General features: G+C 52.8%; 55 protein-coding genes, 1 other RNA gene and 4 pseudogenes (1 of these 60 running past the window's edge). 33 read left to right on the plus strand and 27 right to left on the minus strand.

The features are described 5' to 3' along the window. The 13 genes and pseudogenes from ACQ29O_RS20020 to ACQ29O_RS20080 all read left to right on the plus strand — a co-directional run. Nucleotides 1–510, plus strand: the 3' portion of a protein-coding gene (locus ACQ29O_RS20020; RefSeq protein ID WP_000951045.1) for a SanA/YdcF family protein. The gene continues 183 nt to the left of window position 1, outside the view; the window shows 510 of its 693 coding nt (coding positions 184–693); its start codon lies beyond the left edge, outside the window; the stop codon is at nt 508–510. Nucleotides 511–598: 88 nt separating this feature from the next. Beyond that, nucleotides 599–1,597 (plus strand): annotated as a pseudogene (locus ACQ29O_RS20025) (Gfo/Idh/MocA family protein). A gap of 269 nt (nt 1,598–1,866) precedes the next feature. Next, nucleotides 1,867–2,835 (plus strand): TerC family protein, encoded by a 969-nt coding sequence (locus tag ACQ29O_RS20030; RefSeq protein ID WP_001098833.1) that lies wholly within the window; start codon nt 1,867–1,869, stop codon nt 2,833–2,835. A 254-nt stretch (nt 2,836–3,089) separates the two neighbouring features. Further along, nucleotides 3,090–4,334 carry a serine/threonine transporter SstT gene (gene sstT / locus ACQ29O_RS20035; RefSeq protein ID WP_000235362.1) on the plus strand — a complete coding sequence of 415 codons (1,245 nt, stop codon included), beginning with the start codon at nt 3,090–3,092 and terminating at the stop codon, nt 4,332–4,334. A 449-nt stretch (nt 4,335–4,783) separates the two neighbouring features. Next, nucleotides 4,784–5,446 carry a DedA family general envelope maintenance protein YqjA gene (gene yqjA / locus ACQ29O_RS20040; RefSeq protein WP_000422141.1) on the plus strand — a complete coding sequence of 221 codons (663 nt, stop codon included), beginning with the start codon at nt 4,784–4,786 and terminating at the stop codon, nt 5,444–5,446. A gap of 3 nt (nt 5,447–5,449) precedes the next feature. Beyond that, nucleotides 5,450–5,833: an EnvZ/OmpR regulon moderator MzrA gene (mzrA, locus tag ACQ29O_RS20045; RefSeq protein WP_000917516.1), complete on the plus strand. Its 384-nt coding sequence runs from the start codon at nt 5,450–5,452 to the stop codon at nt 5,831–5,833. 144 nt (nt 5,834–5,977) lie between these two features. Continuing rightward, a complete protein-coding gene (locus ACQ29O_RS20050) occupies nt 5,978–6,346 on the plus strand; it encodes a DUF1090 domain-containing protein (protein ID WP_000877297.1) in 369 nt (122 codons plus the stop codon). Between the two features lie 41 nt (nt 6,347–6,387). After that, on the plus strand, nt 6,388–6,693 hold the full coding sequence (locus ACQ29O_RS20055) for a DUF883 family protein (protein WP_000031222.1): 306 nt from the start codon (nt 6,388–6,390) through the stop codon (nt 6,691–6,693). A 2-nt stretch (nt 6,694–6,695) separates the two neighbouring features. After that, the gene (locus ACQ29O_RS20060) at nt 6,696–7,094 is read left to right on the plus strand and encodes a phage holin family protein (RefSeq protein WP_020937187.1); all 399 of its coding nucleotides are present in this window, start codon (nt 6,696–6,698) and stop codon (nt 7,092–7,094) included. Next, a complete protein-coding gene (locus ACQ29O_RS20065) occupies nt 7,091–7,390 on the plus strand; it encodes a YqjK-like family protein (protein ID WP_000095496.1) in 300 nt (99 codons plus the stop codon). Before ACQ29O_RS20060 ends, ACQ29O_RS20065 begins: the two co-directional genes overlap by 4 nt. A gap of 247 nt (nt 7,391–7,637) precedes the next feature. After that, nucleotides 7,638–8,031, plus strand: a pseudogene (locus ACQ29O_RS20070) (DoxX family protein). 67 nt (nt 8,032–8,098) lie between these two features. Further along, nucleotides 8,099–9,085 carry a glutathione S-transferase family protein gene (locus ACQ29O_RS20075; RefSeq protein ID WP_000531162.1) on the plus strand — a complete coding sequence of 329 codons (987 nt, stop codon included), beginning with the start codon at nt 8,099–8,101 and terminating at the stop codon, nt 9,083–9,085. A 123-nt stretch (nt 9,086–9,208) separates the two neighbouring features. Beyond that, entirely contained in the window at nt 9,209–9,574 is a 366-nt protein-coding gene (locus ACQ29O_RS20080; RefSeq protein WP_000384139.1) for a DUF805 domain-containing protein, read from the plus strand. 38 nt (nt 9,575–9,612) lie between these two features. On the opposite strand, the gene yhaJ is transcribed toward ACQ29O_RS20080, so the two are convergent. Further along, entirely contained in the window at nt 9,613–10,509 is an 897-nt protein-coding gene (gene yhaJ / locus ACQ29O_RS20085) for a DNA-binding transcriptional regulator YhaJ (protein WP_001041023.1), read from the minus strand. A 104-nt stretch (nt 10,510–10,613) separates the two neighbouring features. Between yhaJ and ACQ29O_RS20090 the strand changes: the two genes are divergently transcribed. Both ACQ29O_RS20090 and ACQ29O_RS20095 read left to right on the plus strand, forming a co-directional pair. After that, nucleotides 10,614–11,315 carry a pirin family protein gene (locus ACQ29O_RS20090; protein WP_000633552.1) on the plus strand — a complete coding sequence of 234 codons (702 nt, stop codon included), beginning with the start codon at nt 10,614–10,616 and terminating at the stop codon, nt 11,313–11,315. Between the two features lie 23 nt (nt 11,316–11,338). Beyond that, complete coding sequence (locus tag ACQ29O_RS20095; protein WP_000039327.1) at nt 11,339–11,503, plus strand: hypothetical protein; 165 nt, start codon at nt 11,339–11,341, stop codon at nt 11,501–11,503. A 112-nt stretch (nt 11,504–11,615) separates the two neighbouring features. On the opposite strand, the gene ACQ29O_RS20100 is transcribed toward ACQ29O_RS20095, so the two are convergent. The 12 genes and pseudogenes from ACQ29O_RS20100 to garL form a co-directional block, all read right to left on the minus strand. Further along, nucleotides 11,616–12,926, minus strand: coding sequence for a serine dehydratase subunit alpha family protein (locus tag ACQ29O_RS20100; RefSeq protein WP_000463074.1), 1,311 nt, complete (start codon nt 12,924–12,926; stop codon nt 11,616–11,618). A 25-nt stretch (nt 12,927–12,951) separates the two neighbouring features. Continuing rightward, nucleotides 12,952–14,283 (minus strand): annotated as a pseudogene (locus tag ACQ29O_RS20105) (hypothetical protein). Nucleotides 14,284–14,632: 349 nt separating this feature from the next. Next, nucleotides 14,633–15,996: pseudogene (gene tdcG / locus ACQ29O_RS20110) on the minus strand (L-serine ammonia-lyase). A 69-nt stretch (nt 15,997–16,065) separates the two neighbouring features. Further along, entirely contained in the window at nt 16,066–18,360 is a 2,295-nt protein-coding gene (gene pflB / locus ACQ29O_RS20115; RefSeq protein WP_000867321.1) for a formate C-acetyltransferase, read from the minus strand. A 33-nt stretch (nt 18,361–18,393) separates the two neighbouring features. Continuing rightward, nucleotides 18,394–19,602 (minus strand): propionate kinase, encoded by a 1,209-nt coding sequence (gene tdcD, locus ACQ29O_RS20120; protein ID WP_000343268.1) that lies wholly within the window; start codon nt 19,600–19,602, stop codon nt 18,394–18,396. 66 nt (nt 19,603–19,668) lie between these two features. Next, the gene (gene tdcC / locus ACQ29O_RS20125; protein ID WP_000108129.1) at nt 19,669–21,000 is read right to left on the minus strand and encodes a threonine/serine transporter TdcC; all 1,332 of its coding nucleotides are present in this window, start codon (nt 20,998–21,000) and stop codon (nt 19,669–19,671) included. Nucleotides 21,001–21,020: 20 nt separating this feature from the next. Next, on the minus strand, nt 21,021–22,010 hold the full coding sequence (gene tdcB / locus ACQ29O_RS20130; RefSeq protein WP_000548368.1) for a bifunctional threonine ammonia-lyase/L-serine ammonia-lyase TdcB: 990 nt from the start codon (nt 22,008–22,010) through the stop codon (nt 21,021–21,023). Nucleotides 22,011–22,107: 97 nt separating this feature from the next. Next, nucleotides 22,108–23,046, minus strand: a complete 939-nt coding sequence (gene tdcA / locus ACQ29O_RS20135; protein WP_001094907.1) for a transcriptional regulator TdcA — start codon at nt 23,044–23,046, stop codon at nt 22,108–22,110. 819 nt (nt 23,047–23,865) lie between these two features. Next, nucleotides 23,866–24,240: RNase P RNA component class A (gene rnpB, locus ACQ29O_RS20140), an RNA gene on the minus strand. Between the two features lie 32 nt (nt 24,241–24,272). Next, nucleotides 24,273–25,418: a glycerate 2-kinase gene (gene garK, locus ACQ29O_RS20145; protein ID WP_000706464.1), complete on the minus strand. Its 1,146-nt coding sequence runs from the start codon at nt 25,416–25,418 to the stop codon at nt 24,273–24,275. A 97-nt stretch (nt 25,419–25,515) separates the two neighbouring features. After that, the gene (garR, locus tag ACQ29O_RS20150; protein WP_000178106.1) at nt 25,516–26,406 is read right to left on the minus strand and encodes a 2-hydroxy-3-oxopropionate reductase; all 891 of its coding nucleotides are present in this window, start codon (nt 26,404–26,406) and stop codon (nt 25,516–25,518) included. 25 nt (nt 26,407–26,431) lie between these two features. Beyond that, nucleotides 26,432–27,202 carry a 2-dehydro-3-deoxyglucarate aldolase gene (garL, locus tag ACQ29O_RS20155; RefSeq protein ID WP_001057715.1) on the minus strand — a complete coding sequence of 257 codons (771 nt, stop codon included), beginning with the start codon at nt 27,200–27,202 and terminating at the stop codon, nt 26,432–26,434. Between the two features lie 529 nt (nt 27,203–27,731). Between garL and garD the strand changes: the two genes are divergently transcribed. The 8 genes from garD to ACQ29O_RS20195 all read left to right on the plus strand — a co-directional run bounded on the left by garD (nt 27,732) and on the right by ACQ29O_RS20195 (nt 35,939). Next, entirely contained in the window at nt 27,732–29,303 is a 1,572-nt protein-coding gene (gene garD, locus ACQ29O_RS20160) for a galactarate dehydratase (protein ID WP_001273726.1), read from the plus strand. 257 nt (nt 29,304–29,560) lie between these two features. After that, entirely contained in the window at nt 29,561–30,415 is an 855-nt protein-coding gene (locus ACQ29O_RS20165) for a tagatose bisphosphate family class II aldolase (RefSeq protein ID WP_014341196.1), read from the plus strand. Nucleotides 30,416–30,534: 119 nt separating this feature from the next. Then, nucleotides 30,535–31,806, plus strand: coding sequence for a tagatose-bisphosphate aldolase subunit GatZ (gatZ, locus tag ACQ29O_RS20170; protein WP_000658738.1), 1,272 nt, complete (start codon nt 30,535–30,537; stop codon nt 31,804–31,806). A 14-nt stretch (nt 31,807–31,820) separates the two neighbouring features. Beyond that, complete coding sequence (gene gatA / locus ACQ29O_RS20175; protein WP_000080447.1) at nt 31,821–32,285, plus strand: PTS galactitol transporter subunit IIA; 465 nt, start codon at nt 31,821–31,823, stop codon at nt 32,283–32,285. A gap of 30 nt (nt 32,286–32,315) precedes the next feature. Continuing rightward, a complete protein-coding gene (gene gatB, locus ACQ29O_RS20180; RefSeq protein WP_000824293.1) occupies nt 32,316–32,600 on the plus strand; it encodes a PTS galactitol transporter subunit IIB in 285 nt (94 codons plus the stop codon). Between the two features lie 3 nt (nt 32,601–32,603). Beyond that, complete coding sequence (locus ACQ29O_RS20185; RefSeq protein WP_001746447.1) at nt 32,604–33,968, plus strand: galactitol-specific PTS transporter subunit IIC; 1,365 nt, start codon at nt 32,604–32,606, stop codon at nt 33,966–33,968. A gap of 43 nt (nt 33,969–34,011) precedes the next feature. Beyond that, complete coding sequence (gatD, locus tag ACQ29O_RS20190) at nt 34,012–35,055, plus strand: galactitol-1-phosphate 5-dehydrogenase (RefSeq protein ID WP_000844174.1); 1,044 nt, start codon at nt 34,012–34,014, stop codon at nt 35,053–35,055. 110 nt (nt 35,056–35,165) lie between these two features. Further along, on the plus strand, nt 35,166–35,939 hold the full coding sequence (locus ACQ29O_RS20195) for a DeoR/GlpR family DNA-binding transcription regulator (protein ID WP_001083896.1): 774 nt from the start codon (nt 35,166–35,168) through the stop codon (nt 35,937–35,939). 157 nt (nt 35,940–36,096) lie between these two features. On the opposite strand, the gene rsmI is transcribed toward ACQ29O_RS20195, so the two are convergent. Beyond that, complete coding sequence (gene rsmI, locus ACQ29O_RS20200; RefSeq protein WP_000812295.1) at nt 36,097–36,960, minus strand: 16S rRNA (cytidine(1402)-2'-O)-methyltransferase; 864 nt, start codon at nt 36,958–36,960, stop codon at nt 36,097–36,099. Between the two features lie 63 nt (nt 36,961–37,023). Here rsmI and ACQ29O_RS20205 point away from each other — a divergent pair, with 63 nt between their 5' ends. From ACQ29O_RS20205 to dolP, 4 genes are read left to right on the plus strand one after another with little or no spacing between them, the layout of a single operon-like run. After that, on the plus strand, nt 37,024–39,066 hold the full coding sequence (locus ACQ29O_RS20205) for a penicillin-binding protein activator (protein WP_000249224.1): 2,043 nt from the start codon (nt 37,024–37,026) through the stop codon (nt 39,064–39,066). Beyond that, nucleotides 39,024–39,419 carry a YraN family protein gene (locus tag ACQ29O_RS20210; protein ID WP_000057285.1) on the plus strand — a complete coding sequence of 132 codons (396 nt, stop codon included), beginning with the start codon at nt 39,024–39,026 and terminating at the stop codon, nt 39,417–39,419. The genes ACQ29O_RS20205 and ACQ29O_RS20210 overlap by 43 nt, the downstream gene beginning before the upstream one ends. 21 nt (nt 39,420–39,440) lie before the next feature. Continuing rightward, nucleotides 39,441–40,031, plus strand: a complete 591-nt coding sequence (gene diaA / locus ACQ29O_RS20215) for a DnaA initiator-associating protein DiaA (protein ID WP_000893481.1) — start codon at nt 39,441–39,443, stop codon at nt 40,029–40,031. A gap of 9 nt (nt 40,032–40,040) precedes the next feature. Next, a complete protein-coding gene (gene dolP / locus ACQ29O_RS20220) occupies nt 40,041–40,616 on the plus strand; it encodes a division/outer membrane stress-associated lipid-binding lipoprotein (RefSeq protein ID WP_000643280.1) in 576 nt (191 codons plus the stop codon). Nucleotides 40,617–40,682: 66 nt separating this feature from the next. Here dolP and ACQ29O_RS20225 read toward each other — a convergent pair whose 3' ends face one another. Further along, nucleotides 40,683–41,318: an NAD(P)H-binding protein gene (locus tag ACQ29O_RS20225; RefSeq protein ID WP_001530791.1), complete on the minus strand. Its 636-nt coding sequence runs from the start codon at nt 41,316–41,318 to the stop codon at nt 40,683–40,685. A 130-nt stretch (nt 41,319–41,448) separates the two neighbouring features. On the opposite strand from ACQ29O_RS20225, the gene yhbO reads away from it, so the two are divergent. After that, nucleotides 41,449–41,967: a protein/nucleic acid deglycase gene (yhbO, locus tag ACQ29O_RS20230; RefSeq protein WP_020937192.1), complete on the plus strand. Its 519-nt coding sequence runs from the start codon at nt 41,449–41,451 to the stop codon at nt 41,965–41,967. Here yhbO and ACQ29O_RS20235 read toward each other — a convergent pair. Next, a complete protein-coding gene (locus ACQ29O_RS20235; RefSeq protein ID WP_020937193.1) occupies nt 41,947–42,390 on the minus strand; it encodes a YhbP family protein in 444 nt (147 codons plus the stop codon). The genes yhbO and ACQ29O_RS20235 overlap by 21 nt on opposite strands. Nucleotides 42,391–42,427: 37 nt before the next feature. On the opposite strand from ACQ29O_RS20235, the gene ACQ29O_RS20240 reads away from it, so the two are divergent. Further along, a complete protein-coding gene (locus tag ACQ29O_RS20240) occupies nt 42,428–42,745 on the plus strand; it encodes a GIY-YIG nuclease family protein (RefSeq protein WP_000928383.1) in 318 nt (105 codons plus the stop codon). Here ACQ29O_RS20240 and ACQ29O_RS20245 read toward each other — a convergent pair. Both ACQ29O_RS20245 and ubiT read right to left on the minus strand, forming a co-directional pair. Then, a complete protein-coding gene (locus tag ACQ29O_RS20245; RefSeq protein ID WP_000908562.1) occupies nt 42,732–43,235 on the minus strand; it encodes a GNAT family N-acetyltransferase in 504 nt (167 codons plus the stop codon). The genes ACQ29O_RS20240 and ACQ29O_RS20245 overlap by 14 nt on opposite strands. After that, a complete protein-coding gene (gene ubiT, locus ACQ29O_RS20250) occupies nt 43,229–43,753 on the minus strand; it encodes a ubiquinone anaerobic biosynthesis accessory factor UbiT (protein WP_000884719.1) in 525 nt (174 codons plus the stop codon). Before ubiT ends, ACQ29O_RS20245 begins: the two co-directional genes overlap by 7 nt. 216 nt (nt 43,754–43,969) lie before the next feature. Here ubiT and ubiU point away from each other — a divergent pair, with 216 nt between their 5' ends. The 3 genes from ubiU (at nt 43,970) to ACQ29O_RS20265 (ending at nt 47,037) form a co-directional block, all read left to right on the plus strand. Next, nucleotides 43,970–44,965, plus strand: a complete 996-nt coding sequence (gene ubiU / locus ACQ29O_RS20255; protein ID WP_000421316.1) for a ubiquinone anaerobic biosynthesis protein UbiU — start codon at nt 43,970–43,972, stop codon at nt 44,963–44,965. Nucleotides 44,966–44,973: 8 nt separating this feature from the next. Then, entirely contained in the window at nt 44,974–45,852 is an 879-nt protein-coding gene (locus ACQ29O_RS20260) for a U32 family peptidase (protein WP_000877720.1), read from the plus strand. Between the two features lie 177 nt (nt 45,853–46,029). Next, entirely contained in the window at nt 46,030–47,037 is a 1,008-nt protein-coding gene (locus ACQ29O_RS20265; protein ID WP_000130438.1) for a luciferase-like monooxygenase, read from the plus strand. Here ACQ29O_RS20265 and ACQ29O_RS20270 read toward each other — a convergent pair. Continuing rightward, entirely contained in the window at nt 47,015–47,734 is a 720-nt protein-coding gene (locus ACQ29O_RS20270; protein ID WP_000532744.1) for a L,D-transpeptidase family protein, read from the minus strand. The two genes, ACQ29O_RS20265 and ACQ29O_RS20270, sit on opposite strands and share 23 nt — an antisense overlap. 158 nt (nt 47,735–47,892) lie before the next feature. On the opposite strand from ACQ29O_RS20270, the gene ACQ29O_RS20275 reads away from it, so the two are divergent. Then, the gene (locus tag ACQ29O_RS20275) at nt 47,893–48,423 is read left to right on the plus strand and encodes a hypothetical protein (protein ID WP_001294025.1); all 531 of its coding nucleotides are present in this window, start codon (nt 47,893–47,895) and stop codon (nt 48,421–48,423) included. Nucleotides 48,424–48,483: 60 nt separating this feature from the next. Here the strand turns inward: ACQ29O_RS20275 and mtr are convergent, their stop codons facing one another. From mtr to rbfA, 8 genes are all read right to left on the minus strand, one after another. Beyond that, entirely contained in the window at nt 48,484–49,728 is a 1,245-nt protein-coding gene (gene mtr / locus ACQ29O_RS20280) for a tryptophan permease (RefSeq protein WP_000224372.1), read from the minus strand. A gap of 153 nt (nt 49,729–49,881) precedes the next feature. After that, nucleotides 49,882–51,771, minus strand: a complete 1,890-nt coding sequence (gene deaD / locus ACQ29O_RS20285) for an ATP-dependent RNA helicase DeaD (protein WP_000807252.1) — start codon at nt 51,769–51,771, stop codon at nt 49,882–49,884. Further along, nucleotides 51,764–51,844: a protein YrbN gene (gene yrbN / locus ACQ29O_RS20290; RefSeq protein WP_010723222.1), complete on the minus strand. Its 81-nt coding sequence runs from the start codon at nt 51,842–51,844 to the stop codon at nt 51,764–51,766. The genes deaD and yrbN overlap by 8 nt, the downstream gene beginning before the upstream one ends. A gap of 105 nt (nt 51,845–51,949) precedes the next feature. Beyond that, the gene (nlpI, locus tag ACQ29O_RS20295) at nt 51,950–52,834 is read right to left on the minus strand and encodes a lipoprotein NlpI (protein WP_000802069.1); all 885 of its coding nucleotides are present in this window, start codon (nt 52,832–52,834) and stop codon (nt 51,950–51,952) included. A 109-nt stretch (nt 52,835–52,943) separates the two neighbouring features. Further along, nucleotides 52,944–55,079 carry a polyribonucleotide nucleotidyltransferase gene (pnp, locus tag ACQ29O_RS20300; RefSeq protein WP_253336095.1) on the minus strand — a complete coding sequence of 712 codons (2,136 nt, stop codon included), beginning with the start codon at nt 55,077–55,079 and terminating at the stop codon, nt 52,944–52,946. Between the two features lie 241 nt (nt 55,080–55,320). Then, on the minus strand, nt 55,321–55,590 hold the full coding sequence (gene rpsO / locus ACQ29O_RS20305) for a 30S ribosomal protein S15 (RefSeq protein ID WP_000059465.1): 270 nt from the start codon (nt 55,588–55,590) through the stop codon (nt 55,321–55,323). A 150-nt stretch (nt 55,591–55,740) separates the two neighbouring features. After that, nucleotides 55,741–56,685, minus strand: coding sequence for a tRNA pseudouridine(55) synthase TruB (gene truB / locus ACQ29O_RS20310; protein WP_000089674.1), 945 nt, complete (start codon nt 56,683–56,685; stop codon nt 55,741–55,743). Beyond that, nucleotides 56,685–57,086, minus strand: a complete 402-nt coding sequence (rbfA, locus tag ACQ29O_RS20315; protein WP_001040199.1) for a 30S ribosome-binding factor RbfA — start codon at nt 57,084–57,086, stop codon at nt 56,685–56,687. The genes truB and rbfA overlap by 1 nt, the downstream gene beginning before the upstream one ends. Between the last annotated feature and the right edge of the window lie 198 nt (nt 57,087–57,284).

Consider the following 57,284-nt stretch of genomic DNA (forward strand, 5'->3'; position numbering starts at 1 on the left):
CTGGTGTTAGGCGCTAAACCCGGCAATCGGTATTTTACCCGGCGGATTAATACTGCCGCCGCGTTGTATCACGCCGGTAAAGTGAAGTGGCTGTTAGTCAGCGGCGACAATGGCAAAAAAGAGTACGATGAACCTTCGGCGATGCAGCAGGCGCTGATAGCGAAAGGTGTGCCGGAAGCGGCCATTTTTTGTGATTATGCCGGATTCTCCACGCTGGACTCCGTAGTTCGCGCCCGGAAAGTGTTTGGCGAAAGCCGCATTACGATTATCTCGCAAGCATTCCATAATCAACGGGCGATCTGGCTGGCGCAACAATATGGCATAGACGCTATCGGCGTTAACGCGCCGGATCTGAATAAAAGGCACGGAACCTACACACGACTTCGGGAAAAGCTGGCGCGGGTTAGCGCGGTGCTGGATGCCAAAATTTTGCACCGTCAGCCTAAATATCTGGGCGCTGGCGTCACTATTGGGGCTGATAGCGCACACGGGTGCCCTTCTCGCCAGTAAAATGCCAGAGTGCGTCGCAGCGCACTGGCAAGGGCGGAAAGGCGTGCTACATTGACGAAAAATCCCTTTCTGGAGTCCGCTGACGTTTATGATACGTTTCGCTGTAATTGGGACTAACTGGATCACGCGCCAGTTTGTCGACGCCGCCCATGAAACCGGCAAATTCAGGCTCGCCGCCGTTTACTCCCGTAGTCTTGAACAGGCGCAGTCTTTCGCAAATGATTATCCCGTCGAGCATCTGTTTACCTCGCTGGAAGCGATGGCGCAAAGCGACGCGATTGAGGCGGTTTATATCGCCAGCCCGAATTCCCTGCATTTCTCCCAGACGCAGCGCTTTTTGCAGCATAAAAAACATGTCATGTGCGAAAAGCCGCTGGCTTCTAACCTGGCGGAGGTTGATGCCGCTATCGCCTGCGCGCGCGATAATCAGCGGGTACTGTTTGAAGCCTTTAAAACCGCCTGCCTGCCCAACTTCCTGCTGCTGCGGGAATCGTTGCCGAAAATCGGCAGAATGCACAAAGCATTCCTAAATTACTGCCAGTAGTCTTCACGTTATCAGCGCTATCTGAACGGTGAAAATCCGAATACGTTTAATCCGGCCTTCTCCAATGGTTCGATTATGGATATCGGGTATTACTGTCTGGCGTCGGCGATCGCGCTATGGGGCGAGCCGCGCAGCGTTCAGGCGTCGGCGAATTTATTGGAAAGCGGAGTAGATGCACACGGCGTCGTGGTTATGGATTACGGCGATTTTAGCGTCACGCTACAGCATTCCAAAGTCAGCGACTCGGTACTGGCCAGTGAAATTCAGGGCGAGAGGGGATCGCTGGTCATTGAAAAGCTGTCGGAATGCCAGAAAGTGTGTTTTGCGCCGCGCGGCGCGCTGATGCAGGATCTGACCCAGCCTCAGCATATTAATACCATGCTGTATGAAGCCGGGGCGTTTGCCCAGCTTATTGAAAACCATGCCGTGGAACATCCGGGGTTGTCGCTAAGTCGCGCCACGGCAAAATGGCTGACAGAAATACGCCGTCAAACCGGGGTCATCTTCCCGGCGGACGATCTGACTCACCCCCTTACTGCGTAAAACTATGTAAATCATATGTTACAGGCCATTGACTCTACGCGTGGCCTGTCATACTTTGTTACGCGCAAAGGGGAGTAACTTCATTGCCGGTCGATCGTCATTACGATGTGTGCAAAACCACATCCGGTCACCGGGCAGCCATAAAGGAATGCGTCAGCGTATTCCTTTATTGTTGTAAGTGAGACCTTGCCGAATGGCAAGGTCTATGCATAAAAGCAACGGCTAATGCCATTCGGCGTTAGCCGTTTTTTTTTGCATAGGGAGAAATGATGAATACTGTTGGTACGCCATTATTATGGGGTGGATTCGCGGTTGTTGTGGTGATAATGCTATCCATCGACCTGTTGTTGCAGGGACGCCGTGGCGCACATGCGATGTCGATGAAACAAGCGGCAGGATGGTCAATCCTGTGGGTAACGCTCTCGCTACTGTTTAACGCCGCTTTCTGGTGGTATCTGGCTGAAACGCAAGGGCGCGAAGTTGCTGACCCGCAGGCATTGGCGTTCCTTACCGGCTATCTGATTGAGAAGTCGCTGGCCGTAGATAACGTCTTTGTCTGGCTGATGCTGTTTAGCTATTTCTCCGTCCCTCCGGCTCTGCAACGCCGGGTGCTGGTGTATGGGGTTCTTGGCGCGATCGTGTTGCGTACTATCATGATTTTCGCCGGTACCTGGCTTATCACTCAGTTCGAATGGCTGCTGTATGTGTTCGGCGCCTTCCTGCTGTTTACCGGCGTAAAAATGGCGCTGGCGAAGGAAGATGAATCCGGCATTGGCGAAAAACCGATGGTGCGTTGGCTGCGCGGGCATCTGCGCATGACCGATACGATCGAGAACGAGCACTTTTTCGTACGTAAAAACGGCCTGCTGTATGCCACGCCGCTGCTGCTGGTGCTGATTATGGTTGAGTTCAGCGATGTGATCTTCGCCGTTGACAGTATTCCGGCGATCTTTGCGGTCACCACCGACCCGTTCATCGTACTGACCTCTAACCTGTTTGCCATCTTAGGACTGCGCGCGATGTACTTCCTGCTGTCCGGCGTGGCGGAACGCTTCTCGATGCTGAAATATGGTCTGGCGGTCATTCTGGTCTTTATCGGCATTAAGATGCTGATCGTCGACTTCTACCATATTCCTATCGCGATTTCGCTGGGCGTAGTGTTTGGCATTCTGACCATTACGCTGGTGATTAACGCCTGGGTTAACCATCAGCGCGATAAGAAACTACGAGCGCAATAATCTTTTATCGGGGTAAACCTGCCCCATCAAAAACGCCCGGCAGCGCACACCTGCCGGGCGTTTTTGTTTAACATGTCACAATACTGTTAATATAAAGTTATAAAACATGATCACAGCAAAAAATCCAGGATATTTCGCTTCCCGAACCTTCAACTTTCCTTATACTCAACCAGGCAAACACTTTGTTACATCCTGAAAGATGCGCCGTAAGAGCGTGCAGGGGATGACCAGCAACACAATACAAGGAACATGAAATGGCTACGCAACGAGCATCAGGGCTACTGCAGCGTTTAGCGCAAGGCAGTCTGGTTAAACAAATTTTAGTGGGTCTGGTACTGGGGATTTTACTGGCATGGATTTCTAAGCCTGCGGCAGAAGCGGTTGGCTTGCTTGGCACCCTGTTCGTCGGCGCCTTAAAAGCGGTCGCCCCCGTTCTGGTGCTGATGCTGGTAATGGCCTCGATCGCCAACCACCAGCACGGCCAAAAAACCAATATTCGCCCTATTCTCTTTCTTTACCTGCTAGGCACCTTTTCAGCCGCGCTGGCGGCCGTTGTGTTCAGCTTCGCCTTCCCTTCAACGCTGCATCTGTCCAGTAGCGCCCAGGATATCGTGCCGCCGTCCGGCATTGTAGAAGTCTTGCGCGGTCTGCTGATGAGCATGGTGTCGAACCCCATCGACGCGCTGCTGAACGCTAACTATATCGGGATTCTGGTGTGGGCCGTCGGTCTGGGATTTGCCCTGCGTCATGGCAATGAAACCACCAAAAACCTCGTGAACGATATGTCTAACGCCGTGACCTTTATGGTGAAACTGGTGATCCGTTTCGCGCCAGTCGGTATTTTTGGTCTGGTTTCATCAACGCTTGCAACCACCGGCTTCTCTACCCTGTGGGGTTATGCGCACCTGCTGGTCGTCTTGATTGGCTGTATGCTGCTGGTCGCGCTGGTGGTCAACCCGCTGTTGGTATTCTGGAAAATTCGTCGCAACCCTTATCCGCTGGTGTTCGCCTGCCTGCGTGAAAGCGGCGTTTATGCCTTCTTTACCCGCAGCTCTGCCGCCAATATTCCAGTGAATATGGCGCTGTGCGAAAAGCTGAATCTGGACAGGGATACTTACTCCGTTTCCATTCCGCTGGGCGCCACTATCAATATGGCCGGCGCGGCAATTACCATTACGGTTCTGACGTTGGCGGCAGTCCATACGTTAGGCGTCCCGGTGGATCTGCCTACAGCGCTGCTGCTGAGCGTGGTGGCCTCGCTGTGTGCTTGCGGCGCCTCCGGCGTGGCAGGCGGTTCATTGCTGCTGATCCCGCTGGCGTGCAACATGTTTGGCATCCCGAACGATATCGCGATGCAGGTAGTAGCGGTCGGCTTTATTATCGGCGTATTGCAGGATTCGTGTGAAACGGCGCTGAACTCGTCTACCGATGCTCTGTTCACTGCGGCAGCCTGCCAGGCAGAGGACGAACGTCTGGCGAATAACGCCTTGCGTAGCTAAGTGATTATCGATGCCGGATGGCGTATGCCATCCGGCGTAACGATAGATCTGAATCTCCCAATCCATAGGCTGTGATGGAAAGCGAATTGATGTTCACGCGCAACATCCTCGCGTAACGTTATATGTAGATGGCGTCTGCCACGGCGCTCGGTCAGCGTAAAGTATAAAGTGTCAGCCTGTGTAAATCCTCTCGCCACCCTCCCTTGCGATAAGCAAAATCAAAGCTCAACGACGCGTAATTTCTATAACGGACTTCGTTGACCTTTGTTACAATTAGATGCATTTTGAATTTTTGTGTGTTAGTGCTTGCTTACTTCACAATTTAACAAGGAATAGTTCAGGCCGCGAATTTGCCGTTTCCGCAACGCTGATAAAAACTCCAACTCTGTTGCGGCAGTGCAAACCTCAGATCACCGGCGTGACGTTAACCGATTCTCCAGGAATACTGAATGGAACTACTGACTCAATTGCTGAATGCCCTGTGGGCTCAGGACTTTGAAACACTGGCCAATCCTTCCATGATTGGCATGTTATATTTTGTGTTATTTATGATTTTGTTTCTGGAAAATGGGCTGCTCCCTGCCGCCTTTTTGCCTGGCGACAGCCTGTTGATCCTGGTCGGCGTGCTGATCGCCAAAGGCGCGATGGGTTTTCCACAAACCATTTTGCTGCTTACCGTCGCGGCCAGCCTGGGTTGCTGGGTGAGCTATATTCAGGGCCGCTGGCTGGGGAATACCCGCACCGTGCAAAACTGGCTCTCTCATCTCCCCGCACATTATCATCAACGCGCCCATCACCTTTTCCATAAACACGGCCTGTCGGCATTATTGATAGGCCGTTTTATCGCGTTTGTCAGAACACTGCTGCCCACCATTGCCGGCATATCCGGCCTGAATAACGCGCGCTTTCAGTTCTTCAACTGGATGAGCGGCTTGTTGTGGGTGCTTATCCTGACGTCGCTGGGCTATCTGCTGGGCAAAACGCCCGTCTTTATGAAATATGAAGATCAGTTAATGTCATGCCTGATGCTGCTGCCCGTGGTGCTGCTCTTTTTTGGCCTGGCGGGTTCACTGGTCATGCTGTGGAAAAAGAAGTATGGGAGCCGGGGATAACTTATGCTTAAACCACGCATAACTGCCCGACAACTCATTTGGATCAGCGCTTTTCTACTGATGCTGACCATACTCATGATGACGTGGTCAACGCTGCGTCAGCAAGAGTCGACGCTGGCCATTCGCGCGGTTAACCAGGGCGCCAGTATGCCAGACGGCTTCTCAGTTCTGCATCATCTGGATGCGAACGGCATTCATTTTAAAAGCATTACGCCTAAAAATGACATGTTGCTCATTACCTTCGATTCCCCTGCGCAAAGCGCCGCAGCAAAAACAGTGCTTGATCAAACGTTACCACACGGTTATGTCGTCGCTCAGCAGGACGATGACAACGAAACGGTACAGTGGCTGTCCCGCTTACGGGAAAGCTCACACCGCTTTGGCTAATCTCCAGGAATCCGAATCATATCACTCACTTTGGTGATTTCATTGTTTAATGACTATGATTAATAAAGCGGTGTTTAACCCACCGCGTTATTATCGGGATCACCGCCCCGGACAACGGGTCCGAACATAAGGGAAAGTTCAGGAATGAAATACCGCATCGCTTTGGCTATCACGCTTTTTACACTTAGCGCCGGTAGCTACGCTAATTCGCTTTGTCAGGAAAAAGAGCAGGATATACAAAAGGAAATTAGCTACGCTGAAAAGCACAACAATCAGCGCCGTATTGAGGGTCTGAACAAGGCGCTCAGCGAAGTACGCGCCAATTGTACTGACAGCAAGCTGCGCGCCGAGCATCAGAAAAAGATCGCTGAGCAAAAAGAAGAGGTAGCCGAACGCCAACGTGATTTAGCCGAGGCAAAAGCAAAAGGCGATGCGGATAAAATAGACAAACGTGAACGTAAGCTGGCCGAGGCTCAGGATGAGCTAAAAAAACTTGAGGCCAGAGACTACTAAATTAACGCCGAATGTAAATACTCACTCACCTGGAGAAAACTATGTCGAAAGATAACACTACGGAACATCTGCGCGCTGAGTTGAAATCCCTGACCGATACGCTTGAAGAAGTGCTGAGCTCTTCGGGCGAAAAGTCGAAAGAAGAGTTGAGTAAGATTCGTAGCAAAGCCGAGCGCGCGCTGAAAAAGAGCCGTTACCGCCTGGGCGAAACGGGTGATGTGATTGCCAAACAGACTCGCGTCGCCGCCGCCCGCGCCGATGATTATGTGCGCGAAAATCCCTGGACAGGCGTAGGCATTGGCGCCGCTGTCGGTCTGGTGTTGGGCGTACTGCTGACGCGTCGTTAATTATGGCGGACTCTCGACAGGCACAAGGACCAGGCAAAAGCGTACTGGGTATCGTGCAGCGGATTGTCACCATTATCGTTGAGATGGTGGAAACCCGGCTGCGACTGGCGGTAGTAGAACTGGAAGAAGAGAAGGCGAACCTCTTTCAGCTTTTGCTGATGGTAGGTCTTACCATGCTCTTCGCGGCGTTTGGCTTAATGAGCCTGATGGTTCTGGTCATCTGGGCTATCGATCCTCAGTACCGTTTGAACGCGATGATCGCTACCACTGTTGTGCTGTTAGTGCTTGCGCTAATCGGCGGCATCTGGACTTTGCGCAAAGCGCGTCAGTCCACGCTATTGCGCCATACGCGGCACGAACTGGCTAACGATCGGCAAATTCTGGAGGACGATCAGTCGTGAGCAGCAAAGGCGAACGCGAAAAACGTAAAGCGCTGCTTCTCAGTCAGATCCAGCAGCAACGGCTGGATCTGTCCGCCAGCCGTCGCGACTGGCTGGAGACCACCGGCGCGTACGATCGCGGCTGGAATACGGTGTTAAGCCTGCGCTCCTGGGCGCTGGTCGGTAGCAGCGTAATGGCCATCTGGACCATCCGTCATCCTAATATGTTGGTACGCTGGGCGAAACGCGGCCTGGGTATCTGGAGCGCCTGGCGCCTGGTAAAAACTACCCTCCGTCAACAACAGCTCCGCGGTTAATATCTTTTCTTTTATAGCATCGCGCCATCAGGTTATCACCCGATTACACCTGGTGGCGCGATACTTTTATGCATATAGTCTCTTTACCAATCACTCAAATTTTTTGAAAAAATTTGGCAATTTTCCTTGCTAACAATTTCTGTATGCCACGTTTATGATTCTCTCCAGCGATAACAATGACGCGCCAAACCGCGTCATTACTCATGAAAATAGCAGCAGCCGCCGAATCGGCCCCCTGGAGAATAAAATGAAAAAATTAGAAGATGTTGGTGTACTGATAGCGCGTATTTTAATGCCAGTTCTGTTTATTACCGCAGGATGGGGAAAAATTAGCGGCTATGCGGGCACACAGCAGTATATGGAAGCGATGGGCGTACCAGGATTCCTGCTGCCGCTTCACCATACTGCTTGAGTTCGGCGGCGGTCTGGCGATTATGCTGGGATTCCTCACCCGCACCACTGCGCTTTTTACCGCTGGTTTTACGTTGCTGACGGCATTGATCTTCCATAGCAATTTTGCAGAAGGTGTAAACTCGCTGATGTTTATGAAAAACCTGACCATTGCCGGCGGATTCTTATTACTGGCGTTAACCGGGCCTGGCGCGTTCAGCCTTGACCGTCTGCTGAATAAAAAGTGGTAAGCAATCTATACTCAATTAAAAAAGCGAGGGAATAGCGCCTCGCTTTTGTCATCTGAAGGAGAGAGACATGGGACAACTGATCGATGGCGTCTGGCACGACACCTGGTATGACACCAAATCTTCCGGGGGGAAATTTCAGCGTTCAGCGTCGGCTTTCCGCAACTGGCTTACCGCTGACGGCGCGCCCGGACCTTCCGGCGAAGGCGGATTCGCCGCAGAAAAAGATCGTTACCATCTGTACGTTTCCCTTGCCTGCCCCTGGGCGCATCGCACGCTCATTTTCCGTAAACTGAAAGGTCTGGAGCCGTTTATTCCGGTTTCCGTCGTGAATCCATTGATGCTGGAAAACGGCTGGACGTTTGATGATACTTTTCCGGCGGCCACCGGCGATACCCTCTATCAGCATGAATTTCTCTACCAGTTGTATCTGCACGCCGATCCACACTACAGCGGCCGCGTCACCGTACCGGTCTTATGGGATAAAAAAAATCATACTATCGTCAGCAACGAGTCCGCCGAAATCATTCGTATGTTTAACTCCGCCTTCGATGGGCTGGGCGCTAAAGCCGGGGATTACTATCCCCCCGCGCTGCAAAGCAAAATTGACGAGTTAAACGGCTGGATTTATGACAACGTTAATAACGGCGTTTATAAAGCAGGCTTCGCCACCAGCCAGCAAGCGTATGATGAAGCGGTAGAAAAGGTGTTTACTGCGCTGGCGCGCCTGGAGCAGATTCTCGGACAGCACCGCTATCTGACGGGCGACCAGTTGACCGAGGCGGATATCCGCTTATGGACGACCCTGGTACGCTTTGATCCGGTTTACGTGACTCATTTCAAATGCGACAAATACCGAATCAGCGACTACCTGAATCTGTACGGTTTCCTGCGCGATATCTATCAAATACCGGGCATTGCTGAAACCGTTAATCTTGACCATATTCGTCACCACTATTTCCGTAGCCATAAAACGATTAACCCCACGGGTATCATTTCCATCGGACCGTGGCAGGATCTGCTCGAACCTCACGGGCGCGACGTACGCTTTGGCTAATTTCAGGCGTCCTCCGGGACGCCTTATTAATAAATACCACAAATATTTACCAACATTTCATTCGCGGCTATTCTTAGTTTGATTACTTTAAAAACAAGTGATTGAACCATTATTGAGGCGAAAATGGATTGGTATTTAAAGGTTTTAAAAAATTATCTGGGATTTGGCGGCCGCGCGCGACGCAAAGAGTACTGGATGTTTATTCTGGTCAATATCATCTTTACCTTTGTGTTGGGCCTGCTGGACGCCATGCTTGGCTGGCAACGCGCCGGGGGTGAAGGCGTTCTGACCACCATTTACGGCGTTCTGATCTTTTTACCGTGGTGGGCCGTGCAGTTCCGTCGTCTGCATGACACTGACCGCTCCGCATGGTGGCTACTGTTGCTACTTATCCCCATTATCGGCTGGCTTATCATCATCGCGTTCAACTGCCAGAATGGTACGCCGGGCGACAACCGCTTCGGCCCCGATCCGAAACGTTTTTCCTGATGGCGGCGCGGCGCCGCTTTTAAAGAGCCGCGCGCTATTTATTTTCCGGCGAATAGCTTAGGTATTTCCCGCAGGCACCAGGCTTTTGCCTCCCCCATACTGTCGCGCCGCCAGGCCATAATAATATCGATTTCGCTGGTCGATTCCGGGCTGACCACGCGTAGCCGCCCTTCGGCAATATCCTGTTCCACCATCGAATATGGCATAGTCGCGACGCCAAGCCCGGCCAGCAGCGCCTGACGTTTATCTTCAATCGTGCTTACCGTCAGACGTGGCTGCTTATCCAGCAGTTGCACCGTTAATACCGGCCGCTCGCGCGCGGTATCCGCTACCGCTACGCCGCGGTATTTAACCCGCGTCACTTCCGAAAGCGGCTCCGGCTCCTGATGAATAGGGTGGTCAGGCGCGGCGACATACACATTCATTAACGAATACAACTTACGGGAGTTAATTTCCGACGACGATCGAAAATGCATATCCGGGGCGATAACGATATCCGCCCGTCCCTGCTCAAGCCGCTCCCATGCGCCAGCCAGTACTTCGGTAATCAATGAAAGCTGCGTATTGGCTTTAGCGGCCAGCCGGTCGATCAGCGGAAAAAAAGCAGGCGTCGGTACCAGAGCTTCAGTGACCAGCGTCAGATGCGTTTCCCAACCGCGGGCCAACGCTTCAGCATCCGTCGTTAACTTGTCTGCCGCTTCCAGCAATACCCGCCCGCGTTCCAGCAGCATACGTCCGACGTTGGTGAATTTTGTACGATGGCCGGAGCGATCGAACAGTACAACGTCCAACTCTTCTTCCAGCTTCTGCATGGTGTAACTCAGCGCGGAGGGCACCCGCCCCAACTCATCAGCCGCTGCGGCAAAACTGCCCCGGCGGTCAATGGCGTCCATCACACGCAATGCTTCAAGCGTCAGCGCTCTCTCTTTAGCCATAACGTTCTCATTCAGGAAATTTGAACATACCGGGCAGAATATCTGGCTAACAATGCAGCGTCCAGCCCCTTAACATAAAAGGAAGTAAAGAGAGGTTAATAACGATGATTACGACCCGAACCGCCAAACAATGTGGACAGGCAGACTACGGATGGCTACAGGCCCGCTATACCTTCTCCTTTGGACACTATTTCGACCCTACACTGCTGGGCTACGCGTCGTTGCGCGTACTGAACCAGGAAGTGCTGGCGCCGGGCGCCTCTTTTCAGCCTCGAACTTATCCAAAGGTGGATATTTTAAACCTGATTCTGGACGGCGAAGCGGAATACCGCGACAGCGACGGCAACCATGTACAGGCTAAAGCGGGCGAAGCGTTGCTGCTCGCCGCGCAGCCGGGCATTAGCTACAGCGAACATAATCTCAGCAAAGTTAAGCCGTTAACCCGAATGCAACTGTGGCTTGACGCCTGTCCTGAACGGGAAAACGCGCTGGTACAAAAAATCCCACTCTCGACGGCGCAACAACAGCTTCTTGCCTCGCCCGACGGTGAGCAAAACAGCTTACAACTGCGCCAACAGGTCTGGGTACATCATATTACGCTGGAGAAAGGCGAATCGCTTAACTTCCAGCTTCACGGGCCGCGCGCCTATTTGCAGTCGATTCACGGTACGTTCCACGCGATGACGCACAACGAAGAACGCGAGGCGTTAACCTGCGGAGATGGCGCATTTATTCGTGATGAACCTAACATTACGCTGGTTGCCGATACGCCGCTGCGCGCATTACTGGTAGATTTACCGGTGTAGCCAGCCAGAAAAGGAGTCGCAAGATGAGCAAAAAATCGGCGAAGAAACGTCAGCCCGTGGTAAAACCTGCCGTACAGGAGACGATGAGCGCCACTGTGCCGCTGGGCTATGAAGAGATGCTAACCGAACTGGAAGCCATCGTGGCGGACGCCGAAGCCCGGCTGGCAGAAGAAGAGGCCGCAGCCTGAAATCATGCCGGATGGCGGCGCAAGCGCCCGATCCGGCTGATAACGGGTAGACCCCATAAGCGCAGCGCCATCGGGCAACACGCTGCCCCAACGTCATGCCGGGGCGTTATTATTAATGCGCTTTACTGGCCATAATCTCGATGATCTGCTTGTCTGTCTGCTGCATTGAGCGACACGCCAGCGAACACAAATTCGCAATAGATTGTTCGACATTGTGCGCCACAATCCCTTCGTTTCCGGTCACCGCCGTATCGTCCAACGCCATCAGTACGGCTTTCCACGCCGCCGACGCGCTGGTAGAGACTTTCATCGCGCAGCTATTCGACGCGCCATCGCAAATCATCCCGCTGACATCACCAATCATACTGCTGATAGCCATTGCGATAGTGTCGTAACGACCATCTATCAGCCACGCCATACCCGCCGCCGCGCCCATCGCCGCCGTGGTTGCCGCGCACAGAGCCGACAAACGCGGAAGCTGATGGTGAATATAGATAGCGCTCAAATGCGATAACATTAGCGCGCGCGCCAGGCGCTCGTCATCGGCGCCGACATGTTCAGCAACCACCATGACTGGCACCGTGGCGGTAATCCCCTGGTTGCCAGAACCGGAGTTGCTCATCGCGGGCAACGTGGCGCCGCCCATTCTGGCGTCTGACGCCGCGCTGGTACGGATCAAAATCGCCGTGGAGAGATCTTTCGCCAGCAGACCGCGATCGCACTGTTTGGCCAGCGTCGAACCGATATGCAGCCCCCAGGAACCACGCAGTCCCTCCTGCGACAACGCGCCGTTTAGCCTGGCCGCATCGAGAATAAAGCGAATAGCGTCAAAGGGCACCGCATTCACAAACGCCAGGATCTCTTCCAGCGAGGTATGAGACAGCACTCCCAGTGGCGAGTTTTTTTCTTCTTCCTGCGCATTATCGGCCTGGGTAAATACCACACCCTTGTTGGTTTCTATCCGCACAATATTTGTATGATCGCCGACGATCGTGACACATGCCCAGCTATCGCCGCTATACACTTTCGCCCGTGAAAACAGGATATCGTTACATGGCTCCTGCAACATCACCGCGACATGTCCAGCGGCCAGCATCGCTTTTGCATCGGCAACGGCTTTAGCGGAAGCGTCTTTTAACACCTCCAACCCGGCTTTCGCATCACCGCCCAACGCGCCCAACGCCGCGGCGATCGGTAGCCCTACCATTCCCGTTCCTGGAACGGTAACACCCATACCATTTTTCATCAGATTAGGCGAAACCCACGCGTCAATGCGTTCAACTGTGCCGTCAAGTTCAGCCGCCGCCGCCGCTGCCGCCAGCGCCAGTGAAATTGGCTCAGTACACCCCAGAGCCGGTTTTACTTCTTCCTGTACGGCCAGGATAAAACTTTGCCACAATGGATTTATTTTAGATTCAAACATAACAACAACCTTAATCTCAGGTATATCAAGAGAATGCCAGGAACGGAGAAACGCATAGCAGCAGACCGGTAATAATAATCAGGTACAACGAAGCGCCTTTATATTTGTGCAATGCGGGAACCTTGTAGACCAACCATGCCGGAATTAAACAGCCCACCATACCGAAGATAGGGCTACAAATAGAGGTGAAGCTCAGTACCGGCGCATTGAGCACAATGGCGCTCTAGGCCAGCAAAATAGCGAAAATCATAATGCCGCGCTGTACCAGATTTTCCTTAATCTTCTCGGCGGGCATTTTACGGCGCAGGATATTCATCACAATGCCTTGCGTCGCTTCGCGGAATCCTAAATAAACGCCAAAGAAGGCGGTCATGACGGCAAAGATGTTCAGAATTACGCTAACCACTTTGACCCAGCCTGCGCCATCGCCGCTAATAAATTGCGCGGCGATCGCCAGGGCGGAAATATTCTGCTCGTAGGCTTTCACCGCTTCGTCATGCCCCATCGCCAGGGTGAAGGAAACCGCATAGAAAAATACGGTAACGAACAGGATGCCAAACGCAATATTCATGGCACGCAGCGCTTTATGGCGTGCGACCTCAATAGATTTTTCGCGTGAACGGTAAGAGATCACCATTGGGCTTAACGTCTGGATAAATAAAATCGAGGTCAGCGTAAATGGCAGGGTAATAATGGCGTTTTTAATCAGCAGGGCCATCGGCGGCAGCGCGCCAATGTTATACAGATGCCACATACCCACCATAGAGACGCCCAGCGCCGCCACTACCAGTAGCTTGGTCAGCACCATGCCGGTGGAGATTTTGAACAGTAATTTTTCACCGCGTGAGGAAATCGCCACCAGGATGCAGATCAGCACCAGACCATAAAACGGACTATCGGAAAGTAATCCTTCCGTTACGCCGAAAGTATGCAGATAAGAGGCGCTGTCGTTAGTAATTGCCGTAGAATAGACGAACATCCAGATGACGAGCATTACAAAGTACAGCGCGCCTAATAAAATACCCCAGTTTTTGCCCAGATAGCCGCTGATCACGCTGGGGTAGTCTTTACATTCCGGGGATTCCGCCAGCGTATTAATAAACAGCCGCTGGAACAGGTACATGGCCGGATAGCCAATAATAGAAGAGAGTAAAAAGACCCAAAGTCCCATCAGGCCAACCTGGACAGGAAGAAAAACGATCCCTGCGCCGATCGCCATCCCGATACTCATAATGACCCAACCGGTGTCGGTACTATCAAATTTGATGGCTTCACGCCATTCGCTTTCTGTCATCCCTGCCCGACGCGCCGGGGCTGATGCGTCGAGGATTACGCTGGTATTACTAGCCGATTCCATAAAATTCTCGCTCAATGTGTAGGTAGAGGTTTTTTTATTTTTCGTGCCGCAGCAAGGCGATATGCAGAACGTGAGGTGCAGGTACTTTCTTGTAATAAGAAAATCATACGCGCACGATAAGAGAAAAACTTACCAATAAAACGCCTGCATTTCTTGTGGGTTAAGAATTATTTTCTATTTACTATTTACTATTTACTATTTACTATTTACTATTTACTATTTATTTAATATTGTTATTTTCTCTATTTGACGCGTATCACAACAAAAAAGGGCGCACGTTGGTGCGCCCTTTTCTCAGCTTCTGTCTTCTGCGTTATCCCATAGCCTGCTCACGCTGCGCCTGTCGGGCCTATCCACAAACGACTTTAATCGCCAGACCGCCGCGCGACGTCTCGCGATATTTGTCGTTCATGTCTTTACCCGTTTCGTACATGGTTTCGATCACTTTATCGAGCGAAACCCGCGGCTCAGAGGTACGGCGTAGCGCCATTCGCGCCGCATTCACCGCTTTAACGGCGTTAATCGCATTACGTTCAATACAAGGGATTTGTACCTGACCCGCCACCGGGTCACAGGTGAGGCCAAGGTTATGCTCCATCGCAATTTCCGCCGCAATACAGACCTGCGCAGGGCTGCCGCCCAGCAGTTCTGTCAGCCCCGCCGCCGCCATCGAACACGCGACGCCAACCTCACCCTGACACCCCACTTCCGCGCCGGATATCGAGGCGTTCATCTTGTACAGCATGCCAATCGCCCCCGACGACAGCAGATAGCGGGCGATAGAGTTGGCATTGACCGGGCGACGGAATTTGTCGTAATAGGCCAGCACCGCGGGAATAATGCCGCACGCGCCGTTGGTCGGCGCGGTGACCACTCGCCCGCCCGCCGCGTTCTCTTCGCTCACGGCCAGGGCGAACATGTTAATCCAGTCAATGACGTTCATCGGATCGCGGGAGAGATTATCGCTGGAGACCAGCAGACGCCGTAACGCTACCGCGCGGCGTGGAACGTTCAGCGGCCCCGGCAGCACGCCCTCAGTATTCATGCCACGTTCAATTCCGGTCGCCATCACCTGCCAGATGCGGGCAAAGCCAGCGTCAATCTGCTCTTTGCTCCGCAACGCCAGTTCATTTTGCATCATCAGGCCGGAAACCGAGAGCCCTGTCTTTCACACAGCGTCAACAGTTCGCTGGCGGAATGAAAATCATACGGCACCGATTTTTCTACGTCGTGCGACTGACCAAAACGCTCCTCTTCGACAATAAAGCCGCCGCCAATAGAGTAATACGTTTTGTGTAAAAGCGGCGCTTGTCCGTTCCAGGCGGTAATACGCATACCGTTTTCATGGCGCGCCAGGGTTTCAGCGTGAAAGAGAATACTGTCGGCGACGGGAAAATCCACCACATGCGCGCCACCCGCCACCGATAAACGGCTGCTGCGGGCAACCTCCTGGATAAACGCCGGAATGCTATCAATATTGACATCCTGCGGCGTATTGCCCGCCAGGCCCATAATGATGGCGGTATCGGTCGCGTGGCCTTTGCCCGTCAGCGATAGCGATCCGTAAAGATCAACCGTGATGCGCGTCGTTCGCGGCAGGTCGCCGCTGTCGATCAGCCGATCGATAAAACATTTTCCTGCATTCATTGGCCCTACGGTATGGGAGCTTGAAGGTCCAATGCCAATCTTAAAAATATCAAATGCGCTAATCATATCTCCCCCTAAGATTACCGTTCAGTGAAGATCCGTCGCGGGGCGATCCACACGATCGCCCCGTTCACGTTACATCGCCTGAGTAAAGGTGCGCGAAATAACGTCCTGTTGCTGCTCACGCGTCAGCGCATTGAAGCGCACGGCATAGCCGGAAACGCGGATCGTCAGGTTCGGGTAGTTTTCCGGATGTTCAATCGCATCCAGCAACATTTCACGGTTCATGACATTGACGTTCAGATGCTGCCCGCCTTCTACCTGTGCTTCATGATGGAAATAGCCGTCCAGCAGGCCGACAAGATTGGTTTTCCGCACCGCATCTTCTTTCCCGAGCGCCGCAGGCACAATCGAGAAGGTGTACGAAATACCGTCTTTGGCGTAGGTAAACGGCAGTTTCGCCACCGACGTCAGCGAGGCCACTGCCCCTTTGCGGTCACGACCATGCATCGGGTTCGCCCCCGGCGCGAACGGCGTTCCGGCGCGGCGTCCATCCGGCGTATTGCCGGTCTTCTGCCCGTACACGACGTTCGAGGTGATGGTCAAAATGGACTGCGTCGGCACCGCATTGCGATACGTCGGCAACACGCTAATTTTTTGCATAAAGCGTTTCACCAGGTCGCAGGCGATGCTGTCCACGCGCTCATCGTTGTTGCCGTACTGCGGATACTCGCCTTCAATAGCAAAGTCGATGGCAAGGCCATTTTCGTCGCGAATCGGCTTCACCTGAGCGTACCTGATGGCGGACAGGGAATCCGCCGCCACCGACAGTCCGGCGATGCCGCACGCCATCGTCCGATACACATCACGGTCGTGCAGCGCCATCAGCGAAGCTTCATAGCTGTACTTATCGTGCATGTAGTGAATGATGTTCAGCGCGCTAATGTACTGCACCGCCAGCCAGTCCATAAAGTGGTCGAGGCTCTCCATTACCGCGTCGTAATCCAGCACCTCATCCATTAATGGCGCGGTTTTCGGCCCGACCTGGATTTTCAGTTTCTCATCAACGCCGCCATTGATAGCGTACAGCAACGTTTTGGCAAGGTTGGCGCGCGCGCCGAAGAACTGCATCTGCTTACCGATGACCATCGGGCTGACGCAACAAGCGATGGCGTAATCGTCGCTGTTAAAGTCGGTACGCATTAAATCGTCGTTTTCATACTGCAAAGATGAGGTCACGATGGAGACCTGCGCAGCATATTTCTTGAATGCCACCGGCAACGCTTCTGACCACAGTATGGTCAGGTTCGGCTCCGGCGCTGGTCCCATCGTGTGCAGGGTATGCAGATAACGGAAGGAGTTTTTCGTCACCAGAGTGCGGCCATCGAGCCCCATCCCTCCAATAACTTCGGTGGCCCAGATCGGATCGCCGGAAAAGAGCGAATCAAATTCCGGCGTGCGCAGGAAGCGCACCATGCGGATCTTCATGATGAAATGGTCGATCAGCTCCTGCGCCTGCTGCTCTGTCAGAAGGCCCGCGTTGAAATCGCGCTCAATGTAGATATCAAGGAACGACGCGGTTCTTCCCAGCGACATTGCACCGCCATTTTGCGATTTTACCGCTGCCAGGTAGGCGAAGTAGAGCCACTGTACCGCTTCCTGCGCGTTCCGCGCCGGGCGGGAGATATCATAGCCGTATTTCGCCGCCATCTCCTGCATTTGCAGCAGCGCGCGACGGTGCTCCGCCAACTCCTCACGCAGGCGAATCGTCGCCTCAAGATTCTGTCCCTGCTCCAGATTCGACTGCAGGTCGGCGAATTGCAGCTCGCGTTCGCGTACCAGATAACGGATGCCATACAGCGCGACGCGACGATAATCGCCAATAATGCGCCCGCGACCATAACCATCCGGCAAACCGGTTAATACGCCGGATTTACGGCAGCGCAGCATATCCGGCGAGTAAACATCGAATACGCCCTGATTATGGGTTTTCCGCAGGTCGGTAAAGGTATATTCAAAATCGGCGTCCATTTCGCGGCCATAGGCGTGGAATGAACTTTTGATCATGTTAACACCGCCAAACGGATGCAAAGCGCGTTTAAGCGGCTTATCCGTTTGTAAACCGACGATTTTTTCCAGCTCTTTTTCAATATACCCCGCATCGTGCGCGGTAATCGTCGTCGCGATGTTGGTATCGAAATCCACCGGCGCATGGGTCGCGTTCTCGATACGTATTCCCGCCATCACCTTTTCCCACAGCGCCGTGGTCGCTGGCGTCGCGTCGGCGAGAAAAGATTCATCCCCCTCATAGGGCGTATAGTTATGCTGAATAAAATCACGGACATTAATTTCTTCTTTCCAGTCCGTACCTTTAAAATCACGCCATGCTTCGGCATACAGCATATCGCTGGTATCGATATTTACCTTCATGAAAAATAATCTCTCTACAGAACAGCCGTTAAGTTATGCAAATTCCACTGGTGCTTCCACGTTGCCTAAATGAATGGCATCAAGGGCAATCATTTTCTCTTCATTCGTGGGAATAACAGCGCAAATAACCTGAGAAGGGTTAGCGGAAATAATGCGCTCGCCGTGAGAATTCGGCTGCTTATTCATTTCAACGTCTAACGTAAGCCCCAGTACTCCCAAATGTTCAATGACCAACTGGCGAATTAATACTGAATTTTCACCAATACCGCCGGTAAAAATAATGCCATCCAGCCGATGTAACGATGCCGCGTGTCCGGCAATATGACGGGCGATACGGTGGACAAACGTTTTTATCGCTAACCGGGCGCGCTCATGTCCTTCGTGCCAGGCTTTTTCCAGGACTCTAAGGTCGGATGACAACCCGGAGATGCCGAGCAAACCGGACTCTTTATTCACCACTCGCTCCAGATCGCTCAACGTCTGCCCGGTTTCTTTGGCTATCCACGCCATCGCGCCGAAATCAACGTCGCCACTGCGAGTGCCCATCATCAGCCCCTCAAGCGGCGTCATCCCCATTGAGGTATCCACGCTCTGACCATTGCGTACCGCGCAGATAGACGCCCCATTGCCCAGATGCGCGACAATCAGACCCGAGTTTTTTTCATCGAGGTCAAGCAGTTCATACGCGCGCCGCGAAACATAGCGATGCGACGTACCGTGAAAGCCGTAGCGACGCACACCCAGGCTGGAAAAATATTCCCACGGCAATCCGTACAAATAGGCTTCCGGCGCCAGCGTCTGGTGGAAACTGGTATCAAATACCGCCACCTGACGCACGGCCGGGAAAAGGTGCCGCGCCGCGTCAATGCCGCTTAAATTAGCGTAATTATGCAGCGGCGCTAAAGGTGATACCCGACGAATATTATCGATAATCTCATCGGTAATAATGACGGACTGCGTAAATAGCTCTCCACCGTGCGCGATACGGTGACCAATTAATGCCACGCTATCCGTTAAATCACGTTTTTCCAGCTCAAAGGCAATGGCTTTTAACGCGTCCTCATAATTAGAGTGCGAGAGGTTTATCGGCTTATCGCCATTAATAGATAAAAAGGCGTTTTCAGTATTCATTCCATCTGCTATTCCCGCCATTAAAACATCACAGGTAGCGAAATCCAGTACAGAGAATTTGATAGAAGATGATCCGCAATTAATGACCAGAACGACCGGAAATTCATCCATGTAGTGCCTCCGTCGATGTCAGCCTGCGTCCACTCCCTGGGGCGGAACGCAGGCTAAACGTGAGGATTAGAACAATTTGTAGACAATATTCAGGATGGTCAGCAGACCAATCAGGGTGACGAACACGTTATCCAGACGACCACGGTACTTCGCCAGCGACGGCGCTTTACGAATGGCGTACATCGGCAGCAGGCATAACAGCGAGGCGATAATCGGCGCGCCCATCGCTTCAATCAGGTCCAGAATGTTCGGGTTTGCGTAAGCTACGACCCAGGTAGACCCCATAATGAAGATCATGCTGATGGTGTTAAGCTTGCCCATAGAGACTTTGGTTTTATCGCCTTTATAACCGAATTTCAGCACCAGGCCGTTCAGCCCTTCCAGCGTCCCCAGGTAGTGACCGAAGAAAGATTTGAAAATAGCAACCAGCGCGATGATAGACGCGCCATACTCCAGCACCGTTGCAAAAGTAGATTTTGTCCCCGACAAAGAGGCGAAATGGTTAGCCAGGTAGGAAAGTACCGGAATGTTCTGCGCTTTCGCATCCGCCATGTTCTGCGGGGAGAGCGTAAACAGACAGCTAAAGGCGAAGAACATCACCACGGCGACCATCAGCATACTGGCGCGCGAGATGATCTGTGAACATTTACGCTCGGTAAATTCGCGGCCAAACTCTTTCTCATACTCTTCACGCTTAGACACCACGAAGGAAGAGACGATGGGCGAAAAGTTAAAGGAGAACACCATGATAGAGATGCCCAGCCACACCGTAACCAGTATGCCATCGTGCCCAGTCAGCGCGATATTACTGAGATCAACCTGATCGATAACCGCCGAGTTCCAGTAAGGAATCAGCGATAATGAGATTAGCACCAGACTGGCGATAAACGGCCATACCAGGTAACTCATCACCTTAACCATCAGATCTTTACCAAACCAGATCACAAAGGCCATCAGCAGCAGCAAGAACAGCGCCACGAAACCGCGATTCAACGCTGGCATCTGCAACTGGTTTTCCCAAAACGTCATGAACGTGTTAGTGATGGTGACGCCATAAATCCACAGCAGCGGACAAATCGCAAAGAAGTAAAGGAACGTGATAACTACCCCGCCCGTTTTACCAAAGTGCTCTTCGACCGTTTCCGTAATATTGCCGGACGGATTAGATCCGGATAAACACAGACGCGCCAGCGCCCGGTGACAATAGAACGCAATGGGGTAAGCTAAAACCAGCATCAGCAGAATGGGGATAAGCCCGCCAAACCCGGCGCGGATAGGGAAAAACAGCACCCCGGCGCCGATGGCGGTACCAAATAAACCCAGCGTCCACGTCGTGTCCGATTTACGCCATGACGACTGTTTTGCCTGGCTGGATACAATGCTATCAGTAGTACTCATATCCTATCCTCACGAAAAGATTAAGCGTCAACTAAACCCGTAATTTGTGATACCCGAGAAAGATCGATATTGCCGCCAGAAATAATACTGACCGTTTTTCTGTTCTGAATATGGCTATCTAATTTCCCACTTAATAGTGCGGCGCAAGCCAGAGCGCCAGCGCCTTCAGTAATAACCTTATTGCGCTGAATTAAAGCGATCATGCTGTTACGAATTTCATCTTCGCTAACCAGGACAATGTCATCGACTAACTCACGAACGATTTCATAGGTTAAATTACCCGGGCGGGAGACATCACAACCATCCGCCAGGGTGCCGGTCGTTCGGTGCGTGGTTATTTCGCCAGCGTAATAAGACGCCGCCATACCGTGAACATTTTCGGCCTGTACGCCGATAACTTTAATGGTCGGGTTAATCGATTTAATCGCAATGGCAATACCTGCAATTAAACCGCCGCCGCCAATAGGCACGATGACATTATCGACATCGTACAGATCTTCCATAATTTCCAGACCAATAGTGCCCTGTCCGGCAATGACTTTTGGATCGTCGTAAGGCGGAATAAAAATGCGGCCTTCGGTTTCGACAATTTCACTCACCTTAGCGATGGTGTCATTGAAGTTGTCACCGTGGAGCACCACTTCCGCCGAATAATCACAGGTGGCCGCCACTTTTGACTTTGGCGCGCCCTTCGGCATCACGACTTTGCCGTCAATACCCAGCATTGCGCAAGAAAGAGAAACGCCCTGTGCATGATTACCTGCGGAACAGGCCACGACGCCTTTACGTTTTTCCGCCTCCGTTAACGAGCTAAGTTTGTTAAAAGCGCCACGAATTTTAAATGAACCCGTACGCTGCATATTTTCAAACTTGAGAAATATTTCGCCTTTGCAACGTTCACTAAAATAGTTAGAGCGAGGCATTCCCGTTTTATATATCTTCCCCGCCAGTCTTTTTTTCGCTTCGAGGATATCTTCAATTGCAACCGGGAGATCGTATGTAATGTGCATTATAACCTCTTAACCTGGGTATTAAAAATAAGTTACCGTTGCCCACTGTTCAAAAGAAACAGGTGACGTCAATTTCGCTAAATATGTTTATTCCATATCATTCAATTTCTATTAACTGCCTGCGTCTGCATCCATTATATGATGAATATTGTTTAGCCAATTCTACTAATACTGAAGCGGCTTTTTTGATACGATAATTTTTAGACCATACCGCCGCATAACGTGCGACGGGTAACGTGTCTTTTATGGGTATCGTGATAAATTGATTAGAGCCAAAAGGCGTGGTCATATCGCAGGGAATAACAGTTAAGAAATCAGCATTGAGAACAAGATTATATATTGTGACAACGGAATCTGTTTTAACAATGTTTTCGATGCTGATGCCATTTCGTTGTAGAGTGGTGAGTAATTCGCTGTAGTAGCCCATATTCGTTTGCGGCAACACCCACTGTTCGTCCTTTAACGATTCCAGTGTGATGGTGCCGGTGCATGTTCGGGACTTGCTGGCTACCAGGACAAACTCTGATTCAAACAGCGGCTCGACATGCAGATCCTGTAGTTGCATTTCATTACTGAGCGTACCGATAGCAAAGTCCAGCCGCCCGTCGCGCAGGGCCGGCAGGAATGAAGAGAGCTGGGCTTCGTACATGGATACCTGCGCTTTTGGAAATACCTCTTTGAACTTATGAATCATATCGGACATGAAGGTAAAGCCAATCAGCGAAGGAAAACCAAACGAGACGTCGACAACGGTATTGCACGTCATACTGTTCATCTCGTTGATCATGTTTTTCATTTCGCGGGTGATAGATTCAGACCAGGAAAGCAGTACCTGTCCCGCTTCGGTCAACGTAACGCCGGTATTTTTGCGTACAATTAGCTCAACGCCAAAATAGGCCTCAACATCGCTAATGATTTTACTGACGGCGGGTTGGGTTAACCCTAACGATTTTGCGGCAGAACCGATAGAACCACTTCTAATGACTTCCTGAAAGACCACCAAATGCTGTGTTTTAGGGAGAACAAGAGTATTCATATCTACCGCTCTGAAATAACATTGTGAACGGCAGGAAGTGTAGCAAATTAAATCTTAAAGGTTATGTGCGACCACTCACAAATTAACTTACCGCAATTTTTACATGGTCTTTATTAAATAAAGAAAACCTATTACTTCAATTAGTTACAAAAATAAAACAGCAACTTAGCCTGATTTCAATCAAAAAATAGGGTCGGGATAACGATATATTATGGCGATAACCAGCCTATTTTATCTCCTATTTTCGACATCCCATGAAGACGATATTTCAATCAATTACGGGACATTTTATCGGCAATTCCAGCGTTAAATTTAAAGCGTAATTTCTCAAATTTAAGTATAAACCGAAGGTAAATGCGCTTAAAAACCGTTACGCGTCACATTTTTTTACCTTATTTGTTTGTAAAGAAACATTTAATAAAATTTTAACCAAAATATTTCATACATTTAATTTTCATTTACAACAAATAATTTACACCGCTTTCTTGCTGTTTTTCGGGATGTAATTTTGTGAAAGAAATCGATTGCTTTTCACTTCAACTAAAAAGAGCGCAATCCATAGCGTTTTGTGTTTCTCATCACAAAAACGAATAATATTATGTCACCACGGCTGTCAATTAATTGCCGGATAGTGACGCTGGCGTCTTCTGCAACCTCTATACCCTTCACCGGCCAGATAAGCAAAAACCCGCCGAAGCGGGTTTTATGAAGAGATGAAACTGACCGATAAGCCGCTTTCTTTTGGGTATAGCGTCGTGGACAGTCATTCATCCTGCCGCCCTGTAAAAGCAAAAACCCGCCGAAGCGGGTTTTATGAAGAGGTGAAACTGACCGATAAGCCGGGTTCTGTCGTGGACAGTCATTCATCTAGGCCAGCAATCGCTCACTGGCTCAAGCAGCCTACCCGGGTTCAGTACGGGCCGTACCTTATGAACCCCTATTTGGCCTTGCTCCGGGTGGAGTTTACCGTGCCACGGACTGTTACCAGCCGCGCGGTGCGCTCTTACCGCACCCTTTCACCCTTACCTGATCCCACTTGCGTGGGCCATCGGCGGTTTGCTCTCTGTTGCACTGGTCGTAGGTTTCCCCCCCAGGCGTTACCTGGCACCCTGCCCTATGGAGCCCGGACTTTCCTCCCCTCCGCCCGTCTCCCCGAAAGGACGACGACGAAGCGGCGACTGTCTGGTCAGCTTCGGCGCGCAGTATAGAGGGTTCACGCGACTTTGTCACCCTGCGCTGCGCATTCCTATCGCCAGAGCGGCAGCAACATTTCTGGATGCCCGATAAATATTGTCAAAAGCGCCCCGAAAAGCCTCCTCCAGCGTCACGATGCGCGTGAGTACGCTAAAGACAGCGTCGATGCCATAATGATGCACTATCCCTACATCGTGCGTCAGGCTGCCGGCAATGCCAATCACTGGCTTATGATATTTTTTCGCCACATTCGCGACGCCAATCGGCACTTTACCGCGAATACTTTGGCTATCAATCCGCCCTTCTCCCGTCACCACCAGCGTACAGTCGTGGATATGCTCCTCCAGGTTCAGTGCCGCCGTGACAATTTCGATCCCGCTGCGTAATTCCGCACCGAGAAAAGCCATTAACGCCGCCCCCATACCGCCTGCCGCGCCTGCGCCGGGCGCCGCCTTTACGTCGACATTCAGCGATTTTTTTATGATGTCGGCATAGTGAGCAAGATTTCTGTCCAGCTCAACAATGTTCTCTTCGGTCGCGCCTTTCTGCGGCCCAAAAATTCGTGATGCGCCGTTGTCGCCGATCAGAGGATTAGATACATCGCATGCGACACGAATCGCGCAGAGTTTTAAACGGGGATCGAGCTCTGAAATATCAATGTCGCTTAGACAATGAAGGCTTCCGCCACCGTAACCGATATCCGCGCCGTTTGCATCGCGCAGTTTTGCGCCTAACGCCTGCATCATCCCTGCGCCGCCGTCATTTGTCGCGCTGCCGCCAATGCCGATAATGATATTGCTTGCGCCGCTTTCCAGCGCCTGCAATATCAGCTCCCCCGTTCCCCGCGAGGTAGTAATCAAAGGGTTGCGTTTTTCTGGTGGAACCAGCGCCAGTCCGCTGGCCGCCGCCATTTCAATAAACGCGGTTTTACCATCCCCGGACATTCCCCAGCAGGCTTTCACTTTTTCACCCAACGGCCCGGTCACCCATGCGGTGCGTTCAACGCCCTGCGTCGCGGCAATCATGGCTTCGACCGTTCCTTCGCCGCCATCGGCAACCGGAACAGAGACATATTGCGCATCGGGGAAAATTTCCCGAAATCCTTTTTCTATCGCCTGCGCTACCTCGGCGGCAGAAAGGCTTTCTTTGTAGGAGTCGGGGGCAATTACGATTTTCATAGTGGTAGCCTGTTACTGCACAACGCCGGATGGCGTTTCACTTATCCAGCCTGAAATTCAGGCCCGGATCGCTACACGCCATCCGGGCACAACGTCGTTAGCGAGTGACTTCCACTTTCGCCAGTTTTTCGTAGTAGCACGCCAGCGCGCTATGGTCGTCATTACCGTGTCCATCCGCGCGTAATGCCTGCATCATTTCCATAACGGCGGCGGTCAGCGGGAGCTGCGCGCCAACGCCGTGGGAGGTATCCAGCGCATTCGCCAGATCTTTAATGTGCAGATCGATACGGAAACCTGGCTTAAAGTTTCTGTCCATGACCATCGGCGCTTTCGCATCCAGTACCGTGCTGCCAGCCAGACCGCCGCGAATCGCCTGATAGACCAGATCCGGGTTGACGCCCGCTTTAGTCGCCAGCGTCAGCGCTTCAGACATGGCGGCGATATTCAACGCCACGATCACCTGGTTAGCCAGTTTTGTGACGTTGCCTGCGCCGATATCGCCAGTATGCACCACGGAACCCGCCATCGCTTTCATCAGGTCGTAGTACTTGTCGAAAATGGCTTTATCGCCCCCCACCATCACCGACAACGTGCCATCAATCGCCTTCGGCTCGCCGCCGCTGACCGGCGCATCCAACATCTCAACTCCCTTCGCCTTCAGCGCATCGCTGATTTCACGGCTTGCCAGCGGCGCGATAGAACTCATATCAATCAATACGGTTCCCGGCTTCGCGCCTTCGATGATACCGTTCTCGCCCAGCGCAACCTCTTTCACATGCGGAGAGTTAGGCAGCATCGTGATGATGACGTCACACTGTTCAGCGATCGCCTTCGCCGTAGAGGCCGTTTCCGCGCCTGCGGCAATGACGTCGGCAATCGCTTCAGGATTACGATCGGACACCACCAGCGAATACCCTGCTTTCAGTAAGTTTTTGCTCATGGGCTTACCCATGATGCCTAAGCCAATAAAGCCAACTTTCATCGTCATAGCGTTCTCTCTTTCCATACCAGGATTATTTTTTAAAGGTGTCGGCAAGCTTCTGCGTGCTGGCGCGGAATGCGCCTAAATCGCTGCCAACGGCGACAAAGGTCGCGCCCCATTCCAGATAACGGCGGGCATCCGCCTCTACCGGCGCCAGAATGCCGCACGGTTTACCGTGCGCTTTAGCGCGGGCGAAAATATGTTGAATCGTCTGCTGCACGTCAGGGTGAGAAGCATTGCCGAGATGACCCAGCGCGGCGGCCAAATCGCTTGGGCCGACAAAAATGCCATCAACGCCTTCCGTTGCGGCGATGGCATCAACATTGTCGACACCCAACTGGCTTTCGATTTGAACAATAATGGTGATGTTTTTGTTCGACTGCGCAAAGTAATCAGGCACCGTACCGAACATATTCGCGCGGTGAGAAACGGAGACGCCGCGAATGCCTTCCGGCGGGTAACGCGTCGAGGCGACGGCGCGAGCCGCTTCCTCTTGCGTTTCAACAAAGGGGATCAGGAAATTATAAAACCCAATATCCAGCATCCGTTTGATAATGACCGGTTCATTGGTTGGCACACGTACCACAGGCGCGCTGGCGCTGCCTTTCAATGCCATTAACTGCGGAATTAAGGTGGTCACATCGTTCGGCGCATGTTCGCCATCCAGCACCAGCCAGTCAAATCCCGCCAGACCGAGAACTTCGGTGGTGATTGGGCTTGCCAGTGCAGACCAGCAGCCAATCTGTACCTGTTGCGCCGCCAGCGCCGCTTTAAACTTATTCGGGAAAATAGCGTTATTCATCGCTTATACCTTCGCTTATTTCTTTAATTCTCTACATGTGATGCCGCCACCATAACTTATAGCAACGACAATAAAATGCTTATCTGAAATCAGAATGGGTCTCCGCATTCTATTTCTAATATGGTACACATCCTGTAGCACAATATACCGTTCTGATATCTTTATCGTCTTTTATTATTATCATGGTATTTTCAAATAACTCGTCAGATACACTGAATTCGCCATTCAGTATAAACAGCCTATGGCGGATAATCATTGTGCAAACGCTCATTAAAAAGGGATTATTTAACGCTTATTTTTGAGCATACGCCCATGATACTGGGCGCTAATGCACACATTTACGCTTTACCCGGCCTACATAAAAAATTTCATAATTTGCGGTGATCTGGATCACATTCTTATATTTATACTCCTGTCATTCTTATTTCATTATGCATGAACTTTATTTCTTATATTGAGATTTAACGATTTAACCATAACCAAAATAGATAATCCTATTTCTATCATCCAGGCTGGAGAATGTTGAACAATGGCCAATATCGAAATTCGCCAGGAATCGCCATCGGCGTTTTATATAAAAGTACATGAAACCGATAATGTCGCAATTATTGTTAATGACCACGGTCTTAAAGCCGGAACACGTTTTCCGGATGGCCTGGAACTGACTGAACATATTCCGCAAGGCCATAAAGTTGCTCTGACGGATATCCCCGCTCACGGCGAAATCATCCGTTATGGCGAAGTCATCGGTTATGCGGTACGCGACATCCCGCGCGGAAGCTGGATCGACGAGTCGCTGGTTGAACTGCCAAAAGCGCCGCCGCTGAATACGCTACCGCTGGCGACCAAAGTACCGGAACCGCTGCCGCCGCTGGAAGGCTATACGTTTGAGGGCTATCGTAACGCCGATGGCAGCGTCGGCACCAAAAATCTGCTTGGCATTACCACCAGCGTGCACTGTGTGGCGGGCGTGGTCGATTATGTGGTGAAAGTGATTGAGCGCGATCTCCTGCCCAAATACCCGAATGTCGATGGCGTTGTAGGGCTAAACCATCTGTACGGCTGCGGCGTGGCAATCAACGCGCCGGCGGCGGTCGTGCCGATTCGCACGATTCATAATATCGCGCTCAACCCCAATTTTGGCGGCGAAGTGATGGTGATTGGCCTCGGTTGCGAAAAACTGCAGCCGGAACGGCTGCTGGAAGGCACCGAGGATGTTCCCGCCATAGCCGTTAAAAGCGCCAGTATTGTGCGTTTACAGGACGAGCAGCATGTCGGCTTTAAATCAATGGTCGACGATATTTTGCGGGTCGCCGAACGCCATCTGACGAAACTGAACCAGCGCCAGCGCGAAACCTGCCCGGCCTCCGAGCTGGTCGTCGGGATGCAGTGTGGCGGCAGCGATGCGTTTTCTGGCGTCACGGCAAACCCGGCGGTGGGTTATGCTTCCGATCTGCTGGTACGCTGCGGCGCGACCGTCATGTTCTCGGAGGTCACCGAAGTGCGCGATGCCATTCATCTTCTGACGCCGCGCGCCATCAACGAAGCCGTGGGTAAACGCCTGCTGGATGAAATGGCCTGGTACGATAACTATCTTGATATGGGGAAAACCGATCGCAGCGCTAACCCGTCCCCTGGCAACAAAAAAGGCGGCCTGGCGAACGTCGTGGAAAAAGCGTTGGGCTCTATCGCTAAATCGGGTAAGAGCGCCATTGTCGAAGTATTATCGCCGGGCCAGCGCCCCACCAAACGCGGCCTGATTTACGCCGCGACGCCCGCCAGCGATTTCGTCTGCGGCACGCAGCAGGTCGCTTCCGGCATTACCGTACAGGTCTTTACCACCGGACGCGGCACGCCGTACGGGCTGATGGCGGTGCCGGTCATTAAAATGGCGACGCGTACCGAGCTGGCGAACCGCTGGTATGACTTAATGGATATCAATGCAGGCACCATCGCCACGGGTGAAGAGACAATCGAAGATGTGGGCTGGAAGCTATTTCACTTTATTCTCGATGTCGCCAGCGGCCGGAAAAAGACTTTCTCAGATCAATGGGGATTGCATAACCAGCTGGCAGTGTTTAACCCCGCACCTGTGACCTGATCCAGTCAGTACCCTTCTCCGACCAGGGTATAACCGCATAATCTGTAGACCGGGTAAGCGCCAGCGCTACCCGGTATTTTTTCGCCCTTAGTCTGTAGCCTGAAGTATGTCTGCCCGACATGCTTTTTTTACTCCTGACTTTCGATAACCTCCATTTTATTTCGAAACTTTCATTTATCAGATCAAAATCACAAAAAAACATTCCGAAAGCCTATAAATTCTTTAAAAGAAAACAAACGAAAGATTTCGGAGGAAGGATGTTTATCATTTCAGGCAGAACAATGCTAAAGAAGGCGCAGCAGGAAGGCTATGCTGTGCCGGCGTTTAACATCCACAACCTGGAGACATTGCAAGTGGTGGTGGAAACCGCCGCAGAATTGCGCTCTCCGCTGATTGTCGCCGGTACGCCAGGCACCTTTAGCTACGCAGGCGTCGGTAATATCGTGGCCATCGCCGCAGAACTGGCGAAAAGCTGGAACCATCCTCTCGCGGTACATCTCGATCATCATGAAAAACTGGCCGACATCAAAATGAAAGTCGCCGCCGGGGTACGCTCGGTCATGATCGACGGGTCGCATTTCCCCTTTGCCGACAATATTGCGCTGGTGAAAAGTGTGGTTGATTACTGTCATCGCTACGATGTCAGCGTTGAAGCTGAACTTGGGCGTCTCGGCGGGCAGGAAGACGATCTTATCGTTGACGGTAAAGATGCGCTTTATACCCATCCGGAACAGGCCCGGGAATTTGTAGAAAAAACGGGTATCGACTCGTCAGCCATTGCTATCGGCACCGCTCACGGCCTCTACACCGCTGAACCAAAACTTGATTTTGAACGACTGACGGAAATTCGTCAGCGGGTTGATGTCCCCTTAGTCCTTCACGGCGCCTCTGGCCTGCCGACCCGCGATATTACCCGCGCTATTTCGCTGGGCATCTGCAAAGTTAACGTCGCGACCGAGCTTAAAATCGCCTTTTCCGGCGCGCTTAAAAACTATTTAACGCAACACGCAGAGGCCAGCGATCCCCGCCATTACATGATCCCGGCGAAAGCGGCCATGAAAGAGGTTGTACGTAAAGTGATTGCCGACTGCGGTTGTGAAGGGAAGCTCTAAAGCCCCCGGATTTAGCACGGCAAAGGGCGTTTTCATAGCTGGATCACGAAAGCCATTATTATCCTTTGCCTTCAAACCAAAAATATTATGAAGATAAACAAAAGATATCGGAGCCAGAAGTGAAAGAAATAATTTCTCGTCACAAAGCAGGGGAACAGATAGGGATCTGTTCCGTATGTTCAGCACACCCGCTGGTGATTGAATCCGCATTACGTTTTGACCTGAATAGCGGGAACAAAGTTCTGATCGAGGCGACCTCTAACCAGGTTAATCAGTTTGGCGGTTATACCGGCATGAAACCGGCTGACTTTCGTGATTTTGTCTATGGCATCGCCCAGGAAGTGGGTTTTCCACGCGAACGGCTTATTTTAGGCGGCGATCACCTGGGACCTAACTGCTGGCAAAACGAACCTGCGGATACGGCGATGGAAAAATCCGTCGAACTCATTAAGGCTTACGTCGCTGCCGGGTTTAGCAAAATCCATCTTGATGCCTCTATGTCCTGCGCTGACGACCCGACGCCGCTGGACCCAATGGTTGTCGCTAAACGCGCCGCCTTGCTTTGCCAGGCAGCGGAAACGACGGCGACCGACGAACAAAAACGCCATTTAACCTATGTTATCGGCACTGAAGTTCCGGTTCCGGGCGGGGAAGCCAGCGCCATTAACGCCGTGCATGTTACCCGCGAACAGGATGCGGCCCGCACGCTGCAAACGCATCAGGCTGCTTTTCGCGCCCTGGGGCTGGATGAGGCATTGAACCGGGTTATCGCGATTGTCGTACAGCCGGGCGTTGAATTTGATCATACCCAGATTATTCATTATCAGCCGCAGGCGGCACAGGCGCTCTCCGCATGGATAAAAGAAACGCCGATGGTCTATGAAGCGCATTCGACTGATTATCAGACGCGACAGGCCTACCGTGCGCTGGTACGCGATCATTACGCCATTCTGAAGGTCGGCCCGGCGCTCACTTTCGCGCTGCGCGAAGCCATTTTCGCACTTGCGCAAATGGAAAACGAGCTGATCTCCCCGGAACAACGTAGTCGGGTACTGGAGGTCATTGATGAAGTTATGCTAAACGAACCGGGCTACTGGAAAAAATACTACCGTCCAACCTGGAGCCAGGCGATGGTCGACATCCACTTTAGTTTGTCTGACCGTATTCGCTATTACTGGCCGCACCCGCGTATTCGTCAAAGCGTAGAGAAGTTAATCGCCAATCTGAACAACGTCACATTGCCGCTGGGATTAATTAGCCAGTTTATGCCCGTACAGTTTGAACGCCTGTCTGAGGGCGTGCTCACCCCTACGCCGCATAACCTGATTATTGACAAAATTCAGGATGTTCTGCGCGCTTATCGCTTCGGTTGCACGCCGGATGTCGCCTGAATAATGGAGAATTTATGAGCCAACTATTTGTCCGAACCGGAATCACATTCGACTCGAGCCAACAGGCGCTGGTGCACATTGGCAAAGAGATGCTGGCGAAAGGCGTGGTACATGATAGTTATCCGCAGGCGCTGGTGGAACGTGAAGCGTCTTTTCCTACCGGCATTGCGCTGGAGCGTCACGCCGTCGCTATCCCTCATTGCGAGGCGGTTCATGCGAAATCACCCGCTATCTATCTGATTCGTCCAGATAAGCCGGTCATGTTTCAACAGGCGGATGATGACGAAGAGATTGCCGTTTCGTTAATCATCGCCTTAATCGTTGAAAACCCGGCGGCACAGCTAAAACTTCTGCGCCGCCTGTTTAGTGAGCTACAGAACCCGAGCACCCTCGATGCCCTGTTAAGCGCGCCGGATGCCGAACTGGCGATACGCTTTCAGGAAACCATCCTTGAGCCTGAGCAGTGCGTCCAGGTTTGATAATAAATTGATAATAATGAGGAATACCCTATGAAACGTAAAGTAATTGTGGCCTGTGGCGGTGCGGTTGCAACCTCAACGATGGCTGCGGAAGAAATTAAAGAGCTATGTGATGCCAACCATATTGAGCTCGACTTAGTGCAATGCCGGGTCACCGAAATCGAAACCTATATGGACGGCGCCGATCTTATCTGTACCACTGCCAGGGTCGATCGCGCCTTTGGCGATATTCCCGTCGTTCACGGTATGCCTTTTGTTTCCGGCGTTGGTATTGAAGCATTACAGCAAAAAATTCTGTCCATTCTCATGGGGTAACGTATGTTTAGCGAAATAATGCGTTATATCCTCGACTTAGGCCCAACGGTGATGTTGCCTCTGGTGATCATCGTGTTCTCTAAACTGCTGGGAGTGAAGCTTGGGGATTGTTTTAAATCGGGTTTGCATATTGGTATCGGCTTCGTGGGTATTGGTCTGGTCATCGGCCTGATGCTGGATTCTATCGGCCCCGCGGCGAAAGCCATGGCGGAACATTTCCAAATCAATCTCCACGTTATTGACGTCGGCTGGCCAGGTTCATCGCCCATGACCTGGGCGTCACAAATCGCGCTGGTCGCGATCCCTGTCGCCATCGGGGTTAACGTCCTGATGCTGGTGACCCGCATGACCCGCGTGGTGAATGTTGATATCTGGCACATGACCTTCACGGGCGCCATGCTGCATCTGGCGACCGGTTCATACTGGCTGGGGATTCTGGGCGTTGTGGTTCATGCCGCCTTTGTCTACAAACTGGGGGACTGGTTTGCCAAAGATACCCGCGACTATTTTGGCCTCGAGGGGATTGCCATCCCACACGGTTCATCCGCGTACCTGGGCCCCGTGGCGGTACTCGTTGATACCATTATCGAGAAAATTCCGGGTCTCAATCGTATTCACTTTAGCGCAGACGATGTCCAGAAACGCTTCGGACCGTTTGGCGAGCCGGTGACTGTCGGCTTCGTGATGGGGCTGGTGATTGGTGTACTGGCAGGCTACGACGCCAAAGCCGTTCTGCAACTGGCGGTCAAAACCGCAGCGGTGATGCTGCTTATGCCACGCGTCATTAAACCTATTATGGATGGCCTAACGCCTATCGCGAAACATGCGCGTAAACGTCTACAGGCTAAATTTGGCGGGCAGGAGTTCCTGATAGGCCTTGATCCAGCGCTACTGCTCGGTCATACCTCTGTTGTCTCCGCGAGCCTGATATTCATTCCGCTGACCATCCTGATTGCCGTCTTAGTACCGGGGAACCAGGTGCTGCCGTTCGGCGACCTCGCCACCATCGGTTTCTTTATTGCGATGGCGGTCGCGGTACACCAGGGCAACCTGTTCCGCACGCTGATTTCAGGTGTCATTATTATGGGTATCACCCTGTGGATAGCCACCCAGACGATTGGCCTGCATACCCAACTGGCTGCCAATGCCGGAGCGCTAAAAGCTGGCGGACAAGTCGCCTCGCTGGATCAGGGCGGTTCTCCCATCACCTGGCTGCTGATTCAACTTTTTACCTGGCAGAATATCGTCGGCTTCGCCGTCATTGCCATTATCTATCTGGCCGGCGTACTGCTGACCTGGCGTCGCGCCCGACAGTTTGTCGCGGCTGAGAAAGCCACGGCGCTACAGCAAAGTCAAATCGCCTCTTAATTTTAGGGGAGCAATCGCTCCCCTCACCTTCCTGGAGAATGTTATGAAATCAGTGGTTATTCACGCTGAGGGAGACGTGCGCGTTGAAGAACGTCCCTTACCACAACTGCAAGCCGAGGACGATGTGTTGGTCAAAGTCGTTAGCTCAGGGCTTTGCGGGTCGGATATCCCGCGTATTTTCGCGCAGGGCGCCCATTATTATCCTATTACGTTAGGCCATGAATTCAGCGGCTACGTTGAATCCTACGGCACAGGCGTAACGGATATGCAGCCTGGCGATGCCGTCGCTTGTGTCCCGCTTCTTCCCTGCTTTCACTGTCCGCAATGCGAACGCGGTTACTTTTCTTTATGCAAACAGTATCAGTTTGTAGGATCGCGCAGCGAAGGCGGTAATGCGGAATATGTGGTGGTCAAACGGGCCAATCTTTTCCGCTTGCCGTCTGATATGCCGATTGAAGATGGCGCGTTTATCGAACCAATTACCGTGGGCTTACACGCCTTTCATCTGGCGCAGGGCTGCGAGGGGAAAAACGTAATTATCGTTGGTGCCGGGACAATTGGCCTGCTGGCCTTACAGTGCGCGCGGGAACTGGGCGCGCGAAGCGTAACGGCGATTGATATCAATCCGCAGAAACTGGAACTTGCGAAAGCGCTCGGCGCAACGCATACCTGTAATAGCCGGGAAATGACCGCCGACGACATCCAGACCGCGTTGTCCGACATTCAGTTTGATCAACTGGTTCTCGAAACGGCAGGAACTCCCCAGACCGTCTCGCTGGCTATCGATATCGCCGGGCCGCGCGCGCAACTGGCGCTGGTGGGGACGTTACATCACGATCTCACCCTGACAACGCGTACATTCGGGCTAATTTTGCGTAAAGAGCTCACGCTCCTCGGCAGTTGGATGAACTACTCCGCACCATGGCCAGGAGAAGAATGGGAAACCGCAGCGCGCCTGTTGGCTGAAAAACGTCTTCAACTGACCCCTCTCATTGCCCATCGCGGCGATGCGGAAAGCTTTGCAGAAGCAGTCAAAGCGCTTAATGGCGCGCCCATGCAGGGCAAAATCCTACTTCAACTTTCCTGATGGTACGAGCCAGCAACCTGCGCTGGCTCACATTTCCTTTCGAAATTTAGCGTTCACCTTTCGCAATCCTTCGTTTAAACTAGTTACAGTTAATTATCAGGCAAATCAATATGAACTCATTTGAGCGAAGAAATAAAATTGTCGACCTGATTAATACGCAAGGCAGCGTGCTGGTGATGGACCTTTCAAATACATTTGGTATTTCTGAAGTGACTATCCGTGCTGACCTGCGTCTGCTGGAAGAGAAAGGCCTTGTCACCCGTTTTCATGGCGGCGCGGCAAAACCGGGAAGTCATCTGGCGGAAGGCGACAATCAGGAAGTCATTCTGGAAGATCGGTATCAACTCGCCAGCGATCCGAAAAAGCGGATTGCCCAGGCGGCTGCGGCAATGGTTGAAGAAGGAATGACCATCATTCTGGATAGCGGGAGCACAACATTACTGATTGCGGAAGCGCTCGCGCGAAAAAGCAATATTACGGTGATCACTAACAGCTTGCCTGCCGCTTTTACGCTATCAGAAAATAAAGATCTCACGCTGGTGGTCTGCGGCGGTACGGTACGGCATAAAACCCACTCAATGCACGGCACGATTGCGGAACGATCGCTACACGGCATCAGCGCCGATTTAATGTTTGTCGGGGCGGATGGCATTGATGCGACAAACGGTATTACCACGTTTAACGAAGGTTATTCCATTAGCGGCGTCATGGCGGCGGCGGCACACAAAGTTATCGCGGTACTGGACGCGACCAAATTTAACCGTCGCGGCTTTAACCAGGTATTGCCGATGGACAAGATCGACTGTGTGATAACCGATGACACCATCAGCAAACAGGATAAAGCGGCATTAGCGAAAACAGGCGTGGAATTAATGATCGTCTAAAAAGGAGTCGGTTATGCGTTGCTGATCGCGAGAGTAAGCCCGAAGGAAAGGTCCGGCCCGCTATCACCGCCCAATGCCCCCATCAATTTACCCACATCAATCACCTGATTGAGTATTAACGCGATGGCGATAAAAGGCGGTTCCCGGGCGCTCGCTTTTATTCTTCCTGCTGCTCCAGCGCATACTTATACAGCGCATTTTTCTTCACGCCGTGAATTTCTGCTGCCAGCGCCGCCGCTTTTTTCAGCGGCAGTTCTGCCTGTAGCAGCGCCAGCGTGCGCAGCGCGTCGGCGGGCAGGTCGTCTTCTTGCGCTTTATGGCCTTCGACAATCAGCACCATTTCGCCTTTGCGACGGTTTTCATCTTCTTTGACCCACGCCAGCAGCTCGCCAACGGGCGCGCCGTGAATGGTTTCCCAGGTTTTGGTCAGCTCACGCGCCAGCACCACATAACGGGATTCTCCCAATACCGCGACGATATCTTCCAGGCTATCTAACAGGCGGTGGGTTGACTCATAAAAAATCAGCGTTCGCGGTTCCGTTTCAATGGCTTTTAGCGCATCACGGCGGCCTTTTGATTTGGCAGGCAGGAAGCCTTCATAACAAAAACGATCTGATGGTAAACCCGCGGCGCTTAATGCAGTGATAGCAGCACACGGCCCTGGTAGCGGCACCACGCGAATCCCCGCTTCACGGCAAGTACGCACCAGATGGTAGCCCGGATCGTTAATCAGCGGCGTACCGGCGTCGGAAACCAGCGCAATGTTCTGCCCTTCTTTTAGCTTCGCGACCAGCGTTTCCGCTTTTTGTTGTTCGTTATGGTCGTGCAGCGCGAACAATCGGGCATTAATCCCAAAATGTTGCAGCAATAAACCGGTGTGACGAGTATCCTCGGCGGCAATCAGATCTACAGCCTGTAACACCTCCAACGCACGCTGGGTAATATCCGCCAGATTACCGATAGGAGTAGGTACAATAAAGAGTTGGCCCTGAGAATTATCCGCCGATTCGTTTTGTTTCATTGTGTCGTCCGTATTGCCGATTTAATATTGAGCATTGCGTAAAAAAATATCACTGGATACAGTATGGTACCCTCAACATTTTCTCGTTTGAACGCCGCGCGCGCGCTGCCTGTCGTCCTGGCTGCGCTACTTTTCGCCGGGTGCGGCACCCAGGCGCCAGATCAAAGCGCAGCCTATATGCAGGGTTCAGCGCAAGCTGACTCCGCCTTTTACCTGCATCAGATGCAGCAAAGCGCAGATGATAGCAAGACCAACTGGCAATTACTCGCCATTCATGCACTGCTGAAAGAAGGAAAAAGCCAGCAGGCCGTCGACCTGTTCAACCAACTCCCGCAAAATCTGAACGATGCCCAGCGTCGCGAACAGTCTTTATTAGCGGTAGAAATCAAACTGGCGCAAAAAGATGTCGCAGGCGCGCAGGCCTTGCTGGATAAACTAAAACCTGCCGACTTTGCGCCAAATCAGCAAGCGCGTTACTGGCAGGCGCAGATCGTTGCCAGCCAGGGACGCCCGTCGCTTACCCTGTTGCGGGCGTTAATCGCCCAGGAACCGCTACTGGCGGCGAAAGATAAACAAAAAAATATCGACGCCACCTGGCAGGCGCTCTCCGCCATGACGCCGGATCAGGCCAAGACGTTAGTTATCAACGCCGATGAAAACGTGCTTCAGGGCTGGCTGGATCTGCAACGCGTCTGGTTTGACAACCGCAACGATCCGGACATGCTGAAAGCCGGGATCGCCGACTGGCAAAAACGCTACCCGCAAAATCCGGGGGCGAAAATGCTGCCGACGCAGCTCGTCAATGTGCAACGTTTCAAACCGGCTTCCACCAGCAAAATCGCTCTGCTGCTGCCGCTGAACGGTCAGGCTGCCGTGTTTGGCCGTACCATCCAGCAAGGTTTCGAAGCCGCGAAAAACCTCGGCACCCAGGCGGTGGAGATGCAGCCTGCCGCCGCTCCTGACGCGCCGGTCGAACCTGGCGTGGAGGAGACGCAACCACAAATGACCAACGGCGTCGCCAGTCCGTCGCAGGCCTCGGTGAGCGATCTAACTGATGACGCTCCAGCCCAGTCCGCTACGCCAGTCAGCGCGCCACAAACTCCCCCTGCTACAGCAAGCGCGCCGGCGGATCCCTCCGCTGAATTAAAAATCTACGATACCTCTTCCCAGCCGTTGGATCAGGTGCTCGCTCAGGTTCAGCAAGACGGCGCCAGTATCGTGGTCGGGCCGCTGTTGAAAAACAATGTGGAAGCGCTGATGAAAAGCAACACGCCGCTCAACGTGCTGGCGCTCAACCAGCCGGAAACGGTACGTAGCTTCCCTAATATCTGCTATTTCGCGCTCTCTCCAGAAGATGAAGCCCGTGACGCGGCGCATCATATTTATGACCAGGGCAAGCAGTCGCCGCTGCTGTTGATTCCACGCAGCGCGCTTGGCGATCGCGTGGCGAACGCCTTCACCCAGGAGTGGCAAAAACTGGGCGGCGGCATCGTGTTACAGCAAAAATTCGGCTCCGTAGCCGAGCTGAAAATGGGCGTGAACGGCGGCGCGGGTATCGCGTTGACGGGCAGTCCGGTCGCCGCCAGCGTGCCTGCGCAGCCTGGCGTCACCATTGGCGGTCTGACCATCCCTGCGCCGCCGACCGACGCGCAAATCACCGGCGGCGGACGCGTAGACGCGGTCTATATTCTGGCTACGCCGGAAGAGATTGGCTTTATCAAACCGATGATCGCCATGCGTAACGGCACCCAGAGCGGCGCGACGCTGTATGCCAGCTCTCGCAGCGCGCAAGGCACCTCCGGCCCCGACTTCCGTCTGGAAATGGAGGGTTTACAATACAGTGAAATTCCTATGCTGGCAGGCGGCAATATGCCGTTGATGCAGCAGGCGCTGAGCGCTGTACATAACGACTATTCTCTGGCGCGGATGTACGCCATGGGCGTGGATGCCTGGACGCTGGCGAACCACTTTTCGCAGATGCGTCAGGTGCAGGGATTTGAGATCAATGGTAATACCGGCGCATTAACCGCCAGCCCGGATTGTGTGATTAACAGGAAGTTATCATGGCTCAAATACCAGCAAGGGGAGATTGTTCCCGCCAGCTAACGCGTAAACAGGCTGGCGACGCGTGGGAAGCTGCCGCGCGTCGCTGGCTGGAAAGCAAAGGACTGCGGTTTATCGCCGCCAACGTGCGCGAGCGCGGCGGCGAAATCGATCTGATCATGCGCGACGGAAAAACGACGGTTTTTGTTGAGGTCCGCTATCGGCGCTCCGGGCTTTATGGCGGCGCGGCGGCTAGTGTGACCCGCAGCAAGCAACACAAATTATTACATACTGCCCGCTTGTGGCTCGCCCGCCAGAATGGGAGTTTTGATACTGTGGATTGTCGGTTCGATGTGTTAGCCTTCACCGGAAATGAGATTGAGTGGTTTCGGGATGCGTTTAACGACCACTCATAATTGAAGATTTTAAGGATTAGCGTGCTCGAAAGAATCAAAGTTTGCTTTACAGAAAGCATTCAAACTCAAATTGCTGCGGCGGAAGCGCTTCCGGATGCCATTTCCCGCGCCGCCATGACGCTGGTTCATTCCCTGCTTAACGGCAACAAAATCCTCTGTTGTGGAAACGGGACGTCCGCGGCCAACGCACAGCATTTTGCTGCCAGCATGATTAACCGCTTTGAAACGGAGCGACCCAGTTTACCCGCCATTGCACTAAATACCGATAATGTGGTCTTAACTGCGATCGCTAACGATCGCCTGCACGATGAAGTTTATGCAAAACAAGTCCGGGCGCTGGGACATGCAGGCGATGTTTTATTGGCGATCTCTACGCGTGGTAATAGTCGCGATATCGTAAAAGCCGTTGAAGCAGCCGTCACACGTGACATGACCATTGTGGCGCTAACCGGGTATGACGGGGGTGAGCTGGCCGGACTATTAGGGCCGCAGGATGTCGAAATTCGTATCCCTTCACACCACAGCGCGCGCATTCAGGAAATGCATATGCTGACGGTAAACTGCCTGTGCGATTTGATCGATAACACGCTTTTTCCTCACCAGGATGATTAAGGAGTACACATGAAGGCATTTTCGCCGCTCGCAGTCCTTATTTCTGCGTTGCTATTGCAAGGTTGCGTCGCCGCCGCGGTAGTGGGTACGGCAGCCGTCGGCACCAAAGCCGCAACCGACCCGCGTAGCGTGGGCACCCAGGTGGATGACGGAACGCTGGAACTGCGTGTCAGCAGCGCGCTGTCGAAAGATGAGCAAATCAAAAAAGAGACGCGCATCAATGTCACGGCTTATCAGGGCAAAGTTTTGTTAGTGGGCCAGTCGCCAAACAGCGAACTCTCCGCACGCGCTAAACAGATAGCGATGGGCGTTGAAGGCACCACCGAGGTCTATAACGAGATTCGCCAGGGTCAGCCTATCGGCCTGGGGACCGCCTCTAACGATACCTGGATCACCACGAAAGTTCGCTCACAGCTACTGACCAGCGATCAGGTAAAATCGTCAAACGTGAAAGTCACCACCGAAAATGGCGAAGTGTTCCTGCTGGGCCTGGTGACTGAACGTGAAGGTAAAGCGGCAGCGGACATCGCCAGCCGGGTGAGCGGCGTGAAACGCGTGACCACCGCCTTTACGTATATTAAGTAACCGGTGTGCCGGGTGGCGATAAGAATGTGTAAACCGCGTCGCCATCCGGTAAATCATCCGGCTTCGCTATTCCGCTTTTTCCCGCAGTTGCGATGAGGTCAGAATCGTCACGCCTTCTTGTGCTGGCGCCAGCGCTTCCGCCAGCATGGCCCGCGCCACATCCCGCGCATCAATCGATTTCCAGTTTCCTGGCAACAGCCGGAATAGCGGAGCGAAAAGCGTTTCATTCACCCGCCGCGTTGTTCTGTCGCCGAGCAGCATAGAAGGCCGGGCAATCGTCAAACGAGGCCAATTTTGCGCGATTAACGCCTCCTCCATTTCTCCTTTCACCCGATTGTAGAAAAACGGAGAGTGCGCGTTTGCTCCCATTGCGCTGACCACCAACATGTGCTGCGCGCCCAGTCGACGCCCGGTCAGCGCGGTATCAACCACCAGCGTATAATCCGCATGAATAAACGCCGCTTTACTTCCCGCTTCACGCCGGGTCGTGCCCAGGCAGCAAAAAACAATATCCACCGGGTCGGTCACCTGAGCTAACGCGTCGGTAAGCTGCGGATCGTGAGGGTTATAAACGCCGACAATATCCGTCAGCGGGCGACGCGTCGGCGCGGCGATAGCGCTCACCTGCGGCGTGTTGATTAACATTCTCAGCAGATGTCCGCCGACCAGTCCGGTCGCGCCGGTAATCAGTACCTGACTCATCCTCGCTCCTTTACAGATTTGTCCACCTTGCACTCTCGGCCCTATCGACCAAGCTTAATAGTCTACGAGATAAGTATCCATCATTGTGGAAAATTTGCCTTACCCGACGCCACCACTGCGGAGGAAACGTATGAGTAAGAAAATTGCCGTTTTGATTACCGATGAATTTGAAGATTCAGAATTTACCTCGCCGGCAGCAGAATTCCGTCAGGCCGGCCATGAGGTCATCACCATCGAAAAAGAGGCGGGTAAAACGGTGAAAGGAAAAAAAGGCGAGGCCAGCATCACCATTGATAAGGCTATTGATGACGTTCGTCCCAACGAGTTCGACGCCTTGCTATTGCCGGGAGGTCATTCGCCGGACTACCTGCGCGGCGACAGCCGTTTCGTGGATTTTACCCGCGATTTCGTTAACAGCGGTAAACCGGTTTTTGCCATTTGCCACGGCCCACAGTTGTTGATCAGCGCCGATGTCATTCGTGGCCGCAAACTCACGGCGGTGAAACCGATTATTATCGATGTGAAGAATGCGGGCGCGGAATTTTACGATCAGGAAGTCGTCGTCGATAAAGATCAGCTGGTGACCAGCCGCACGCCTGACGACCTGCCGGCATTTAACCGCGAGGCGCTACGCCTGCTGGGCGCGTGAGTCGCGTAACCAGTGCAGTTTTTTACCAAACCCCAGCGTGTTGTCGGTGAATTTAATTTCATCCAGCCGGATTTCCCATACCGGCGCTGGCAGCACCCTGGCGACCGGGAAGCGACGAAGGTAAGCTTTACGCGCGGCGTCGCTCTCCTGCCCCTCCAGACGGCGAATTTCCCCTTTAAACTGTACGCCGCGAATGCGCGCCACCGTTTTCGGCTGACCATTGACCGTTCCCACAACTGGCGCGCACGCGCCAGACATTTGCGCATGGCGGGTTTTATCATCCGTTAACAGATACAGCGCGACGTTTTGCGCATCAAACAAATAAAACGCATTGGCGCACCACAGCTCTCCCTCATGGTGTACGCACCAGGTCACCACGTGTTGTTTCGCCAGCCAACGGCCAATAGCGGTAAGTGTGTCCATCTTTATTCTCGCTTATACTGGGAACCTGAAAATTATCATGCTGATGGCGACAATGACACCCTGGTATCTGTATCTGATTCGTACTGCAGACAATGCGCTTTACACCGGAATAACCACCGATGTGGCGCGTCGTTACAGGCAGCATCAAACGGGAAAAGGCGCAAAAGCATTACGGGGAAAAGGCGAGTTAACGCTGGCGTTTGCGGCGCAGGTCGGCAATCGCTCGCTGGCCCTGCGCATAGAGTATCGCATCAAACAGCTCACAAAGCGCCAGAAGGAGCGCCTTGTGACGGAACGCGAAGCGTTTGAGGCGCTGCTGTCCAGCCTGCAAACGCCGGTGCTTAAAAACGATTGAAGTGGTCGTGATACTCCACCAGCCCCGTCACGCCCTCCAGCGCATCCTCAGCCAAACGGTGTACCTGGAAAGCGCTTTCCGTACCGGGCCAACGGCAGTGAAGATCGTAATGTGCGGCCAGTTCAAAACCGAAGCGGCTATATAACGCCGGATCGCCCAGCGTCACGACCGCCGCGTAGCCGAACTCGTTGAGCGAATCCAGCCCTTCATACACTAACTGGCGCGCCAGCCCTTGCCCGCGATACTTTTCATCGACCGCCAGCGGCGCCATGCCGACCCACTGTAAATCTTCGCCCTGCACATCAACCGGGCTAAAGGCGACATAGCCCACCACCTGACCTTCATCATCCGTGGCCACCAGTCCGAGCGTCAGAAAACCATCTTCACGCAAATCGTGAACCAGCTTCGCTTCCGCATCGCTTTCGAATGAACGGCGTAACAGCGCATCAATACCAGGCGCATCAATGGGAATTTCTACTCGAATTAGCATGGCTCACCTACCGAGGTCTGTTTGGTTTCCGGCGAGTTTTTCATTCCCGCCTCAACAAAATCCGCCAGTTGCAGCAGCATAACGTGTAACGCTTTCGGCATCTGCTCCAGTTCGATGGCGTCCATCAGATTCTTCACATACAACCCTAACTCAGTATCGCCTTCAATGACCAGTCGACGCTGGAAAAAGAGCGTATCCGGATCCTGTTTACGGGCGGCGATCATTAGCAGATCGCTGGCGTCGGCGCTAAAACTGACGTCAGCATCCGCCTGCTGGCTAACGATCAGCTTTTCATTTTCAACCGTGGTATACCATTTTAAGTCGATGTCACGAACATGAATGCTTAACCAACGACCTTCGAGGAATTCCAGCTCTCCATCGGCCAGCGCCTGACGAAACTGCCAGCTCAGAACCTGTTCCAGAACCTGGCGCTTTAGCGCAAAGGGCGTCAGTTTAACCGGTACACTCATCAGAGACGGGCCAGCATGGACTAAGCGTGAACGCAGTTTATCTAACACGAGCTTTACTCCCTGTTTCAATAGTCCTGTTATTTTGCCATATCCAATAAATCACATGGCGGCGTAAATCAACAATTGGGTCTGATTTTCTACCCCATTATTGGTGTTACCAATACGCCTTTAACTGCCTTAAATCAAAAATTGTCGCAGCAAGGTTAACTAAAATCCCTGTTCGTTAACAATTTTGCGTCTCAGACGTAACCCTCAGGATAAATTATGGAGCTGCTCTGCCCTGCCGGAAATCTCCCGGCGCTGAAGGCGGCCATCGAAAACGGCGCTGACGCCGTTTATATCGGGTTAAAAGACGATACCAATGCCCGTCATTTTGCCGGCCTTAACTTTACCGAAAAAAAATTGCAGGAAGCGGTGAGTTTTGTTCACCAGCATCGCCGCAAATTACACATCGCCATTAATACTTTTGCGCATCCGGACGGCTATGCCCGCTGGCAGCGCGCCGTGGATATGGCGGCGCAGCTTAGCGCCGACGCGTTGATTCTCGCCGACCTCGCTATGCTGGAATATGCCGCAGAGCGTTACCCGCATATTGAGCGCCATGTTTCCGTTCAGGCCTCGGCAACCAACGAAGAGGCGATTCGCTTTTATCACCGCAACTTTGATGTCCACCGTGTAGTACTGCCGCGTGTACTGTCGATTCACCAGGTAAAACAACTGGCCCGCGTCACGCCGGTGCCGCTGGAGGTATTCGCGTTTGGCAGCCTGTGCATTATGGCGGAAGGTCGCTGCTATCTTTCTTCCTACCTGACGGGGGAGTCGCCCAATACCGTCGGCGCCTGCTCTCCCGCCCGCTTTGTCCGTTGTCAGCAAACGCCGCAGGGGCTGGAATCGCGCCTGAATGATGTCCTGATTGACCGTTACCAGGATGGCGAAAACGCAGGCTACCCAACGCTGTGTAAAGGCCGCTATTTAGTGGACGGCGAGCGCTATCACGCGCTGGAGGAGCCAACCAGCCTGAACACGCTGGAACTGCTGCCGGAGCTCATGGCGGCGAACATCGCTTCGGTGAAGATCGAAGGCCGCCAGCGCAGCCCGGCCTACGTCAGCCAGGTGGCGAAAGTGTGGCGCCAGGCGATCGATCGCTGCAAAGCCGCCCCGCAAAACTTCGTTCCACAGCGCGACTGGATGGAGACGCTCGGCGCGATGTCCGAAGGCACCCAAACCACGCTTGGCGCATATCACCGTAAATGGCAGTGAGAGGAGCTATGAAATATTCCTTAGGACCGGTGCTTTATTACTGGCCGAAAGAGACGCTGGAAGATTTTTATCAGCAGGCCGCAAAAAGCAGCGCTGATGTCATTTATCTGGGCGAAGCGGTGTGCAGCAAGCGTCGCGCGACCAAAGTCGGCGACTGGCTGGAAATGGCGAAATCCCTCGCCGCCAGCGGTAAGCAGGTGGTGCTCTCCACCCTGGCGCTGGTACAGGCGTCATCTGAATTAAGCGAGCTGAAACGCTATGTGGACAACGGCGATTTTCTGCTGGAAGCCAGCGATCTTGGCGTGGTGAATCTGTGCGCCGAGCGCAAACTGCCGTTTGTCGCCGGCCATGCGCTGAACTGCTACAACGCGGTCACGCTGCGCCGGTTGCTGAAAGAAGGCATGGTACGCTGGTGTATGCCGGTGGAGCTGTCCCGCGACTGGCTGGTGAATTTGCTTAATCAGTGCGATGAACTGGGCATCCGCAATCAGTTTGAAGTGGAAGTGTTGAGCTACGGGCATCTGCCGCTGGCCTACTCCGCTCGCTGCTTTACCGCCCGTTCGGAAGACCGCCCGAAAGATGAGTGCGAAACCTGCTGTATCAAGTATCCAAACGGTCGTGACGTGCTCTCGCAAGAGAATCAGCAGGTGTTTGTGCTTAACGGTATTCAGACCATGAGCGGCTATGTCTATAACCTTGGCAACGAACTGACGTCGATGCAGGGATTGGTCGATATCGTGCGGCTGTCGCCGTTGGGTACGGAGACATTTGCCATGCTTGATGCCTTTCGCGCTAACGAAAACGGCGGCGCGCCATTAGCGCTTGCCGCGCATAGCGACTGCAACGGCTACTGGAGGCGGCTGGCCGGGCTGGAGCTACAGGCCTAGCCGGATGGCGGCATAAAGACCTTATCTGGCCTACAAATAGCGATCCCGTAGGCCCGATAAGTGCAGCGCCATCGGGCATTGTTTTTGCCGTCAGTCTCATAAAGCTCACTTTGTTAACAACATTCGCTAATCTTTAATGCAGTATTAAAAGATTAACCGGTAACAAAGTGAGCCGTTATGACTGACAAAACTATTCCGTTCTCGGTGCTGGATCTGGCGCCGATCCCTGAAGGATCTTCGGCAAAAGAAGCCTTCACGCACTCGCTTGATCTCGCACGGCTGGCTGAAAAGCGCGGTTATCACCGCTACTGGCTGGCGGAACATCACAACATGACCGGTATCGCCAGCGCGGCGACCTCGGTATTGATTGGTTATCTGGCGGCCAATACCACAACATTACATCTTGGCTCCGGCGGCGTGATGCTGCCTAACCATTCACCGCTGGTGATTGCCGAGCAGTTCGGCACGCTGAATACGCTCTACCCGGGACGTATCGACTTAGGGTTGGGACGCGCGCCGGGTAGCGATCAGCCGACGATGCGCGCGCTGCGTCGCCATATGAGCGGCGATATCGATAACTTTCCACGCGATGTCGCAGAGCTGGTGGACTGGTTCGACGCTCGCGACCCTAATCCGCATGTGCGCCCGGTGCCCGGCTACGGCGAGCAGATCCCGGTCTGGCTGTTGGGCTCCAGCCTGTATAGCGCACAGTTGGCGGCCCAGCTTGGCCTGCCGTTCGCCTTTGCTTCGCATTTCGCGCCGGATATGTTGTTCCAGGCGCTGCATCTGTACCGTACCCAGTTCAAACCTTCAGCGCGGCTGGAAAAACCGTACGCGATGGTGTGTATCAATATTATCGCCGCCGACAGCAACCGCGACGCCGAATTCCTGTTTACCTCCATGCAGCAGGCTTTCGTGAAGCTACGCCGTGGGGAAACCGGCCAACTGCCGCCGCCGATTGAGAATATGGAGACCTTCTGGTCGCCATCCGAGCAGTATGGCGTGCAGCAGGCGCTGAGTATGTCGCTGGTCGGTGATAAAGCGAAAGTCCGCCACGGGCTAGAATCCATCCTGCGGGAGACCCAGGCGGATGAAATTATGGTAAACGGGCAGATTTTCGACCACCAGGCACGCCTGCATTCGTTTGATTTAGCGATGGATGTTAAGGAAGAGTTGTTGGGCTGATTTTATAACGCCGATTTTCAACGGTGATGGTTGGCAATCGGCGATTTTTTTCGAAGTAATCATAGCCGGGCTTCAACATACGCCAGAAATTATATTCCGGCCATGCTTGCGCCTGGCGCATATTTTCGTCATTCATCGTAAATGGGAAGATATGGACAGGCACGCGCTTCTGCCCGCTGTTTAGCGCCTGCGCCACCAGTTGATAAATCTCTTCAATACCGGCATCGGTCATGGCATAGCAACCGGCCGAAACGCAGTTCCCGTGAACCATAATGAAATCACCGGTGTAGCCATTTGCCCGATCGTAAGCATTCGGGTAGCCAATATTAAATGCCAGATGATAGCGGCTGTTTGGGTTAAGCAACCCTTTGTTGGTGGCATAAAAGCCTTCCGGGCTTTTACCGTCTCCCTGTTTATGTTTTGGCCCTAAGCCACCAGACCATGCGCATATAGTCCAGGTTTTGTAGAGTTTGTAAGGCTTGTTATTGGCGCTTGCCCACAGTTCCAGCTTATCTTCCGCTTTCAGAATGCGGATAAATAACTGGTCGCCGGGGTGAATGATTTTTAAAGACGATGCGACAGGTTTTTCCACTGGCAGGTAAACGTCTTCATCGTACGGAGTGAGCCAGAAAAATTTTAAAATAAAAGCGATAAACAGGCTCAATAATACAATAGCGAGTAGTCCTTTACGCCCCATTTTCGTATTCCGCTTATTCTGAACCAGTTCAAGTATATATTTTCCTATGATATGAAATAGAGGAAAGGTCCAGTTCTGTACTTTTATAAAATAGTAATCGTTTTATCATGGCCGAACAGGGATATGAATAAATCGACTTATTACCAGAGAAAATCATCATGAGTGAACCTGCTTCCTTTTTTCTTCATGCACATATTACCGAGAGTAACCTCAAGAAATTTTTCCATTCACCGGCAACAAATATTAAAGACTATGACGACTGGTTGCCATGGTTTACTGAGGAGCAAAGGTTGTACGGCGATCCTGCAAAAATGCTTAACAATCTTGCCACATGTAATTCTGGTGAAAGTGAAAAGAATATTTATGCTGAACATATCAACTTTAATAAAGAAACACAGATAGTCACGATGGATCACATATTTCTCTCAGAGAGCTATGAAATCTTCATGCCACTCATGGCCTGTGTGCGGGGAATCGAGAAATTTATTACGCTAGGGGAAAATAATTTTGCGCTAATTTATTATTACTGGTGGGGTTCGGAGATCGCCATCGCGCTCGAATTTGACGCCAATGGTAGCAGAATAACGGCAAATCCTAAGGCAGAAAATTTAACTATCGCCGATGCTTTTTTCGATGAACACGGGGAAGCACTCGCCGAAGAACTTTATAATAAACAGGGTTTTATTTGATACCATTTCGCGGACTTGTGAAATATTGCCGGATGAAAACAGCTCATCCGGCTCGTTCAATTACTGGTACACCGGCAGCAAATTAAAGCTCGACAGAATATGGATAACCGCGTTGCCAACACCGAAGACCAAAATCAGGGCAATCATCGGTTTACCGCCCCAGACACGAAATTTCGGGCTGCCGAAACGTTCGCGAGATTTACGTGCCAACAGCGCAGGCACAATGGCCGCCCAGATAGTTGCAGCTAAACCTGCATAGCCAATGGCGTACAGAAAACCGTTCGGGTACAGCAGGCCACCAATCATCGGCGGCAGGAAAGTCAGCAGCGCCGTTTTAAAACGCCCCATTGCCGAGTCATCAAAACCAAACAGATCCGCCAGATAGTCAAACAGCCCCAGCGTCACGCCAAGGAAGGAACTGGCGACCGCAAAGTTAGAGAACACCACCAGCAGCAGATCCAGGCTGCGGCTGTTCAGCACGCCGCTCAACGCCTGTACCAGCACATCAATATTGCCGCCTTTCTGCGCAATGCCGATAAATTCCGGACGCGGGATGTTGCCCATCGTCCCCAGCAGCCAGACGGAATAGAGCGCCAGCGCCAGTAACGTCCCATAAATCAGGCATTTGACGATGGTACGCGGATCTTTGCCGTAATATTTCATCAAGCTCGGTACGTTACCGTGATAACCAAAAGAGGCCAGACAAAATGGCAGCGTCATCAGCAGGTAGGGCGTATATGACGCGTGGCTTTCAGCCACGTTAAACAACGTGGCAGGCTGAACGTGCCCCAACAGGCTGCCGAAGGTCAGGAAGAAAGTAATCACTTTCGCGCCCAGCACAATCGCCGTCATCCGACTGACCGCCTTCGTACTCAGCCACACTACAAACGCCACCAGCAGCGCAAAGGCAAAACCTGCCGCTCGCGCCGGAACGTTCAACGACATCTCAGCAAAGGTATGATGCAGAATCGAGCCGCTCGCCGAGATATAGGCGTAAGTCAGGATGTAGAGCACAAAGGCAATGGAAATACCGTTGACAATGTTCCAGCCTTTCCCCAACAGATCTTTGGTGATGGTGTCGAAACTCGAACCAATGCGGTAGTTAAGGTTGGCTTCGAGGATCATCAGCCCGGAGTGCAGCATACAAAACCAGGTAAAGACCAGCGCCGCCATCGACCAGAAGAACCACGCCCCGGACATGACCACCGGCAGGGAGAACATCCCCGCGCCAATGATGGTGCCGCCGATAATCACCACGCCGCCAAGCAGCGAAGGTGACGTTTGGGTGGTGGTAAGTGTTGCCATTCAGCTCTCTCTCCAGTCATTTATAGTGTGACTATCTCTCAATACGCTGCACTGTACCAGTACACGAGTACAAAAGAAATAAAAAAAGCCCCGATTGTGACGATCGGGGCTGTATATTTTACTTTACGCTGTGAATGCGCAGGTCAGCGTGAGTTACGCATCACCGCCGAAACGACGGCGACCGGTAGAGTCATCACGACGCGGACCACGGCTTTCACGACGCTCGCCGCTGAAGCGACGACCATCACCACGACCACCTTCACGACGTTCGCCGCTGAAATTACGACCGCCTTCACGACGTTCGCCACTGAAGCTACGACCACCGCCGCGACGTTCGCCGCCCGCGTGCGGAACCGCATCACCCAACAGCTGCATATTCATCGGCTTGTTCAGAATGCGGGTACGCGTGAAGTGCTGCAACACTTCGCCCGGCATACCTTTCGGCAGCTCGATGGTGGAGTGAGACGCGAACAGCTTAATGTTACCAATGTAACGGCTGCTGATGTCGCCTTCGTTAGCGATAGCGCCCACGATATGACGAACTTCAACGCCGTCATCACGGCCCACTTCAATGCGGTATAACTGCATATCGCCAACGTCACGACGTTCACGACGCGGACGTTCTTCACGGTCGCCACGCGGGCCACGGTCATTACGCTCGCGCGGACCACGGTCGTCACGGTCACGGAATTCACGCTTAGGACGCATCGGCGCATCCGGCGGCAGAATCAGCGGACGCTCGCCTTGCGCCATTTTCAGCAGTGCGGCGGCCAGCGTTTCGAGATCCAGCTCTTCGCCTTCAGCAGACGGCTGGATTTTCGCCAGCAGCGCACGGTACTGATCCAGATCGCTGCTTTCCAGTTGCTGTTGAACTTTCGCGGCGAATTTTTCCAGACGGCGTTTACCCAGCAGTTCTGCGTTCGGCAGTTCCACTTCCGGAATGGTCAGCTTCATGGTGCGTTCGATATTGCGCAGCAGACGACGCTCGCGGTTCTCAACGAACAGCAGCGCGCGACCGGCGCGACCCGCACGGCCGGTACGACCGATACGGTGAACGTAGGACTCGGAGTCCATCGGAATATCGTAGTTCACCACCAGGCTGATACGTTCAACGTCCAGACCACGTGCCGCAACGTCGGTAGCGATCAGGATGTCCAGACGACCATCTTTCAGGCGTTCCAGAGTCTGCTCACGCAGCGCCTGGTTCATATCGCCATTCAACGCGGCGCTGTTGTAGCCGCTACGTTCCAGCGCTTCTGCTACTTCCAGGGTCGCGTTTTTGGTACGCACGAAGATAATCGCCGCATCAAAGTCTTCCGCTTCCAGGAAACGCACCAGCGCTTCGTTTTTACGCATGCCCCAGACAGTCCAGTAGCTCTGGCTGATGTCAGGACGGGTAGTCACGCTGGACTGAATGCGCACTTCCTGCGGCTCTTTCATAAAGCGGCGGGTAATGCGACGAATCGCTTCCGGCATGGTGGCGGAGAACAGAGCGGTCTGATGACCTTCCGGGATCTGCGCCATAATAGTTTCAACGTCTTCGATGAAGCCCATACGCAGCATTTCGTCGGCTTCATCCAGCACCAGACCACTCAGTTTAGAGAGGTCGAGAGTGCCACGTTTTAAGTGATCAAGCAGACGTCCCGGCGTACCGACAACGATCTGCGGCCCCTGACGCAGGGCGCGTAACTGCACGTCATAACGCTGACCGCCGTACAGGGCAACCACGTTTACGCCGCGCATGTGTTTAGAGAAATCCGTCATGGCTTCGGCAACCTGTACCGCCAGTTCGCGGGTTGGCGCCAGCACCAGAATCTGAGGTGCCTTCAGCTCAGGATCAAGATTGTTGAGCAGCGGTAAAGAGAACGCTGCGGTTTTGCCGCTACCGGTCTGGGCCATGCCCAGCACGTCGCGACCGCCCAGCAGATGCGGAATGCACTCTGCCTGGATTGGAGATGGTTTTTCGTAACCCAGATCGGTAAGGGCTTCAAGGATAGGAGCCTTCAGCCCCAGATCTGCAAAAGTGGTTTCGAATTCAGCCATGTAGTACGTGTGCCTCAAAATTAATGGCGGCCAGTCTACATAACTCATCATGAAATTGATCTGCAATTTTCATTGAAAAGTGTGAACCGGCTCAAAGTAGGTGTATTAACGAACAACAACGCCCTCACCCGCGAAGGTGATGGCAATCAAAAAGATTACGGGCTGATATGTTCGTCAGCTATTGCTGGTCCGATTCTGCCAGGTCATCTTGGTCCTGGCCCAGGAGCGATAATTCCAACAATGCGTATCGGTGCTCAACAAAGTTATGAACGTTGTTGGCCACCGCCAGTTTGAACAGAGCCGTGGCGCTGTCCAAATCCCCCAGACTTAGGTAATACTTACCTAAATAGAAGTTGGTTTCACTGAGATGCTCAGCGAGCGAGGTGTTATCCGTTGCGTCCGCCTTGAGCCTTTCCATCAGCGTTGCTTCGCTAATGTCGCCCAGGTAGAACTCGACAATGTTCCATCCCCATTGCTCTTTATCCGATTTTTCAAAGCGTGCTTTTAACGCTTCTTTCGCCTGCTTCTCATTAAGCTTCTGCTCAACAAGATACAGCCACAGGCTGCGGTAAGGATCATTGGGATCGTCTTGATAAAACGCCAGCAGATCATCTTGCGCTAACTTATCACGGCCGCCGTAATACAATGCGATACCGCGGTTTAAGTGCGCGTAGTTGTAAGTTGGATCAAGCTCTAGTACAGAATCAAACGCTTCATAGGCAGCATCAAAATTGCCTGCCTGCGTTAAATAAATGCCTAAGTAATTGAATACTTCAGGCATATCCGGTCTGATTGCCAGCGCTTGTGAAAAATCATTTCGCGCTAATGCCCTCAAACCAAGACTATCATACAACACTCCGCGCTCATATAAAAGCTGTGCGCGTTCGTCATCGGTTAAAGCCCGACTGGCAAGAATCTGTTCCATACGCGCCAGAATCACTTCCTGCTGTAAAGTCGGTTGCAATGGTACTGCGAGGACTTCACTTTTACGCCAGGCGGAATTACTGCATCCTGCAAGCGTAAGTGCTGTCGCAACGAAACACCAGCGCAAAAAAGGCTTCATTTCCCACTCCCGAAGACAACGATTGAATGAACGTCCTGTTCCCCGGTGGCTCAACAAGGCGTCCAGCCAGGTCTAAAGCCCTCCGCACTGCGGAGGGCAAAAGGCTACCTTACTCGGCCTGTTCGCTCGCCGGAGCTTCCGGCGCAGCCGCAGGTTGAGACTGCTCGGTTGCTTCTTTAATGCTCAGACGTACACGGCCCTGGCGGTCAACTTCCAGAACCTTAACCGGGACTTCCTGACCCATCTGCAGATAATCGGTCACTTTCTCTACACGCTTATCCGCGATTTGAGAGATGTGAACCAGACCTTCTTTACCGCCGCCGATGGCAACAAACGCGCCAAAGTCAACGATACGGGTCACTTTACCATTGTAGATACGGCCGACTTCGATCTCTGCGGTAATCTCTTCGATACGACGGATAGCGTATTTCGCTTTTTCACCGTCGGTCGCCGCGATCTTCACAGTACCGTCATCTTCGATTTCGATGGTGGTGCCGGTCTCTTCAGTCAGCGCGCGGATCACAGAACCGCCTTTACCGATCACGTCTTTGATCTTGTCCGTGCTGATCTTGATGGTATGGATACGCGGCGCAAATTCAGAGATATCGCCGCGCGGCGCGTTGATCGCCTGTTCCATCACGCCCAGGATGTGCAGACGCGCACCTTTAGCCTGGTTCAACGCAACCTGCATGATCTCTTTGGTGATACCTTCAATTTTGATATCCATCTGCAGCGCAGAGATACCGTCGCGGGAACCCGCCACTTTGAAGTCCATATCGCCCAGGTGATCTTCGTCGCCCAGAATGTCAGACAGTACAACGTAGTTGTCGCCTTCTTTCACCAGACCCATAGCGATACCTGCTACGGCGGCTTTAATTGGCACGCCAGCGTCCATCAGCGCCAGAGAAGCGCCGCACACGGAAGCCATAGAGGAAGAACCGTTGGATTCGGTGATTTCAGACACCACGCGAACGGTGTACGGGAATTTATCCATGTCCGGCATCACTGCCAGCACGCCGCGCTTCGCCAGACGACCGTGACCAATTTCACGACGCTTCGGAGAACCGACCATGCCGGTTCCGCCTACGGAGTACGGAGGGAAGTTGTAGTGGAACAGGAAGCTGTCAGTGCGCTCGCCCATCAGTTCATCAAGCACCTGCGCGTCACGGGCAGTACCCAGAGTCGCGGTAACCAGCGCCTGCGTTTCACCACGGGTAAACAGAGCGGAACCGTGAGTACGCGGCAGTACGCCAGTGCGCACGTCCAGACCACGGATCATGTCTTTTTCACGGCCATCAATACGCGGCTCGCCTGCCAGTACGCGGCTACGCACCACGTTTTTCTCGATGGCGTGCAGGATTTCGCCCAGCTCGTTAGCATCCAGAGTTTCATCTTCTGCAATAAGCTGCTCGATGGTTTCGGATTTGATTACGTCAACCTGAGCATAGCGTTCTTGTTTATCGGTGATGCGGTACGCGTCGCTCAGACGAGATTCAGCAAGCGCAGCAACACGCGCGTTCAACGCGTCGTTGACGGCTTCCGGCTGCCAGTCCCAACGCGGTTTACCGGCTTCTTTCACCAGATCGTTGATCGCCTGGATAACAACCTGCTGCTGCTCGTGACCGAATACCACCGCGCCCAGCATAGTGTCTTCGCTCAGCAGTTCAGCTTCGGATTCCACCATCAGCACAGCCGCTTCGGTACCGGCAACCACCAGGTCCAGCTTGCTTTCTTTCAGCTCGTCCTGGGTCGGGTTCAGCACGTACTGGTCATTGATGTAACCTACGCGCGCCGCGCCGATTGGGCCGTTGAACGGAATGCCGGACAGCGACAGCGCAGCGGATGCGCCGATCATGGCAACGATGTCTGGGTTAACCTGCGGGTTAACGGAAACGACGGTCGCAATAACCTGCACTTCGTTAACGAAGCCTTCCGGGAACAGCGGACGAACCGGGCGGTCAATCAGACGCGCAATCAGGGTTTCGCCTTCGCTTGGACGGCCTTCACGACGGAAGAAGCTGCCCGGGATACGACCAGCAGCGTAGGTACGCTCCTGATAGTTAACGGTCAGCGGGAAGAAGTCCTGGCCTGGCTTGGCTTTTTTCTGGCCGACAACGGTAACGAATACGGCGGTGTCATCCATGCTTACCATAACAGCGGCAGTGGCCTGACGCGCCATCATGCCAGTTTCCAGCGTAACGGTATGCTGACCGTACTGGAATTTACGAACGATCGGATTAAGCAAAATAATATCCTTTCCAATTTTTGACGGCATAATACGCGCCGTCGTTAATACCCGATCTTCTGCGCATCCTCGCGACTAATGACAACCCTAACCCTGATATGGGTAAAGCCTCTCATTAGCCGCGCGAACCTCTGCAACGGAAGATCATTCATAGCAACAATACATTAGTTTCCAGCGAATTGCTGCCATCTGCTGGAAAAAAGGGGCCATGAAGGCCCCCTCTTTCTGAAACTCGAAAGAATTAGCGACGCAGACCCAGACGCTCAATCAGCGCGGTGTAGCGTGCAACATCTTTACGTTTCAGGTAGTCGAGCAGTTTACGACGCTGAGAAACCATACGCAGCAGACCACGACGGCTGTGGTGATCTTTTTTATGCTCTGCAAAGTGACCCTGCAGGTGGTTAATCTGTGCAGTCAACAGAGCAACCTGAACATCGGTAGAACCGGTGTCGTTTGCGTCACGACCGAACTCAGAAACGATTTTAGCTGTAGCTTCAGTACTTAGAGACATTTTAAAACTCCAAAGTATTTAAGAATGAGAGGACGCCGATCTCTAATTCAGCGATCCCAGTGTACGCCGCGTAAACTGTTAAATAATTTACGCGACGTTAAGCGGCGGTATTCTACTCGCAGCGCTCTTTTATCGCAAGACGAAGCGACATTACGCTGGGTACTCTACTACCAGCCGACGAGGCGCGACACGGCCTTCGTCGTCAATTTCGCCCATACCGATAAATTTATCGTCTTCACCTTCCGTCACACGAACCAGTCCCTTCAACGGCGCGCCCGTGGTACGAACCGGGTTGCCATTTTTGAAGTATACCGAAGATGTTAACGGCAGATTAACAACAGGGTAGTCCGAAGCTGGACTGTCCATTGGCATCAATAATGGATCGAGCAACTGCGCCGCCGGAACGCCCTGCTGCTCCGCCTGTGCTACCAGCGTCTGCAAATGCTCCAGCGTCACCATACGATCCACCGGATACTTGCTGACCGTCAGACGACGCAGGTACGTTACGTGCGCGCCACAGCCCAGTTTTTCACCTAAATCATCAATAATGGTACGAATATAGGTGCCTTTGGAGCAATGAACTTCCAGCTCCAGCTCGTTACCTTCATGGCGAATAAACAGCAGCTCATAGACGGTAATCGGGCGGGCTTCGCGCGGCACTTCGATACCCTGGCGGGCATATTCGTACAGCTTCTTGCCCTGATACTTCAGCGCCGAATACATCGAGGGAATCTGTTCGATATCCCCACGAAAGGTCTCCAGCGCGCTCGCAAGCTGCTCAGCGCTGAAAGTCACCGGACGCTCCTGCACGATTTGACCATCGGCGTCAGAGGTATCCGTGCGCTGCCCCAGACGGGCAATAACACGATAGCGTTTGTCAGAATCCAGCAGGTACTGCGAAAATTTTGTCGCTTCGCCGAGGCAAATCGGCAACATGCCGGTCGCCAGCGGGTCCAGCGCGCCGGTATGCCCGGCGCGGTTGGCATTGTAGATGCGCTTAACTTTCTGCAGCACGTCATTGCTGGACATACCCTGCGGCTTATCCAGCAGCAGAACGCCGTGAATGTCGCGGCCACGACGACGAGGACGACTCATCAGTCCTCCTTGCTGTCGTCCGGGTTCACACGACGTTCTTCGTCATGTTTCACCACGTTAGTTACCAGGTTGGACATACGCATCCCTTCCACCAGCGAGTTGTCGTAGAAGAAGGTCAGTTCCGGCACGATGCGCAGACGCATCGCTTTACCCAGCAAGCTGCGGATGAAACCAGACGCTTCCTGCAACGCTTTGATGCCCGCTTTTACTGCGTCTTCATCTTTGTCGTTCAAAAAGGTGACAAACACTTTGGCATAGGCCAGGTCACGGGACATTTCGACACCGGAGACGGTAGTCATCATGCCCAGGCGCGGGTCTTTAATTTCGCGCTGCAGGATGATTGCGATCTCTTTTTGCATCTCTTGCGCTACGCGCTGAGGGCGACCAAATTCTTTCGCCATAATAAATTCTCCAGAATAAAGACAAAAAAGGGGCCATAAGCCCCTTTTTAAATTTCTTGCCGGGTGGCGCTTCGCTTACCCGGCCTACGCCTAATCATCTTCTAAGGATTTTGGATTGCAACAAGGCGGCAAGCTCGTAAATCCCCGGGAGCATAGATAACTATGTGACCGGGGTGAGCGAGCGCAGCCAACGCCGTT

This window comes from Salmonella sp. GDC200615 (genome assembly GCF_050574145.1).
In the GTDB taxonomy this organism is placed as follows: Bacteria; Pseudomonadota; Gammaproteobacteria; order Enterobacterales; family Enterobacteriaceae; genus Salmonella; species Salmonella enterica.

Bases quoted from the DNA above. Each gene is read 5' to 3' on its own strand.
- dolP (WP_000643280.1), top strand. From the start codon at position 40,041: ATGAAGGCATTTTCGCCGCTCGCAGTCCTTATTTCTGCGTTGCTATTG.
- ACQ29O_RS20245 (WP_000908562.1), bottom strand. From the start codon at position 43,235: ATGCTAATTCGAGTAGAAATTCCCATTGATGCGCCTGGTATTGATGCG.
- ACQ29O_RS20090 (WP_000633552.1), top strand. From the start codon at position 10,614: ATGATTACGACCCGAACCGCCAAACAATGTGGACAGGCAGACTACGGA.
- ACQ29O_RS20095 (WP_000039327.1), top strand. From the start codon at position 11,339: ATGAGCAAAAAATCGGCGAAGAAACGTCAGCCCGTGGTAAAACCTGCC.
- ACQ29O_RS20060 (WP_020937187.1), top strand. From the start codon at position 6,696: ATGGCGGACTCTCGACAGGCACAAGGACCAGGCAAAAGCGTACTGGGT.
- ACQ29O_RS20275 (WP_001294025.1), top strand. From the start codon at position 47,893: ATGAGTGAACCTGCTTCCTTTTTTCTTCATGCACATATTACCGAGAGT.
- garL (WP_001057715.1), bottom strand. From the start codon at position 27,202: ATGAATAACGCTATTTTCCCGAATAAGTTTAAAGCGGCGCTGGCGGCG.
- gatB (WP_000824293.1), top strand. From the start codon at position 32,316: ATGAAACGTAAAGTAATTGTGGCCTGTGGCGGTGCGGTTGCAACCTCA.
- tdcD (WP_000343268.1), bottom strand. From the start codon at position 19,602: ATGGATGAATTTCCGGTCGTTCTGGTCATTAATTGCGGATCATCTTCT.
- ACQ29O_RS20165 (WP_014341196.1), top strand. From the start codon at position 29,561: ATGTTTATCATTTCAGGCAGAACAATGCTAAAGAAGGCGCAGCAGGAA.
- yhbO (WP_020937192.1), top strand. From the start codon at position 41,449: ATGAGTAAGAAAATTGCCGTTTTGATTACCGATGAATTTGAAGATTCA.
- ACQ29O_RS20210 (WP_000057285.1), top strand. From the start codon at position 39,024: ATGGCTCAAATACCAGCAAGGGGAGATTGTTCCCGCCAGCTAACGCGT.
- ACQ29O_RS20195 (WP_001083896.1), top strand. From the start codon at position 35,166: ATGAACTCATTTGAGCGAAGAAATAAAATTGTCGACCTGATTAATACG.
- sstT (WP_000235362.1), top strand. From the start codon at position 3,090: ATGGCTACGCAACGAGCATCAGGGCTACTGCAGCGTTTAGCGCAAGGC.
- ACQ29O_RS20205 (WP_000249224.1), top strand. From the start codon at position 37,024: ATGGTACCCTCAACATTTTCTCGTTTGAACGCCGCGCGCGCGCTGCCT.
- ACQ29O_RS20050 (WP_000877297.1), top strand. From the start codon at position 5,978: ATGAAATACCGCATCGCTTTGGCTATCACGCTTTTTACACTTAGCGCC.
- ACQ29O_RS20100 (WP_000463074.1), bottom strand. From the start codon at position 12,926: ATGTTTGAATCTAAAATAAATCCATTGTGGCAAAGTTTTATCCTGGCC.
- ACQ29O_RS20265 (WP_000130438.1), top strand. From the start codon at position 46,030: ATGACTGACAAAACTATTCCGTTCTCGGTGCTGGATCTGGCGCCGATC.
- ACQ29O_RS20235 (WP_020937193.1), bottom strand. From the start codon at position 42,390: ATGGACACACTTACCGCTATTGGCCGTTGGCTGGCGAAACAACACGTG.
- rpsO (WP_000059465.1), bottom strand. From the start codon at position 55,590: ATGTCTCTAAGTACTGAAGCTACAGCTAAAATCGTTTCTGAGTTCGGT.
- nlpI (WP_000802069.1), bottom strand. From the start codon at position 52,834: ATGAAGCCTTTTTTGCGCTGGTGTTTCGTTGCGACAGCACTTACGCTT.
- gatD (WP_000844174.1), top strand. From the start codon at position 34,012: ATGAAATCAGTGGTTATTCACGCTGAGGGAGACGTGCGCGTTGAAGAA.
- ACQ29O_RS20270 (WP_000532744.1), bottom strand. From the start codon at position 47,734: ATGGGGCGTAAAGGACTACTCGCTATTGTATTATTGAGCCTGTTTATC.
- ACQ29O_RS20260 (WP_000877720.1), top strand. From the start codon at position 44,974: ATGAAATATTCCTTAGGACCGGTGCTTTATTACTGGCCGAAAGAGACG.
- ubiU (WP_000421316.1), top strand. From the start codon at position 43,970: ATGGAGCTGCTCTGCCCTGCCGGAAATCTCCCGGCGCTGAAGGCGGCC.
- yqjA (WP_000422141.1), top strand. From the start codon at position 4,784: ATGGAACTACTGACTCAATTGCTGAATGCCCTGTGGGCTCAGGACTTT.
- tdcA (WP_001094907.1), bottom strand. From the start codon at position 23,046: ATGAATACTCTTGTTCTCCCTAAAACACAGCATTTGGTGGTCTTTCAG.
- ACQ29O_RS20185 (WP_001746447.1), top strand. From the start codon at position 32,604: ATGTTTAGCGAAATAATGCGTTATATCCTCGACTTAGGCCCAACGGTG.
- ACQ29O_RS20055 (WP_000031222.1), top strand. From the start codon at position 6,388: ATGTCGAAAGATAACACTACGGAACATCTGCGCGCTGAGTTGAAATCC.
- garR (WP_000178106.1), bottom strand. From the start codon at position 26,406: ATGACGATGAAAGTTGGCTTTATTGGCTTAGGCATCATGGGTAAGCCC.
- ACQ29O_RS20240 (WP_000928383.1), top strand. From the start codon at position 42,428: ATGCTGATGGCGACAATGACACCCTGGTATCTGTATCTGATTCGTACT.
- garD (WP_001273726.1), top strand. From the start codon at position 27,732: ATGGCCAATATCGAAATTCGCCAGGAATCGCCATCGGCGTTTTATATA.
- mtr (WP_000224372.1), bottom strand. From the start codon at position 49,728: ATGGCAACACTTACCACCACCCAAACGTCACCTTCGCTGCTTGGCGGC.
- yhaJ (WP_001041023.1), bottom strand. From the start codon at position 10,509: ATGGCTAAAGAGAGAGCGCTGACGCTTGAAGCATTGCGTGTGATGGAC.
- tdcC (WP_000108129.1), bottom strand. From the start codon at position 21,000: ATGAGTACTACTGATAGCATTGTATCCAGCCAGGCAAAACAGTCGTCA.
- yrbN (WP_010723222.1), bottom strand. From the start codon at position 51,844: ATGAAAATTGCAGATCAATTTCATGATGAGTTATGTAGACTGGCCGCC.
- deaD (WP_000807252.1), bottom strand. From the start codon at position 51,771: ATGGCTGAATTCGAAACCACTTTTGCAGATCTGGGGCTGAAGGCTCCT.
- rbfA (WP_001040199.1), bottom strand. From the start codon at position 57,086: ATGGCGAAAGAATTTGGTCGCCCTCAGCGCGTAGCGCAAGAGATGCAA.
- ACQ29O_RS20030 (WP_001098833.1), top strand. From the start codon at position 1,867: ATGAATACTGTTGGTACGCCATTATTATGGGGTGGATTCGCGGTTGTT.
- gatA (WP_000080447.1), top strand. From the start codon at position 31,821: ATGAGCCAACTATTTGTCCGAACCGGAATCACATTCGACTCGAGCCAA.
- mzrA (WP_000917516.1), top strand. From the start codon at position 5,450: ATGCTTAAACCACGCATAACTGCCCGACAACTCATTTGGATCAGCGCT.
- tdcB (WP_000548368.1), bottom strand. From the start codon at position 22,010: ATGCACATTACATACGATCTCCCGGTTGCAATTGAAGATATCCTCGAA.
- truB (WP_000089674.1), bottom strand. From the start codon at position 56,685: ATGAGTCGTCCTCGTCGTCGTGGCCGCGACATTCACGGCGTTCTGCTG.
- ACQ29O_RS20225 (WP_001530791.1), bottom strand. From the start codon at position 41,318: ATGAGTCAGGTACTGATTACCGGCGCGACCGGACTGGTCGGCGGACAT.
- ACQ29O_RS20080 (WP_000384139.1), top strand. From the start codon at position 9,209: ATGGATTGGTATTTAAAGGTTTTAAAAAATTATCTGGGATTTGGCGGC.
- garK (WP_000706464.1), bottom strand. From the start codon at position 25,418: ATGAAAATCGTAATTGCCCCCGACTCCTACAAAGAAAGCCTTTCTGCC.
- ACQ29O_RS20075 (WP_000531162.1), top strand. From the start codon at position 8,099: ATGGGACAACTGATCGATGGCGTCTGGCACGACACCTGGTATGACACC.
- rsmI (WP_000812295.1), bottom strand. From the start codon at position 36,960: ATGAAACAAAACGAATCGGCGGATAATTCTCAGGGCCAACTCTTTATT.
- pflB (WP_000867321.1), bottom strand. From the start codon at position 18,360: ATGAAGGTAAATATCGATACCAGCGATATGCTGTATGCCGAAGCATGG.